This is a genomic window from Streptomyces sp. NPDC001709, assembly GCF_053596375.1.
The window spans coordinates 113,031-153,683 of sequence record NZ_JBSFGB010000023.1 but is presented as its reverse complement, the minus strand read 5'-3'; the positions used below and the strand labels follow the sequence as shown (position 1 = coordinate 153,683).

Annotated in this window: 33 protein-coding genes and 1 pseudogene (1 of these 34 cut by a window edge); 23 read left to right on the top strand and 11 right to left on the bottom strand. The window is 73.3% G+C overall.

Going from position 1 to position 40,653, the window contains the following annotated elements:
• The 13 genes from ACWC0C_RS30190 to ACWC0C_RS30130 all read left to right on the top strand — a co-directional run.
• On the top strand, nt 1–2,901 hold a 2,901-nt coding region (locus ACWC0C_RS30190), incomplete at its 5' end, for an acyltransferase domain-containing protein (RefSeq protein WP_450867187.1).
• Between the two features lie 2 nt (nt 2,902–2,903).
• Nucleotides 2,904–8,639, top strand: a complete 5,736-nt coding sequence (locus ACWC0C_RS30185; protein WP_450867185.1) for an SDR family NAD(P)-dependent oxidoreductase — start codon at nt 2,904–2,906, stop codon at nt 8,637–8,639.
• Nucleotides 8,636–10,117 carry an FAD-dependent oxidoreductase gene (locus ACWC0C_RS30180; protein WP_450867184.1) on the top strand — a complete coding sequence of 494 codons (1,482 nt, stop codon included), beginning with the start codon at nt 8,636–8,638 and terminating at the stop codon, nt 10,115–10,117. The genes ACWC0C_RS30185 and ACWC0C_RS30180 overlap by 4 nt, the downstream gene beginning before the upstream one ends.
• Nucleotides 10,118–10,148: 31 nt before the next feature.
• Nucleotides 10,149–11,393 carry a cytochrome P450 family protein gene (locus ACWC0C_RS30175; RefSeq protein ID WP_450867182.1) on the top strand — a complete coding sequence of 415 codons (1,245 nt, stop codon included), beginning with the start codon at nt 10,149–10,151 and terminating at the stop codon, nt 11,391–11,393.
• 120 nt (nt 11,394–11,513) lie between these two features.
• Nucleotides 11,514–12,746 (top strand): cytochrome P450, encoded by a 1,233-nt coding sequence (locus tag ACWC0C_RS30170; RefSeq protein WP_450867180.1) that lies wholly within the window; start codon nt 11,514–11,516, stop codon nt 12,744–12,746.
• Nucleotides 12,747–12,861: 115 nt separating this feature from the next.
• Entirely contained in the window at nt 12,862–14,175 is a 1,314-nt protein-coding gene (locus tag ACWC0C_RS30165) for a nucleotidyl transferase AbiEii/AbiGii toxin family protein (protein ID WP_450867178.1), read from the top strand.
• Between the two features lie 34 nt (nt 14,176–14,209).
• Nucleotides 14,210–16,267, top strand: a complete 2,058-nt coding sequence (fusA, locus tag ACWC0C_RS30160; RefSeq protein ID WP_450867176.1) for an elongation factor G — start codon at nt 14,210–14,212, stop codon at nt 16,265–16,267.
• Between the two features lie 209 nt (nt 16,268–16,476).
• Nucleotides 16,477–17,793, top strand: coding sequence for an ABC transporter substrate-binding protein (locus ACWC0C_RS30155; RefSeq protein ID WP_450867174.1), 1,317 nt, complete (start codon nt 16,477–16,479; stop codon nt 17,791–17,793).
• Between the two features lie 8 nt (nt 17,794–17,801).
• On the top strand, nt 17,802–18,791 hold the full coding sequence (locus tag ACWC0C_RS30150) for a carbohydrate ABC transporter permease (RefSeq protein ID WP_450867173.1): 990 nt from the start codon (nt 17,802–17,804) through the stop codon (nt 18,789–18,791).
• Nucleotides 18,792–18,804: 13 nt separating this feature from the next.
• Complete coding sequence (locus tag ACWC0C_RS30145; RefSeq protein ID WP_450867192.1) at nt 18,805–19,644, top strand: carbohydrate ABC transporter permease; 840 nt, start codon at nt 18,805–18,807, stop codon at nt 19,642–19,644.
• A 38-nt stretch (nt 19,645–19,682) separates the two neighbouring features.
• Nucleotides 19,683–21,047, top strand: a complete 1,365-nt coding sequence (locus tag ACWC0C_RS30140; protein WP_450867172.1) for a GH1 family beta-glucosidase — start codon at nt 19,683–19,685, stop codon at nt 21,045–21,047.
• 165 nt (nt 21,048–21,212) lie between these two features.
• Nucleotides 21,213–21,806 carry a hypothetical protein gene (locus ACWC0C_RS30135; protein ID WP_450867170.1) on the top strand — a complete coding sequence of 198 codons (594 nt, stop codon included), beginning with the start codon at nt 21,213–21,215 and terminating at the stop codon, nt 21,804–21,806.
• Between the two features lie 39 nt (nt 21,807–21,845).
• A complete protein-coding gene (locus ACWC0C_RS30130; protein WP_450867168.1) occupies nt 21,846–22,556 on the top strand; it encodes a YcnI family protein in 711 nt (236 codons plus the stop codon).
• A gap of 83 nt (nt 22,557–22,639) precedes the next feature.
• On the opposite strand, the gene ACWC0C_RS30125 is transcribed toward ACWC0C_RS30130, so the two are convergent.
• Nucleotides 22,640–23,401 (bottom strand): CDP-alcohol phosphatidyltransferase family protein, encoded by a 762-nt coding sequence (locus tag ACWC0C_RS30125; RefSeq protein WP_449201169.1) that lies wholly within the window; start codon nt 23,399–23,401, stop codon nt 22,640–22,642.
• 107 nt (nt 23,402–23,508) lie between these two features.
• Here ACWC0C_RS30125 and ACWC0C_RS30120 point away from each other — a divergent pair, with 107 nt between their 5' ends.
• The 5 genes and pseudogenes from ACWC0C_RS30120 to ACWC0C_RS30100 all read left to right on the top strand — a co-directional run.
• Nucleotides 23,509–24,498 carry a dehydrogenase gene (locus tag ACWC0C_RS30120; RefSeq protein ID WP_450867167.1) on the top strand — a complete coding sequence of 330 codons (990 nt, stop codon included), beginning with the start codon at nt 23,509–23,511 and terminating at the stop codon, nt 24,496–24,498.
• Between the two features lie 112 nt (nt 24,499–24,610).
• Nucleotides 24,611–25,009 carry a 6-pyruvoyl trahydropterin synthase family protein gene (locus ACWC0C_RS30115; protein ID WP_450867165.1) on the top strand — a complete coding sequence of 133 codons (399 nt, stop codon included), beginning with the start codon at nt 24,611–24,613 and terminating at the stop codon, nt 25,007–25,009.
• A complete protein-coding gene (locus tag ACWC0C_RS30110) occupies nt 25,006–26,196 on the top strand; it encodes a glycosyltransferase family 4 protein (RefSeq protein ID WP_450867164.1) in 1,191 nt (396 codons plus the stop codon). The genes ACWC0C_RS30115 and ACWC0C_RS30110 overlap by 4 nt, the downstream gene beginning before the upstream one ends.
• Entirely contained in the window at nt 26,193–27,326 is a 1,134-nt protein-coding gene (locus ACWC0C_RS30105; RefSeq protein WP_450867162.1) for a class I SAM-dependent methyltransferase, read from the top strand. The genes ACWC0C_RS30110 and ACWC0C_RS30105 overlap by 4 nt, the downstream gene beginning before the upstream one ends.
• A pseudogene (locus tag ACWC0C_RS30100) lies at nt 27,323–28,408 on the top strand (lysylphosphatidylglycerol synthase transmembrane domain-containing protein); the annotation flags it as partial. The gene ACWC0C_RS30105 and the pseudogene ACWC0C_RS30100, both read left to right, overlap by 4 nt.
• 110 nt (nt 28,409–28,518) lie before the next feature.
• Here ACWC0C_RS30100 and ACWC0C_RS30095 read toward each other — a convergent pair.
• Nucleotides 28,519–29,304, bottom strand: a complete 786-nt coding sequence (locus tag ACWC0C_RS30095; RefSeq protein WP_450867161.1) for a creatininase family protein — start codon at nt 29,302–29,304, stop codon at nt 28,519–28,521.
• Between the two features lie 38 nt (nt 29,305–29,342).
• Between ACWC0C_RS30095 and ribA the strand changes: the two genes are divergently transcribed.
• The gene (ribA, locus tag ACWC0C_RS30090; protein ID WP_449201175.1) at nt 29,343–30,014 is read left to right on the top strand and encodes a GTP cyclohydrolase II; all 672 of its coding nucleotides are present in this window, start codon (nt 29,343–29,345) and stop codon (nt 30,012–30,014) included.
• Nucleotides 30,015–30,074: 60 nt separating this feature from the next.
• Here ribA and ACWC0C_RS30085 read toward each other — a convergent pair whose 3' ends face one another.
• The 3 genes from ACWC0C_RS30085 to ACWC0C_RS30075 are packed head-to-tail and all read right to left on the bottom strand — an operon-like array spanning nt 30,075 to nt 33,281.
• Nucleotides 30,075–31,298, bottom strand: coding sequence for a serine hydrolase domain-containing protein (locus ACWC0C_RS30085; RefSeq protein ID WP_450867159.1), 1,224 nt, complete (start codon nt 31,296–31,298; stop codon nt 30,075–30,077).
• Nucleotides 31,299–31,326: 28 nt separating this feature from the next.
• Entirely contained in the window at nt 31,327–32,703 is a 1,377-nt protein-coding gene (locus ACWC0C_RS30080; protein ID WP_450867158.1) for an MFS transporter, read from the bottom strand.
• On the bottom strand, nt 32,700–33,281 hold the full coding sequence (locus ACWC0C_RS30075; RefSeq protein WP_450867156.1) for a TetR/AcrR family transcriptional regulator: 582 nt from the start codon (nt 33,279–33,281) through the stop codon (nt 32,700–32,702). The genes ACWC0C_RS30080 and ACWC0C_RS30075 overlap by 4 nt, the downstream gene beginning before the upstream one ends.
• A 90-nt stretch (nt 33,282–33,371) precedes the next feature.
• On the opposite strand from ACWC0C_RS30075, the gene ACWC0C_RS30070 reads away from it, so the two are divergent.
• On the top strand, nt 33,372–33,821 hold the full coding sequence (locus ACWC0C_RS30070) for a PPOX class F420-dependent oxidoreductase (RefSeq protein WP_450867154.1): 450 nt from the start codon (nt 33,372–33,374) through the stop codon (nt 33,819–33,821).
• Nucleotides 33,822–33,839: 18 nt separating this feature from the next.
• On the opposite strand, the gene ACWC0C_RS30065 is transcribed toward ACWC0C_RS30070, so the two are convergent.
• A complete protein-coding gene (locus tag ACWC0C_RS30065; RefSeq protein ID WP_450867152.1) occupies nt 33,840–34,718 on the bottom strand; it encodes an NAD(P)-dependent oxidoreductase in 879 nt (292 codons plus the stop codon).
• 102 nt (nt 34,719–34,820) lie between these two features.
• Between ACWC0C_RS30065 and ACWC0C_RS30060 the strand changes: the two genes are divergently transcribed.
• Both ACWC0C_RS30060 and ACWC0C_RS30055 read left to right on the top strand, forming a co-directional pair.
• Nucleotides 34,821–35,417 (top strand): TetR/AcrR family transcriptional regulator, encoded by a 597-nt coding sequence (locus ACWC0C_RS30060; RefSeq protein ID WP_450867150.1) that lies wholly within the window; start codon nt 34,821–34,823, stop codon nt 35,415–35,417.
• Between the two features lie 179 nt (nt 35,418–35,596).
• The gene (locus ACWC0C_RS30055; RefSeq protein ID WP_449201181.1) at nt 35,597–36,310 is read left to right on the top strand and encodes a VC0807 family protein; all 714 of its coding nucleotides are present in this window, start codon (nt 35,597–35,599) and stop codon (nt 36,308–36,310) included.
• 125 nt (nt 36,311–36,435) lie between these two features.
• On the opposite strand, the gene ACWC0C_RS30050 is transcribed toward ACWC0C_RS30055, so the two are convergent.
• From ACWC0C_RS30050 to ACWC0C_RS30040, 3 genes are all read right to left on the bottom strand, one after another.
• Nucleotides 36,436–37,410 carry a magnesium transporter CorA family protein gene (locus tag ACWC0C_RS30050; RefSeq protein ID WP_449201182.1) on the bottom strand — a complete coding sequence of 325 codons (975 nt, stop codon included), beginning with the start codon at nt 37,408–37,410 and terminating at the stop codon, nt 36,436–36,438.
• A 14-nt stretch (nt 37,411–37,424) separates the two neighbouring features.
• Complete coding sequence (locus ACWC0C_RS30045) at nt 37,425–37,850, bottom strand: DUF7144 family membrane protein (RefSeq protein WP_449201183.1); 426 nt, start codon at nt 37,848–37,850, stop codon at nt 37,425–37,427.
• A 173-nt stretch (nt 37,851–38,023) separates the two neighbouring features.
• Nucleotides 38,024–39,370 carry a hypothetical protein gene (locus ACWC0C_RS30040; RefSeq protein ID WP_450867148.1) on the bottom strand — a complete coding sequence of 449 codons (1,347 nt, stop codon included), beginning with the start codon at nt 39,368–39,370 and terminating at the stop codon, nt 38,024–38,026.
• Between the two features lie 182 nt (nt 39,371–39,552).
• On the opposite strand from ACWC0C_RS30040, the gene ACWC0C_RS30035 reads away from it, so the two are divergent.
• Entirely contained in the window at nt 39,553–40,131 is a 579-nt protein-coding gene (locus tag ACWC0C_RS30035; protein WP_450867146.1) for a potassium channel family protein, read from the top strand.
• A gap of 10 nt (nt 40,132–40,141) precedes the next feature.
• Here the strand turns inward: ACWC0C_RS30035 and ACWC0C_RS30030 are convergent, their stop codons facing one another.
• Together ACWC0C_RS30030 and ACWC0C_RS30025 are read right to left on the bottom strand one after the other, a co-directional pair.
• Nucleotides 40,142–40,339 carry a hypothetical protein gene (locus ACWC0C_RS30030; protein ID WP_449201186.1) on the bottom strand — a complete coding sequence of 66 codons (198 nt, stop codon included), beginning with the start codon at nt 40,337–40,339 and terminating at the stop codon, nt 40,142–40,144.
• A gap of 109 nt (nt 40,340–40,448) precedes the next feature.
• Nucleotides 40,449–40,653, bottom strand: the final stretch of a protein-coding gene (locus ACWC0C_RS30025; RefSeq protein ID WP_450867145.1) for a LuxR C-terminal-related transcriptional regulator. 2,495 nt of this gene lie beyond the right edge of the window; the window shows 205 of its 2,700 coding nt (coding positions 2,496–2,700); the start codon falls outside the window, past its right edge; it ends in the stop codon at nt 40,449–40,451.

The following is a 40,653-nucleotide window of genomic DNA, read 5'->3' as shown; positions in this document are numbered from 1 at the left end:
GTGTCCTTCGCGGTGATGGTGTCGCTGGCGGCGTTGTGGCGGTCGTTCGGGGTCGAGCCGGACGCGGTGGTCGGTCATTCGCAGGGCGAGATCGCCGCGGCCTGCGTGGCCGGGGCCCTGTCGTTGCGCGACGCCGCGCTGGTGGTCTGCGTGCGCAGCAGGCTGATCGCCGAGGAACTGACCGGGCACGGCGGGATGGTGTCCGTCGCCCTGCCCGCCGACGAGGTGACCGGGCTGCTGCCCGCCGGTGGCGAGGTGACCGTCGCCGCGGTCAACGGCCCCGCCTCCACCGTGGTCTCCGGCGACCCCGCGGCACTGGACCGGCTGCTGGCCGACTGCGCCGAACGCGCCGTACGGGCCCGCCGGATCGCCGTGGACTACGCCTCGCACTCCCCGCAGGTGGAGCGCATCGAGGCGCGACTGGTCGAGGCCCTCGCCGGGGTGCGGCCGGGCGCGGCGAGCGTGCCGATGTTCTCCACGGTCACCGCCGACTGGGCCGACCCGGCCGCGCTGGACGCCGGCTACTGGTACCGCAACCTGCGCCGAACCGTCCGTTTCGAAGACACCGTGCGCGCGCTGGCCGAGCAGGGCCACCGCGGGTTCGTCGAGGTCAGCCCGCACCCGGTGCTGGCGCCCGGGATCGACGAGACGCTGGACGAGGTCACCGTCGTAGGGTCGCTGCGCCGCGACGAGGGCGGCCTCGGCCGGTTCCTGCTCTCCGTCGCCGAGGCGCAGGTCGCCGGGCTGCCGGTGCGGCTGGCCGCCGCCTTCGACGGCCCGCCGCCCGCCCCGGTCGACCTGCCCACGTACGCCTTCCAGCGGCAGCGCTACTGGCTCGCCGCCCCGGAGCGCACCGGCGCCGACGCGGCGGACGGCGCCTTCTGGGCGGCCGTGGACCCGGGTGACCCGAAGGCGCTGGCCGGCCTGCTCGGCGTCCCGGCCGAACCGCTCGCCGAGGTACTGCCCGCCCTGGCCGCCTGGCGGGCCGCGCAGGAGGCGGCCACCACCACCGACGGCCGGCGCTACACCGTGGGCTGGCGTCCGGTCGAGGCGACCGGGGCGGTGCTGACCGGCACCTGGCTGGTCGTCAGCCCGGCCGGACTGGCCCTGGCCGAGGACTGCGCCGCCGCGCTCACCCGCGCCGGTGCCGACGTCCGGGTGCTCGGCCCGGACGTCATAGCGGCCGAGGCCGGTACGGCGTCCGGGGTGGTCTCCCTGCTCGGCCTGGCCGAGGGCCCGCACCCGGAACACCCCGCCGTGCCCGCCGGACTGGCCGCCACCCTGGACCTGATACGCGCCCTCGCCGACTCCGGCACCGCGCTGTGGCTGGTCACGGCCGGGGCGGTCGCCGCCACCCCGGCCGACCAGGTGCCGCACCCCGAACGAGCCATGCTCTGGGGCCTGGGCCGCACCCTCGCGCTGGAACACCCGAAACTGTTCGGCGGCATCGTCGACCTGCCCGAGGACCCGGGCCGCGGTCTCGACCGGCTGGCCGCGCTGCTGGCCGGCCCCGAGGACCAGGCCGCCGTGCGCGACACCGGGGTGCTGGTACCGCGCCTCGCGCACGCCCCGCTGGCCGGGCGCACCCCGGCCCGGCAGTGGCAGCCCACCGGCACCGTGCTGGTCACCGACGGCCTCGGCCCGATGGGCCTGCCGGTGGCCCGCTGGCTGGCCGGCAACGGCGCGCGGGCGCTGGTGCTGACCACCGACGACCCGACCGCCACCGCACCCGACGACCTCGGCGTCCCGGTCACCGTCAGCACCTGCGACCCGGCCGACGAGACCGCGCTCGCCGCACTCCTCGCCGCCGTCCCGGCGGAGACGCCGCTGACCGCGGTCGTACACACCGCGGGCACACTGCGCTCCGGCCCGCTGGCCGGCACCGAACTGGCCGAGGTCGCCGCCACCCTCGACGCCAAGGTGCGCGGCGCGGCCAACCTGCACCGGCTCACCGGCGAGCTGGACGCGTTCGTGCTGTTCTCCTCCGTCGCGGCCACCTGGGGCGGCAGCGAACAGGGCGCGTTCGCCGCGGCCAACGCCTACCTCGACGCACTGGCCCAGCACCGGCACGCCCGCGGGCTGCCCGCCACCGCCATCGCCTGGGGCCCGTGGGAGGGCGCCGGGTTCGGCGCGGCGGACGCCGGCACCGAGGCCCGGCGCCGCGAACAGCTGCGCCGCCGCGGCGTGCTGGCGCTGCCCCCGCAAGCGGCGCTCGCGGCACTGGCCGACGCGGTGCGGCACGCCGACACCACGGTGACCGTGGCCGACGTGGACTGGGCCGGCTTCGCACCCGCGTTCACCGCCGCCCGGCCCAGCCCGCTGCTGGGCGAACTGCCCGAGGTACGCGACACCCTCGCCGCCGTCACCGGTGAGCCCGCCGCGGCCGAGCCCGCGCTGGCCGCCCGGCTCGGCTCGCTGCCCGAGGCCGACCAGCAGCGCGAACTCGTCGAGCTGGTGCGCCGGGAGGCCGCCGTCGTGCTCGGCCACGACGACCCGGACGCACTGCCCACCGGGCGGCCGTTCACCGACCTCGGATTCGACTCGCTGGCCGCGGTGAACCTGCGCAACCGGCTCGGCGCGGCCACCGGCGTACGGCTGCCGGCCACCGCGGTGTTCGACCACCCGACCCCCGCCGGACTCGCCGAGCACCTGCGCAAGCAGCTGGTGGTGCCCACGGCGGCGGTGGCCGTCGGCTCGCTGGACGAGGAACTCGACCGGCTGGCCGGAGTGCTGGCCGGGGTGTCCGGGGAGGACGACCGGCGGCGTGCGCTGACCCGGCTGCAGGGACTGGTCGGCCGGCTCACCCCGCGCCCGGACGGCGACCGCGCGTCGGTCACCGAGCGGCTCGGGGCCGCCAGCGACGAAGAGATCTTCCGGTTCATCGACTCGGAGTTGAGCTGATCATGAGTGACGCCGACCGTCTCCGCGACTACCTGCGCAAGGTCACCGTCGACCTGCACGAGACCCGGCAGCGGTTGCGCGCGTACGAGCAGCGCGACGCCGAGCCGGTGGCCGTCGTCGGCATGGCCTGCCGCTTCCCCGGCGGCATCGCCTCGCCCGAGGACCTGTGGGAGGTGGTGGCCTCCGGCCGCGACGTGATGTCGGCCTTCCCCACCAACCGGGGCTGGCCACTGGACCGGCTGTACGACCCCGATCCGGACCGGCCCGGCACCACCTACGTCAAGGAGGGCGGGTTCCTGCACGACGTGGCCGACTTCGACGCCCCGTTCTTCGGCATCTCGCCGCGCGAGGCACTGGCCATGGACCCGCAGCAACGGCTCCTCCTGGAGACCTCGTGGGAGGCCCTGGAACACGCCGGCATCGACCCGCTGTCGCTGCGCGGCAGCCGCACCGGCGTGTTCGTCGGCAGCGGCGCGCAGGACTACGGGATGCTCGCGGCGCAGGCCGCCGAGGACCTGGAGGGCTACCTGCTGACCGGCAACGCGATCAGCGTGCTGTCCGGCCGCCTGTCCTACACCCTCGGCCTGGAGGGCCCCGCGCTGTCCGTGGACACCGCCTGCTCTGCCTCGCTGGTCGCCCTGCACCTCGCCCGCCAGTCGCTGGCCCGGGGCGAGTGCTCGCTGGCGCTGGCCGGGGGAGCGTCGGTGCTGTCCACCCCGGCCGGGTTCGTGGAGCTGTCCCGGCAGCGCGGCCTGGCACCCGACGGCCGGGCCAAGGCGTTCGCCGAGGCCGCCGACGGCACCGCCTGGGGCGAGGGCGCCGGGGTGCTGGTGCTGGAGCGGCTGTCCGACGCGCGCCGGGGCGGCCACCGTGTGCTCGCCGTGGTACGCGGCTCGGCGATCAACCAGGACGGCGCGTCCAACGGGCTGACCGCCCCCAACGGGCCCTCCCAGGAACGGGTCATCCGCGCCGCGCTGGCCGACGCGGGCCTGGCCGCCGCCGACATCGACGCGGTCGAGGCGCACGGCACCGGCACCGCGCTGGGCGACCCGATCGAGGCCAACGCCCTGCTGGCCACCTACGGCCGCAACCGGCCCGCCGACCGCCCGCTGTGGCTGGGCTCCCTGAAGTCCAACCTGGGCCACACCGGCGCGGCCGCCGGAGTCGGCGGCGTGATCAAGATGGTGATGGCACTGCGCGGCGACCACCTGCCCCGCACCCTGCACGTGGACGCCCCCACCTCCGAGGCGGACTTCGCCTCCGGCACGGTGGCCCTGCTGACCGAGCCGCAGCCCTGGCCGGAGACCGGCCGCCCGCGCCGCGCCGGGGTGTCCGCCTTCGGCATCAGCGGCACCAACGCGCACGTACTGCTGGAACAGGCCGCCGAGTTCGCCCCGCCGGAGCCGGATGCTGGTGCGACTGTCCCGGCGGACATCGGCTCCGAGGCTGGTAAGACCTCCCCGGCGGGTACGACTGTATCTGCCGGCACGGTCGCCGCCCCGGCCGCTTCGACCGCGTCAGCCGGTGCGACTGTCCCGGTGGACGTAACCACCGAGGCCGGTGAGACCTCCCCGGCGGGTACGACTGCCTCCGCCGACATGGCCGCCGCCCCGCCCGGCACGACCGCCTCGACCGCGTCGGCCGGTGCGACCGTCCCGGCGGACGTGACCTCCGAGGCCGGTGAGACCTCCCCGGCCGGCACGACTGCCTCAGCCGGCACCACCGCCCCGCCCGGCACGGTCGGCCTCGCCGGTACAGCCACCCCGGCCAGCCCGATGCCCGTGGTGTTGTCCGCCCGCAGTCGCGAAGCGCTGCGCGCACAAGCCGAACGGCTGCTCCCCCTGATACGGCGCGGCACCCCGCTGCCCGACCTCGCCGCGGCCCTGCTGCGCTGCCGGTCCGTTTTCGAACACCGTGCCGTGGTCGTCGCCGGTGACGCGGACACCACGGCGGAGGGCCTGCGCGCGCTGGCCGAGGGACGGCCGCACGATGCCGTGGTCGGCGGCACCGCCGCGCCGGTCGACCGGGTGGTGTTCGTGTTTCCCGGCCAGGGCTCGCAGTGGGCCGGCATGGCCGCCGAACTGCTCGACTCCGCCCCGGTGTTCGCCGCCCACCTGGCCGAGTGCGACACCGCGGCCCGCGCCTTCGTGGACTGGTCCATCCTGGACGTGCTGCGCGGCGCGCCCGGCGCGCCCGACATGGAGCGCATCGAGATCCTGCAACCGGTGCTGTTCGCGGTGATGGTGTCACTCGCCGAGCTGTGGCGCTCCTACGGCCTCACCCCGGCCGCGGTGGTCGGCAGCAGCCAGGGCGAGATCGCCGCCGCCTGCGCCGCGGGGGCGCTGTCCCTGCACGACGCGCTGAAGATCGTGGTGCTGCGCAGCCGGCTGTTCGCCGACGAACTGCGCGGCAGGGGCGCGGTCGTGTCGGTCGCCGCGTCCGAGCAGCACGTCCGCGCCCGGCTGGCCGCCCAGGGCGACGGGCTGCACATCGGAGGCGTCAACGGCCCGGGCGCGGTCACCGTGGTCGGCGCGCAGGACGCACTGGAGCGGTTCGTCGCCGAGGCCACCGCCGACGGGCTGCGCGCCCGGCTGGTCGGCTCCACGGTCGCCTCGCACTGCGACCAGGTCGACCCGCTGCGCGAACGCATCCTGGACATGTTCGCCGACGTACGGCCCACCGCCACCGAGGTGCCGTTCTGCTCCACCGTCACCGGCACCTTCACCGACACCACCACCCTGGGCGCCCGGTACTGGTTCGACAACGCCCGCCGTCCGGTGGCCTTCGACCCGGCCGTACGCACCCTGCTGGACGCCGGGTTCCGGTTCTTCGTCGAGGTCAGCCCGCACCCGGTGCTGGTCACCGCGGTGCAGGAGATCGCCGAGGACGCCGGGGCCGACGCCGCCGTGGTCGCGTCGCTGCGCCGTGACCAGGGGGGCCTGGACCGGTTCCTGCTCTCCGTGGCCGACGCGTACACCCGCGGCGCCCCCGTCGACCTCGGCGTGACCCTGCCCGACCGGGACACCGCCTGGGTGGACCTGCCCACCTACCCCTTCCAGCGGCAGCGCTACTGGCCCGAGCCCGACCCCACCGCCGTACCCGCCACGGCGGACCCCGTGGAGTCCGCCTTCTGGGAAGCGGTGGAGAACGCCGACCTGACCGGCCTCACCGACGCGCTGGAACTGGACGCTCCGGACGCCGAACCCCTCGCCGCGGTGCTGCCCGCGCTGGCGGCCTGGCGGCGGCAGCGTCGCGAGCGGTCCGTCGTGGACTCCTGGCGCTACGCACTGGACTGGCGGCCGGTGCCCGAACCGGCGAGCGCCCGGCTGTCCGGGAACTGGCTGGTCGCCGTACCACCCGGACACACCGGACCGGAACCGGAGGCGCTGGCCCGGCACGGCGCCCAGGTGATCCGGGTCGAGGTCACCGCCGACCCGCCGGAACCGGAAGCCCTGCGCACCGCGCTGGCAGGCGTACGAGCCACCGGCGTACTCGCCCTGCTGGGCCGGCCGGCCGCCGTGTCCCTGGTCCGTGCCCTGGTCGAGTTGGGCGTGGAGGCCCCCCTGTGGTTCACCACCACCGAAGCGGTCGCCCTGGACGCCGAGCCGGACGGCGACCCCGACCGGGCCGCGCTGTGGGGCCTGGCCCCGACCGTGTCCCTGGAACACCCCGGCCTCGGCGGCGGCATCGTCGACCTGCCCGCCCGGCCCGACGAACGGGCGCTGACCCGCTGGTGCGCGGCACTGTCCGGGCGGACCGGCGAGGAACAACTCGCCGTCCGCCCGGCCGGGCTGTTCGCCCGCCGCCTGGTGCGCAGCCCGCTGACCGGGCTGACCCGCGACACCTGGCGGCCCACCGGCACCACCCTGGTCACCGGCGCGGACACCACCATGGGCGCGGCCGTGGCCCGCTCGCTGGCCGCCGCAGGCGCCCCCGCGCTGCTGCTGACCGTCGACCCGGGCGGCGCCGTGACCGAGGACCTCACCGCCGAGCTGCGTGGCCTGGGCAGTGAAGTGCACACCGGTGCCTGTGACTTGACCGACCGTCATGCAACCGCCGCCCTGCTGGCCGAACTCCCCGCCGGGCAGCCCCTCACCGCCGTGGTGCACACCGCCGTACCGCTCACCGAGGCGCCGTTGAGCGCCCTCGACGGCGCCGCCGCGCCGAACCCCGGGGTCACCGCCGCGTGGCATCTGCACGAGCTCACCCGGGACACCCCGCTCACCGCGTTCGTGCTGTTCTCCTCCATCTCCGGCACCTTCGGCGGCGTCGGCCAGGCCGGCTATGCGGCGGCCACCGCCGCGCTCGACGCGCTGGCCGAACACCGTGCCGCGGCCGGGCTGCCCGCCCTGTCGGTGGCCTGGGCGCCCTGGGACGACCCGGACGACATGACGGGTGTGGCGGCCACGCGGCGGGAACGGCTGGCCGGCCGCGGCATCGCGGTGCTGGACGAGCACCGCGCCCTCGCCGCGCTCGGCGACGCGCTCACCGCCGGGGACACCCGGCTGCTGCTGGCCGATGTGGACTGGCCGCGGTTCCGCGCCGCGTACACCTTCGCCGGACCGCGCCCGCTGATCGCCGAGTTCGCCCCCGACCGCGGCCGCCGCGAGGCCTCCGGCGCGGCCGGCCCGGACGCCGGCCAACTGGCCGCGCTGCCCGCCGCCGAGCGGTACGGCGCCCTGCTGGCCGCGATCACCGGGCAGGCCGCGGCGATCCTGGGCTTCCCGGACGGCTCCGCGATCGACCCGGCCCGCCGGTTCCTGGAGCACGGCTTCGATTCGCTGACCACCCTGGAGCTGCGCAACCGGCTGTCGGCGGCCACCGGGCTGCGGCTGACCGCGGCCACCCTGTTCGAGCACGACACCCCCGAGGCGCTGGCCCGGCACCTGCAGGGCGAACTCGGGCCGGACCCGGCCGCGACCACCACGGCCGAACCCGGCTCCTTCGCGGGCCTCTACCACCAGGCCGCCGCGGCCGGGAAGGTCGGTGACTTCGTCGAACTGCTTGGCGTCGCCGCCAAGTTGCGCACCACCTTCGGCTCCGCCAAGGAGGCCGGCGAGCTGCCCGAGCCGGTGCGGCTGACCGCGCACGAGGAGGGCCCGGTACTGGTCTGCCTTCCCACTGTGCTGGCCACCTCGGGACCGCACCAGTACGCCCGGTTCGCCGCCGGGCTGCGCGACCGGCGCGCGGTCTCGGCCGTCGCACTGACCGGCTACGTGGACGGCGAGCCGCTGCCCGCCGACCGGCCCGCCGCGATCGAGGCCGTCACCCGCCAGGTGGAGGCGGCGGCGGGGGAGCGGCCGGTGGTGCTGGTCGGCTACTCCTCGGGCGGGCTGCTGGCGGACGGTGTCGCCGCCCGGCTGGCCGCAGCGGGCCGCCCGGCCACCGCAGTGGTGCTCATCGACACCTTCGTGTTCGGCCCCGAGCTGACCACCACCGGCGCCGCACTGTTCGAGCAGATGTTCACACGGCTGGCCGGCAGCGGCGCCGTCACCGATGCCCGGCTCACCGCGATGGGCGGCTACCTGCGGCTGCTCACCGACTGGGAACCCACCGACTCCGCCACGCCGGTCCTGCTGGCCCGTACCGCCGAGCCACTCGCCGGGTTCGCGCGCCCGCCGGCCGGCTGGGCGTACCCGCACGACGAGGTGGAGCTGACCGGCGACCACTTCACCGTCCTCGAAGAGCACGCCGACCGTACTGCCCAGGCGGTGCACGAGTGGTTGGAGAAGCGATGACGCAACGACGTACTACCGTTCTGGTCGTCGGCGCGGGCCCGTGCGGCCTGGCCATGGCCGCGCAGCTGAGCCGGCTCGGCGTCGAGGTCACCGTGGTCGACGCGGAGGACCAGCCGCACACCGGCTCCCGGGCGATCCTGCTGTGGCCGCCGGTGCGGGAAGTGCTCGGCGAACTCGGCCTGGCCGAGCGCGCCGCCCGCGACGGCGTCCGACCCGCCGCGCTCCACTACCACCTGGGCTCCGGCGGCAGCGTGCGGGTGCCGCTGACCGACGTCAACGCCCCGCTGGTGCTGCCCCAGGAGCGCACCGGGCGGCTGCTGGCCGAGGCGCTGGCCGACCGCGGCGTCGGCGTCGAGTGGGGCACCCGGGTCACCAAGGTCGTCCCCGACGAGCACACGGTGACCGTCACCGCGACCCGCGCGGACGGCACCACCACCGAGATCGAGGCCGACTGGCTGGTGGGCGCGGACGGACTGCACAGCCAGGTGCGCGCCCAGCTGGGCATCGACTTCTCCGGAGCCCGCTTCCCGGCCACCTTCCTGCTCGCCGAGGGGCGCATCGACGGCGAGATCAGCACCGAGGAGATCCACTACTTCCTCGCCGACACCGGCGTCGCGCTGATCGCCCCGCTGCCCGGCGGCGAGTTCCGCATCTCCGGCGCCGTACCGGAGGGCACCGGGGCCACCGCCGAGCACGCCCAGGCACTGCTGGACGAGCGCGGCCCCGGCGGTCTCCGCTTCACCGAGGTGCGCACCGTGACGCTGTTCGCCAGCGACGAGCGGGTGGCCGGCGCGCTGCGCTCCGGCCGCTGCTTCCTCGTCGGCGACGCCGCGCACGTACACAGCCCGATCGGCGGCCAGGGCCTCAACCTGGGTATCCCGGACACCCGCAATCTGGCCTGGAAGCTGGCCGGCGTGGTGCACGGCCGGCTGCGCGAGTCGGTCCTGGACAGTTACGACCCGGAGCGGCGCGCCGCCATCGCGCAGACCCTCCAGGCCACCGGCCGGATGGCCCGGCAGGCCGTGGCCGGCCCGATGGCCCGCCAGATCCGCGACCTCACCTGGCGGTTGCTCGACGCGTCCGGCGTGCTGGCCCGCGGCTACGCGCCGATGCTGGCCGGCTGGCGCAGCCGCTACCCGGACACGATGTTCGGCGGCACGTATCGCTCCCGGCCGCGCCCCGGAACCCGGGACCCCCGGTGGATCCCCAGGCAGTGCGACGAGCTGGCCGGCCGGTTCCAGCTGATCACCTACGGCAGCCAGGGCAGTCAACTCGCCTCATCGGCAGCCGAGTTGACCGCCCGGTTGCCCGGCCTGGTCGCGCACTTCCCGCTGGCCGGCCGCAGGCAGCGGTTCGTGCTGCTGCGCCCCGACGGCTACGTGGCCGCCTCCGGTGACGCCGACCGGTTCACCGGAGTCGCCGCACAGCTCACCGCGCTGGCCCCCACCCCGTCATCCCCGGCCGCGACCGCCCGGTGACGGCCGAGCACCCACGATGAGAGGACACGACATGCCGAACCCCGACGGTGAAGTGGCCACCGGCTGTCCCGCGCACGCCGACGCCGCGGCGGGCCCCCGCCCGTGGACCCCCGGGCCGCCCGAGCCCCGCCCGGTGGAGCAGCTGCTGCTGCCCGACGGCAACCCGGTCTGGATGATCTCCCGGTACGAGGACGCGCTCGCCGCGCTGAACAACCGCAAGCTGAGCAAGCATTTCGACAACGCGCTGCCCGAGCTGTGGCCCTCGCTGGGCTACGACGGGCGCAAGTCCATCCTCAACCAGCACATGAACCTCGCCGACCCGCCCGAGCACACCCGGCTGCGCAGGCTGGTGTCCAAGGCGTTCACCCCGCGCCGGGTGGCCGACCTCGGCGAGCGGATCCAGCAGATCACCGACGAGCTGCTCGACGCGGTCGCCGAGGCGGGCACCGCCGATCTGAAGGACGAGTTCATCTCGCCGCTGATCTCGACCGTGCTGTACGAGATGCTCGGCGTGCCGCTGGCCGACCGCGAGGAGTTCGAGCGCAACATCTACATCTTCGTCGGCCTGGGCAATTCCTCCAGTCCCGAGGAGGTCGTCGCCTCGGTCGGCTGGTTCGAGGAGTACCTGACCAACCTGACCGCGCAGCGCCGCGCCGATCCCGGCCCGGACCTCATCTCCGGTCTGGTGCAGGCCAACGAGGACGGCGACGCCCTCGCCGACCTCGAGATCCGCTCCACGGTCATGCTGCTGCTGCTCGCCGGCGCGGAGACCACCATCAACCTGCTGTCCAACGGCATCCTCGCGCTGCTGCGCAACCCCGAGCAGCTGGCCGAGCTCGAGAACGACCCCGAGGCGCTCGGCCCGGCCATCGAGGAACTGCTGCGGCTGACCAGCCCGGTGGTCACCGTGGTGTACCGCTTCGCCAAGGAGGACATGGTGCTGGGCGGCGCGCGGGTCAAGGCGGGCGAGCACGTGATGATCTCGCTGGCCGCCGCCAATCACGACCCCGGCCAGTTCGGCGACCCGGAGACGCTGGACATCCACCGCGACGCCTCCAAGCACCTGGCGCTGGGCCACGGCACGCACTTCTGCATCGGCGCCCCGCTGGCCAGGCTCAAGGCCCGCATCGCGCTGCGTACCCTGTTCGACCGGTTCGACGATCTCCGACTGGCCGTTCCGGAGGAGAAGTTGACCTGGACGCCCAGCCTGGTGGCCAACAGCCTGGACCACCTGCCGGTCACCTTCACCGCGGCCACGCCGGCCGCCGCGACCTGACACCCCGCACGCCCCTCGACCTGACACCCACACACCCCTCGCCGTCGCACCGCCACCCCGAACCGAGCCAGAGCGTCCCGCGCGGCGACGCCGTCCCCCGCGGAGTTGGGAACACCAGCCATGACCGAAGCACCCATGCTCGACCCGGGCTTCATCGCCCAGCTGCTGCCCTTCGACCCGTTCGACCCGGCCTTCCTGGCCGACCCCTACCCGATCTACGCACAGGTCCGCGACAAGGGCCCGGTCACCCGCACCCCGCTGGGGCTGTGGGCGGTGACCGGGCACGAGGCCTGCTCGGCCGTGCTGCGTGACCAGCGGTTCGGCTGGGGCGACGGCGCCACCGTCGCCGACCACTTCCGCACCGAGGCCGACGGCTCGGTGGTCCGGCCGTTCATCTTCGCCGACCCGCCCGAGCACACCCGGATCCGTGCCCTGGTCGGCAAGGCGTTCGCCGCGCGCCAGGTGGAGCGGATGCGGGCCACCGCCGACCAGGTCGTGCGCGAGCTGATCGAGACCGCCCGCGCCGAGGCGGGCGACGGCCCGATCGACCTGATGCGCGCGGTGGCGCACCCGCTGCCCGGCCGGATGCAGAACGCGCTGCTGGACGTCCCGGCCAAGCACGCCGCCCGATTCGACGAGTTGTCCGGCGACATCGCCCGCGGCCTGGACCCGAGCTTCCTGCTGGCTCCGGAGGAGGTCGCCAAGCGGGACAGTGCCCGCGCCGAGCTGTACCAGTACATCGGCGAGCTGGCCGAGCAGCGCCGGGCCGCCCCGGGCACCGACCTGATCAGCGAGCTGGTCGCCGCCGAGGAGGGCGGGGACACACTGACCCGGCAGGAGCTGGAGGTCACCTGCACGCTGCTGCTCTCGGCCGGGTACGCCACCACGGTCAATCTGATCGGCAACGGCATGTTCGCGCTGCTGGGCCGCCCCGAACAGCGGGACTGGCTGCGCGCCCACCCGGACCAGGTGCCGGCCGCGGTGGAGGAGATGCTGCGCTTCGACGCGCCGGTGCAGATGATCTCCCGGGTCGCCCTGGCCGAGGCCGAGATCGCCGGGCACACCGTCCAGCCGGGCGAGCAGGTCATGCTGATGATCGGCGCGGCCAGCCACGACCCGGCCGTCCACGACGACCCCGACGAACTCAGGCTGGACCGGCCGGCCGGCCGCAATCTGGGCTTCGGTCTGGGCATCCACTTCTGCGTCGGCGCCCCGCTGGCCCGGCTCACCGCACAGGCCGCGGTGTCCGCCCTGACCGCGCTGGACCTGGAACTCGTTACCGAAGCGCCGGCCCGGGTGCCCAACATCATCATGCGCGGCCTGGCCGAACTGCCCGTCCGGATCACGGGCTGAAGCACCCCACGCCGGGCGGGCGACCGGGCGTCGCACACCGGTGAGAACCCCATGGCCCCGGCCATGGGGTTCCCCGCGCCCCCCGTTGTCAGCGGCGGCCGTTACGGTCTGCCCCGTGAACGCAGACCGACCCGCCGGCGGATCCGACGAACCGGCGCGCCGTCGACGGGCGGCGCTGGACCACGTCCTCCGACTGATCGCGGACGCCCCGCGGAGCGGCACCCTGGTCCTGCGCGGCAGCATGGTCATGCCGGCGTGGGTGGGGACCGCCGCGCGTGAACCCGCCGACCTCGACTGGGTGGTGCTGGAGGACGCCGTCGCAGTCGACGCGCTGGACCCGTTTCCGTACGTCGACCGGATCGACGTCGTGCAGCAGTGGCCCGAGGCCGCGGACGGCGCGGCGGGGTACGAGATGTGGACGTACGAGGAGTTCGACACCGGCGGACAGCGCCCGCTGCTCCCGCCCGAAGGACTGCACTGGCTGGCGGAGGAGGACGCGGCGCAGGAGGGCGCGCCCCCGTACCTCGACCTGCTCGAACGCGTGGCCCGGCAGCCGGAGGCCGCCCCCGGGCTGCTCCTCGACGCGGAGGGGGCGCGCGTCGACGGCACCTGGGGCTACGCCGAGTACGACACGCCGGGAGTGCGCCTGATCATCCCCTGGCACGCGGACGGCCTGCCGCCCGGCGAGGTCCGGCTGGACTTCGCCCGCGACGAACGGCTGCCCGAGCCCCCGGTGTGGACGCTGATCCCGCGCGGCGACGGCGGACCACCCACCCCGGTGCGCACCGCGAGCCGGGAGCTGTCCCTGGCCTGGAAACTGCTGTGGCTGCACACCGACAGCCAGGACGCGGGCCGCGCCCGGGGCAAGGACCTGTACGACGCCGTCCTCCTCGCCGAGGCGGACGGCACCCCGCTCCCGCCGCGCCTGCTGCGGAAGGTCTTCGACCGGGCGGCGGCATCCGCAGGGCCGGACGTGCTCGATCCGGCCGCGGTGCTCCGGTGGGAGGTGGACTGGGCCGGGTTCCAGGAGCGGTACCCCGCCGTCCGGGGAACGGCGGAGGAATGGCTGAGCCGACTCGCCGGGGCGCTGACACCGCTCACCGCGGAGCCGGCCCCCGTACGCCCGCGGTACGTCCCGCTCGCTGACGTACCGCCAAAAATCAGGTGCCCCGGCCGCGTCCCTCTCGTACCGTCATCCCGTACCGAGCGCCGCGACGACCCTACGGCGGCGCCTTTCGTCCGACACAGAGGGGAGCCCGGCCGTGCGCGCACGCACCGCTGTCGTCGCTCCCCGTTCCCGGTACGAGGTGATCCTCGTGTCCCGGTGGTGCCGGTGCCCGCTGCGCGGCCGGCACCGGACACCCGTGACGCCCCGCTGACTTCGGACGCACGGGTAATCGCGCTGCCCTTTTCCCCGATTCGGGCCTGAACGCCAGGCCCGATCCGCAGAAAGGCCCTGGGCCGTGCGCACGAACACCACCACCCTCGCCGCCGTCCGCAACCTCGGCATCCTCGCCCACGTCGACGCGGGCAAGACCACCGTCACCGAGCGGATCCTGTATGCGACGGGCACCACCCACAAGCGGGGCGAGGTCCACGACGGCACCACCGTCACCGACTTCGATCCGCAGGAACGCGACCGCGGCATCACCATCTTCGCCGCCGCCGTCAGCTGCGCCTGGGACGGGCACCGCATCAACCTCATCGACACCCCCGGCCACGTCGACTTCGCCGACGAGGTCGAGCGCTCGCTGCGCGTCCTGGACGGGGCGGTCGCGGTGTTCGACGCCGTCGCCGGCGTCGAGCCGCAGAGCGAGTCGGTGTGGCGGCAGGCCGACCGGCACGGCGTACCGAGAATCGCGTTCGTCAACAAGATGGACCGCGCGGGCGCCGACCTCGACCGGGCCGTCGAGTCCATTCGGCAGCGGCTGCATCCCGTCCCGCTCGTGGTGCAGCTTCCCGTCGGAGCGGAGGACGAGTTCACGGGTGTGGTGGACCTCGTCCGGATGCGTGCGCTGGTCTGGGCCGACGCCGCGGGTACGGCCGTGGAGGGGCCGGTGCCCGAGCCGCTGCGGCAGGAGGCGGTACGGCGGCGCCGGTTGCTGGAGGAGACGGTGGCGGAGCTGCACCCGGCCGCCCTGGAGGAGTTCTGCGACCGCGAGACCCTCTCCGCCGAGACCCTCGCCACCACCCTGCGCGACCTCACCCGCACCGGGGACGGTGTGGTCGTCCTGTGCGGATCCGCCTACCGCAACCGCGGCATCGAACCGCTGCTGGACGCGGTCGTGGCCTATCTGCCCTCGCCGCTGGACGTCCCCGCCGTGCGCGGCGTCCACGAGGGCACCGAGCGGGAGCGGGCCGCCGACCCCGAAGTTCCGTTCGCGGGGCTCGTGTTCAAGGTGAACGCGAGCACCACCGGACGGCTGGCCTATGTGCGCGTCTACGCGGGCACGATCGAGAAGGGAGACACCGTGTGGGACCCGGGAACCGGGCGCACCGAGCGCGTGGCGCGCATCCTGCGGGTCATGGCGGACCGGCACGTCCAGCTCGACCGGGCGGTCGCCGGTGACATCGTCGCGCTCGCCGGGACGAAGTCGGCGCGGGCCGGCTCCACGCTGTGCGACCCCGGTGCTCCACTGCTCCTGGAACCGCCCGTGGCCGCCGAGCCGGTGGTGTCCGTGGCCGTCGAGGCCCGGCGCGCCACCGACACCGGCCGGCTGGCGACGGCGCTGGCACGGCTGGCCGAGGAGGACCCCTCGCTGGTGGTGCGCACCGACGCCGAGACCGGGCAGACCGTGCTGTCCGGGATGGGGGAACTCCACCTGGAGGTCGCGGTGGAGAAGATCCGCCGGGACGGCGGGCCGGAGGTCACCGTGGGCCGGCCGCGGGTCGCCTACCGCGAGACGGTCGTCGAGGGAGTGGCCGGGTTCGTGTTCCGGCACGTCAAACAGGACGGTGGGGCGGGGCAGTTCGCCCACGTCGTGCTCGACGTGGAACCGCTCGGCCCCGAAGTCGGCGCCACCGGCTTCGAGTTCCGCTCCGCCGTGGTCGGCGGCCGGGTGCCGCAGGAGTACGTGCGCGCGGTGGAGGCCGGGTGCCGGGACGCGCTCGCCGAGGGCCCGCTGGACGGGCACCCGGTGACCGGGCTCCGTGTCACGCTCACCGACGGTTCCACCCATGTGAAGGACTCCTCCGACACGGCCTTCCGCACCGCCGGCCGGCTCGGGCTCCGCCAGGCCCTGCGCGCCTGCGCGGCCGCCCTGCTGGAACCGGTCGCCGAGGTCACGGTCACCGTGCCGGAGGACGCCGTCGGCTCGGTCCTCGGCGACCTGGCCGCCCGGCGCGGCCGGGTCGGCGGCTCCGAGACCCGGGGCGGCGCGGCGATCCTGACCGCGACCGTGCCACTGGCCGAACTCTTCGGCTACGCCACCCGCTTGCGCAGCCGAACCCAGGGCCGGGGCACCTTCACCACCCACCCCGCCGGCTACGCCCCGGCACCCCGCCCGGCACCGGTCCGCTAGCAAGCCGGGGCCCGCACCACCAGCCACCGGCGCGGTGGTGCGGGCCCCACCACCTCCGGCGTGGGCTCCCGGTTTCTCCCGGTTTTCCAGCCCGCCGGGCCGTTTGCCGCTGCCGGATCCCTTGACGAGCGCTTCTCCCGAGGCTTAACTCACGTCCTAAATTAAGCCATGAGGAGATTCTCGACTCCCGGAAAGGGACACCAGGAGCCATGCGCAGCATCCGAGCCGCGGCCACAGGCGCCGTCACCCTGTCTCTCGTCCTCGCGGCCACGGCCTGCGGGGGCGGCTCGTCCAGCGGCGGCGGGTCCGGCGGCTCGCCGAGGACGCTGACGTACTGGGCCTCCAACCAGGGCGCCGGCATCGCCGTCGACAAGCAGGTCCTCCAGCCCGAACTCGACAAGTTCCGGAAGCAGACCGGGATCGAGGTGAAGCTGGAGGTCGTGCCCTGGACCGACCTGCTCAACCGGATCCTCACCGCGACCACCTCGGGCCAGGGCCCGGACGTGCTGAACATCGGCAACAGCTGGAGTGCCTCGCTGCAGGCCACCGGCGCGCTGCTGCCGTGGGACACGAAGAACTTCGCCAGGATCGGCGGCAGGGACCGGTTCGTCGACTCCGCGCTCGGCTCGACCGGCACCCAGGGCAAGGACCCGGCCGCGGTCCCGCTGTACTCGATGGCGTACGCCCTCTACTACAACAAGAAGATCTTCGCCGACGCCGGGATCGGCCAACCGCCCGCCACCTGGGACGAGCTGGTCGCCGACGGCAAGAAGATCCAGGCCAAGGGCAAGTCCGCGCTCGGCGCGGAGGGCTCGAACCTGGCGGAGAACATCCACCACGTCTTCGTCTTCGCCAAGCAGCACGGCGCCGACTTCTTCACCGCCGACGGCAAGCCCGACTTCACGAACCCCAAGGTGGTCGACGCGGTCCGGAGTTACGTCGATCTGATGGCCAAGGACAAGGTCATCCCGACCGGCGACGCCGAGTACGCGCAGAACCAGTCCGTCAGCGACTTCGCCAAGGGCAGGCAGGCGATGCTGCTGTGGCAGTCGGCCTCCGCGAACCTCAAGTCCCAGGGGATGAGCGAGGACGCCTACGGCATCGCGCCCGTACCGGTGATCTCCGGCACCCCCGGCAGCGGCACCCAGATCAACTCCATGGTCGCCGGCATCAACCTCGCCGTCTTCAAGAACACCCACAACCTCGACGGCGCCACGAGGTTCGTGAAGTTCATGACCTCCGACGAGGAGCAGAAGATCCTCAACAAGGCCTACAGCACCATCCCGTCGGTCAAGTCGGCGCAAGCGGACGCCGCGTTCGGCACGCCGGAGACCGCGGTGCTGAAGAGCACCCTCGCCACCAGCGCGGCCGCGCTGCCGCAGGTCGCGTCCGAGTCGCAGTTCGAGACGGCGGTCGGTACGGCCGTCAAGGACCTGTTCGCCGACGCCGCCGCGGGACGCGCCGTGACCACCGACTCGGTCGAGGCCGCGCTGCAGAAGGCCCAGCAGCAGATGCCGGCGGCGTGAGAGAGAAGATGACGACCACCGCATTCAAGGAGCCGGTGGCGCAGGCACCGTCCGGTGCGGCCAGGCGCGAACCCCGCCGCCGCACCGGGCGGCCGAGCCGCGCCTCCATGCCGTATCTGCTGCTCCTGCCCGCCCTGCTGCTCGAACTCCTCGTCCACCTGGTGCCGATGGTCATCGGCATCGTGATGAGCTTCAAGGAACTCACCCAGTTCTACATCCGCGACTGGAGCACCGCCCCCTGGTCCGGCCTCGGCAACTACCAGGTGTCGGTGGACATCGACGCGCCCGTCGGGAACGCGCTGCTGCACTCCTTCTTCGTCACCGTCGGCTTCACCCTGCTGTCGGTCGCCCTGTGCTGGCTGATCGGCACCGCCGCCGCGATCTACCTGCAGGACACCTTCCGCGGCCGCGGCCTGCTCCGGGCGCTGTTCCTGGTGCCGTACGCCCTGCCGGTCTACGCGGCCGTCATCACCTGGGTGTTCATGTTCCAGCACGACAACGGCCTGGTGAACCACGTGCTGCACGACCAGCTGCACCTCACCGGCAAACCCTCCTTCTGGCTGATCGGCGACAACAGCTTCTACGCCCTGCTGACCGTGTCGGTGTGGAAGGGCTGGCCGTTCGCCTTCCTCATCGTGATGGCCGGACTGCAGAACATCCCCCGGGAGCTGTACGAGGCCGCCGCGCTGGACGGCGCCGGGATGTGGCAGCAGATCCGCCGCATCACGCTGCCCTCGCTGCGCCCCGTCAACCAGGTCCTGGTCCTGGTGCTGTTCCTGTGGACCTTCAACGACTTCAACACGCCGTACGTGCTGTTCGGCAAGTCCGCCCCCGAGGCCGCCGACCTCATCTCGGTCCACATCTACCAGGCGTCCTTCGTCACCTGGAACTTCGGCACCGGATCCGCCATGTCCGTCCTGCTGCTGCTCTTCCTGCTCGTCGTCACGGGCGTCTATCTGCTTCTCACCTCGTGCGGACGGAGGGCATCCAATGGCTGACCCCAACTCACCCATGGCACCGCCGCGTTCGTTCCTGTGGTCGAGGCGGATCTTCCTGACCCTGCTCAGCGGATTCGTGCTGGTCCCGGTGTACGTGATGGTGTCCAGCTCGCTGAAGCCGCTCGCGGACGTCACCGGCAAGTTCCGCTGGCTGCCGAGCGATCTGACCATCCGCCCGTACATCGACATCTGGTCGACGGTCCCGCTCGCGAAGTACTTCACGAACTCGCTGATCGTGGCGGGTGCGGCGACGGTCTGCTCGGTGGTGATCGCGGTGTTCGCCGCGTACGCCGTCAGCCGCTACGAGTTCCGCGGCAAGCGGGTCTTCACGGTCACGGTCCTGTCCACGCAGATGTTCCCGGGCATCCTCTTCCTCCTCCCGCTGTTCTTGATCTACGTCAACATCGGCAACGCCACGGGCATCGCCCTGTTCGGCTCCCGCGGCGGCCTGATCCTGACGTACCTGACCTTCTCCCTGCCCTTCTCCATCTGGATGCTGATCGGCTACTTCGACTCGGTGCCGCGCGACCTGGACGAGGCGGCGCTGGTGGACGGCTGCGGCCCGCTCGGCGCGCTGCTCAGGGTCGTCGTACCGGCCGCGATCCCCGGCATCGTCGCGGTCGCCGTCTACGCCTTCATGACCGCGTGGGGCGAGGTGCTGTTCGCGTCGGTCATGACCAACGACACCACCCGCACCCTCGCCGTCGGCCTCCAGGGCTACTCCACCCTCAACAACGTCTACTGGAACCAGATCATGGCCGCCTCGCTGGTCGTCAGCGTGCCCGTGGTCGCCGGTTTCCTCCTCCTGCAGCGCTATCTCGTCGCCGGTCTGACGGCAGGCGCCGTCAAGTGACCCGAGTGACCGACACCCCGCATTCCGAAGGGACTTCCGTGTCCGAACGCATCGACCTCGCCGCACTCCCGCACGACTTCCTGTGGGGCACGGCCACCGCGGCGTACCAGATCGAGGGGGCCGTCGCCGAGGACGGCCGTACACCCTCGATCTGGGACACCTTCTCGCACACCCCGGGGAAGGTCGCGAACGGCGACACCGGCGACGTCGCCTGCGACCACTACCACCGCTGGCGCGAGGACCTGGGCCTGATGCGGCAACTCGGCGTCAACGCCTACCGGTTGTCGATCGCCTGGCCGCGGATCCTGCCCGGCGGGACCGGCCCGGTGAACCCCGAGGGCCTGGCGTTCTACGACGAGCTGGTGGACGCCCTGCTGGAGGCCGGCATCGCTCCCGCCGTCACCCTCTACCACTGGGACCTGCCGCAGGTGCTCCAGGACCGCGGCGGCTGGCCCGAGCGGGATACCGCCTTCGCGCTCGCCGAGTACGCCTCGGCCGTCGCCGCCCGCCTCGGCGACCGCGTCAGGCTGTGGGCCACCCTCAACGAGCCGAGCTGCTCGGCCTGGATCGGCCACCTGGAGGGCACGATGGCCCCGGGCTGGACGGACCTGACCGCCGCCGTGCGCGCCTCCTGCCACCTCCTCCTCGGCCACGGCCTCGCCACCCAGGCGATCCGGGCCGCCGCGCCCGGCGCCGAGATCGGCATCGTCAACAACCTCTCCACCGTGCACCCGGCCACCGACCGCCCCGAGGACATCGCGGCCGCCCGCCGCCACGACGGCCATGTCAACCGCTGGTGGCTCGACCCGGTCCACGGCCGCGGCTTCCCGGGCGACATGGTCGAGACCTACGGCGTCGAACTCCCAATCCGGGCTGGCGACTTGGCGACGATCGCGACCCCGCTGGACTGGCTCGGCCTGAACTACTACTTCCCGGCGTACGTCGCCGACGCCCCCGGCGACCCGGCGCCGTACGTCCGTTCGGTGCGCCGGGAGGGTGTGCCGCGCACCGGCATGGACTGGGAGATCGACGCGAGCGGCATCGAGACCCTGCTGCTGCGGCTCACCGAGGAGTACGGCGCCCGGAAGATCCACGTCACCGAGAACGGGTCCGCCTTCCCCGACCTGGTCCGCCCCGACGGCAGCGTCGACGACCCCGAGCGCCAGGACTACCTGGAGGGCCATCTCGCCGCCTGCGCCTCGGCCGCCCGCAAGGGGGCCCCGCTCGCCGGCTACTTCGCCTGGTCCCTGCTGGACAACTTCGAGTGGGCGTACGGCTACGGCAAACGCTTCGGCCTCGTCCACGTCGACTACCGCACCCAGGTGCGCACGATCAAGGGCAGCGGACACCGGTACGCGGACATCGTCCGCCGCCACCGCGGCCAGGCACGCCGGGCCGCCTGATCCGGGCGTACGGCGGACGGCAACACTCGACCCGTGCTGGAGTCGGGGCCACCTCCTCGCCGAGAAACGACACGGCGCCGGCCGGCCGGCTGAGCTACCGGGCCCGTCGGCTGAACAGGACATCGGCGCCCCGCGTATCACCCGGACGTGGGAGGATCCCTCACCATGAGCGCGTCCCCGTCGGTGAGAGCCCTGCGTGCCGCGGTGTTCGCCGCGGTCTGCGTGCTGCTCGCCGCCGCCGGGCACGGATTCGCCATGGGCGACATGCCGCCGCTGTGGGCCGACGCGGCCGGATTCCTCGCCGTACTCGCGCTGGGCTGGGCACTCGGAAAGAGGGAACGCTCGCTGCCCGGCATCGGCGCGGCCATGCTGCTCACCCAGGCCGGACTGCACCTCGGCTTCGACGCCGCCCACCCCGCGACGGGGCGCCCGGCCATGCCGGACAACGCCATGGCCGCGATGCACGCCCATGCGACGGCCCACCCGGGCACCACCGTTCACGCCACCGCCGCCCACGTCCTCGCCGCGCTCGCCGCCGCCTGGTGGCTGCGGCGGGGCGAGGCCGCGCTGTGGTCGCTGCTGCGGCGGGCCGCGACGCTCGTGCCCGGCCTCACCGCCTGGTGGCGCGACACCTCGCTGCCCGCCCCCGCCGGCGCCGCCCCGCGCGTCCCGGCCGCGCCCGAACTCCTCCGCCTGACCCTGCTGCGGCACGCGGTCAGCACACGCGGACCCCCTGCCCCGATCCCGTACTCGCTCTGACCCCGCCTCACACACAATCCGTACGGAGATCGATTCGCCATGTCCGCATCACGTCTCACCGCGCGCCGCGCCGGAACCGTCGCCGCCCTGGCCGCCGCCACCGTCCTGTGCGCCGCGGGTGCCGCGTCCGCACACGTCACCGTTCACCCCGAGAGCTACGCCAAGGGAGCCACCGACGGGGTGCTGACCTTCCGCGTCCCCAACGAGGAGGACAGCGCCTTCACCACCAAGGTGCAGGTCTTCCTGCCCACCGACCACCCCGTCCTCGGCGTGCTCGTCCACCCGCAGGACGGCTGGACCGCCAAGGTCACCACCACCAAGCTCAAGACGCCGGTCAAGACCGACGACGGCACCATCACCGAGGCGGCCTCCGAGATCACCTTCACCGGCGGGAAGATCGGCGCCGGGCAGTACGAGGACTTCAACGTCGCCTTCGGCCAGCTGCCGGACGACACCGGTCAGTTGGTCTTCAAGACCCTGCAGACCTACTCCGACGGCAAGGTCGCCCGCTGGATCGAGGAACCGTCCGGCGGCGACGAGCCGGAGAACCCCGCCCCGGTGCTGAAGCTGACGGCCGGTGACGCGTCCGCCGCGCCGGCGCCCGCCAGGACCGCCGCCGCCACGGCCAAGGCGGCCGACACGAGCGACTCCACCGCTCGTGGCCTCGGCATCGCCGGGCTGGTCGTCGGTGTCCTCGGCCTCGCCGCCGCCGCGTTCGCGCTCGTACGGAGCCGGGCCGCACGCTCGTAACCGCTCGTAACCGCCGAAGTCGACGGCGAAGGGCCCGGACCGGCGAACCGGTCCGGGCCCCCTCCGCCTCCGGCGTCCCCGGCTCAGCGCGCCGCCAGCTCCAGCAGCTCCGCCCCGGCCGCCGCCTCCACGGATATGCGCGAGGTGCGCCACAGCCACCACACGTCCCGGCCGAAGGACCACAGCAGCGAGCCGAGGGCAAGGAGCACGATCGCGAGGTTCGCCGGCCGGGGGAGCAGCTCGGCGCCCGCCAGGAGCAGGGCTATCCCCTGGACCGCGGCGACGGTCTTGCGGGCGAAGGACGGCGGCAGCGGGGCGTTCAGCCAGGGGGCCATCCGGGCCGCCGCGACGAAGGCGTACCGCATCCCGCCGATCAGCAGCACCCACGGGCCCAGCTGGGTGGCGACGTACACGCTCAGCACCAGGATCAGGAACGCGTCGACCTCCATGTCGAAGCGCGCGCCGAGCGCGGTCGACGTACCGGTGCGGCGGGCCACCTTGCCGTCGACGCCGTCCAGGAGCAGGGCGACCGCGGTCAGCCCGACCAGCAGGGTCACCGGCGGCGCGCTCTCGAAGGAGTCCGCGACCAGCGCGGTCACGCCGCCCACCAGGGTCGCCCGGCCGAGGGTGACCCGGTTCGCGGGGCCGAAGGAGCGCAGGCAGGAGCGGTGCAGGGCGCGGGCGAGGACCGCCCAGGTGGCGAACGCGAACGCCAGCCCCGTCAGCCAGCCGGCCGGCCCCATGCCTATCGCAGTGCCGAGCAGGGCCAGCAGCAGGAGCTGTATGCCCGCTCCCACAGCGGTCTCCTGCTGGGGCCTCGCGTCGTATGTGTTGTTCAGGGCCACCGCACACCCTCCGGCCGAGTGACAGAGTCGATCAACGCCGCGTACTGTGCGCGGCCTGTGCACTTCTCGGTACGTGAACAACTTCCCTACTGTTCAGGAGGATGCCGATGAACCGCTCGGCCCGCGCGTTCTGGCTGCGCTCACCCGGCCACGGCGAGCTGCGCGACATCACCCTCGCGGAGCCCGCCGAGGACGAGGTCCTGGTGCGCGCCCTGTACTCCGGGGTGAGCCGCGGCACGGAGACGCTGGTCTTCCGCGGCGGGGTCCCGGAGAGCCAACACGCCGCGATGCGGGCGCCGTTCCAGGAGGGCGACTTCCCGGGCCCGGTGAAGTACGGCTACCTCAGCGTCGGCAAGGTGGAGCAGGGTCCGGCTGAGCTGATCGGGCGTACGGTCTTCTGCCTGTATCCGCACCAGAGCCGTTACGTCGTTCCGGTGAACGCCGTGACCGTCGTGCCCGACCGGGTACCCGCCGCGCGGGCCGTGCTCGCCGGGACCGTGGAGACCGCCGTGAACGCCCTGTGGGACGCGTCCCCGCTGATCGGCGACCGGATCGCGGTGGTCGGCGGCGGCATGGTCGGCTGCTCGGTGGCCGCCCTGCTCGCCCGCTTCCCCGGCGTCCGGCTCCAACTCGTCGACGCCGACCCGGCCCGCGCCAAGATTGCCGGGGCGCTCGGCGTGGACTTCGCCACGCCCGAAGACGCCCTCGGCGACTGCGACCTCGTCGTGCACGCCAGCGCCACCGAGGCCGGCCTCACCCGCGCCCTGCAACTCCTCGCCCCAGAGGGTACGGTGGTGGAACTGAGCTGGTACGGCGACCGGCGTGTCTCCCTGCCGCTCGGCGAGGCCTTCCACTCCCGTCGGCTCACCGTGCGCAGCAGCCAGGTCGGCACCGTCTCCCCGGCCGCCCGCCCCGGCCGCACGTACGCCGACCGGATGGCGCTCGCCCTCGATCTGCTCGCCGACCCCGCACTGGAGGCGCTCATCACCGGGGAGAGCGCCTTCGAGCAACTCCCCGACGTCATGCCGAAGCTCGCCTCGGGCGAGATCCCCGCCCTGTGCCACCGGATCCGGTACGCCGAGACGGGCCTGACCTGAGAAAAGAGTGAGAGAGGGCTGAACGCGGGGAAGCGAAGAGCCGTACTACACGGCATCCCCCGCCGGGTAAGGGCAAGGGGGACCAGACGCGTCGTACCTGGAGGGTCGTCCGTTGTTCAGCATCACCGTCCGCGATCACATCATGATCGCCCACAGCTTCCGCGGCGAGGTGTTCGGGCCCGCGCAGCGACTGCACGGCGCCACGTTCCTCGTGGACGCCACCTTCCGCCGCGAACAGCTGGACGAGGACAACATCGTGGTCGACATCGGCCTGGCCACGCAGGAACTACGCCTCATCACCGCCGAACTGAACTATCGCAACCTCGACGACGAGCCCGAGTTCGCCGGCGTCAACACCTCCACCGAGTTCCTCGCCAAGGTCGTCGCCGACCGGCTGGCCGAACGCATCCACAAGGGCGCCCTCGGCGAGGGCGCCAAGGGCCTCGCGGGCATCACCGTCACCCTGCACGAGTCGCACATCGCCTGGGCGAGTTACGAGCGTGGCCTGTGACCGGGACGACCAGGGAGCGGGCACGGCTGACCTACGTCCCGGCGCAGCCCACAGCCGTCGTCGCCGTCGAGAAGGCCGGAATCACCCCCATGTCCCTGCGCACCGTGCACTTCGTCCTGCCGGGCGGCGTCGACGACCCGGCCGCGCCCAGCGGCGGCAACGCCTACGACCGCCGGGTCTGCCTGGACCTGCCCGGCTTCGGCTGGCAGGTCGCGCGGCACGCCGTGACCGGCGCCTGGCCGCGCCCCGAACAGGCCGCCCGCGACCACCTCGACCGCATCCTGAGCGACCTGCCGGACGACGCGGTGGTGCTGCTGGACGGGCTCGTCGCCTGCGCGGTCCCGGAGCTCGTCACCCCGCACGCCGACCGCCTGCGCCTGGCCGTGCTCGTCCACCTGCCGCTCGGTGACGAGACCGGCCTCGCCCCGGCCGTCGCCGCAGACCTCGACGCCCGCGAACGCGCCGTGCTGCGCGCCGCGCCCGCCGTCGTCGCCACCAGCGACTGGGCGGTACGGCGGCTCGTCTCCCACCACGGACTCGCCCCCGAACGGGTGCACGTCGCCGCGCCCGGCGCCGACATCGCCCCGCTCGCGCCCGGCACCGACGGCGTCTCCCGGCTGCTGTGCGTGGCCGCCGTCACCCCGCGCAAGGGCCAGCACCGGCTCGTCGAGGCACTCGCGGCCGTAAGGGACTTGCCGTGGACCTGCGAACTGGTCGGCGGTCTCGGCCACGACCCCGGGTATGTCGCGCGGTTGCGGGGGCTGATCGCCCGGCACGGCCTCGCCGACCGGCTGCACCTGACCGGCCCGCGCTCCGGCGCCGACCTGGACGCCACCTACGCCGCCGCCGACCTCATGGTCCTCACCTCCTACGCCGAGACCTACGGCATGGCGGTCACCGAGGCCCTGGCCCGCGGCATTCCGGTCCTCGCCACCGACGTGGGCGGCCTGCCCGAGGCGGTCGGCCGCGCCCCCGACGGCGGGGTGCCGGGCATCCTCGTCCCGCCGGAGGACCCCGCCGCACTCGCCGCCGAGCTGCGCGGCTGGTTCGGCGAGCCCGACGTACGCCGCCGGCTCAAGGCCGCCGCCCGCGGCCGCCGCGCCGCGCTCGACGGCTGGGCCACCACCGCCCGCAGCCTGGCCGGAGTCCTCGCCCGGCTCCCCGAAGCCCCGAGGAGGGCGGCATGACCACGCCGGAGACCACGACGAACGCCATGGCGTCGATCCCGGCCCAGGGCGGGCCGAGGGAAGCGGCGGCCGCGCGGAGGACCGAGGGTGAGGGGGAACCGGTGCGGGAGGACGGTCGAGCGCGTGCGGGGGAGGGGGAAGGCGGCTCGCGCCAAGCGGCCGGCGATGCCCGGGACTCCGGCAACGCCACCGGCACCAGCGGGCCCGGCGCGGACTCCCCGGTCGTCGCCGGGGCCGGGCCCGTCGGCCGTCCCGGCGAGCGGGCCACCGTACGGCTGCGCGACGACGAGACCGAGGAACCGCCCCGGTACGCGCCCGAATGGCTGCGGCTGCGGGAACCGGCCGACGCGGCCGCCCGAGCGCAGGAACTGCTCGACGCGTTGCGCATCCGGCTGGCGAACCTGCCGGGCCGCACCGGCGCACTCGCCGTGCACGACCTCGGCTGCGGCACCGGCTCGATGGGCCGCTGGCTCGCGCCCCGCCTGGACGGACCCCAGCACTGGGTCCTGCACGACCGCGACCCCTACCTGCTGCACTTCGCCGCCGTGGGCTCCCCGCGCTCCGCCGCCGACGGCAGCGCCGTCACCGTGGAGACCCGGCGCGGCGACGTGGCCCGGCTGACCCCGGACGCGCTGGCCGGCGCCTCGCTGGTCACCGCCTCCGCGCTGCTCGACGTCCTCACCCGCGAGGATGTCGGCACCCTCGCCGACGCCTGCGCCGGGGCCGGCTGCCCCGCGCTGCTCACGCTGTCCGTCGCCGGGCGCGTCGAACTCACCCCGGCCGACCCGCTGGACGCGGAGATCACCGACGCGTTCAACGCCCACCAGCGGCGCGCCGGGCTCCTCGGCCCGGACGCGGTCACCGCGGCCTGCGAGGCGTTCGCCGCGCGCGGGGCCGCCGTACGCGTACACCCGAGCCACTGGCGGCTCGGCCCCGGGGAGTCGGCGCTGACCGAGCAGTGGCTGCGCGGCTGGGTGGGCGCGGCCGTGGAACAGCGGCCCGAACTGCGCGAGCGCGCCGAGCGCTATCTGCGGGACCGGCTCGCCGCCTGCGCGGCCGGTGAGCTGCGGGTCGTGGTCCACCACAGCGACCTGCTGGCCCTGCCCCGGCCGACGGGCGGCGCCTCATGACCACGCGGTCGGCGGCCACGGAGTCCGAGCAGCGGGCCGGCGGAAACGGCACGCACGCGCGCGTACAGGGTTCCGATACGGCGCACGCGCGCGTGCCCGACGGTGGCCCGGCAGGTGTGTGCGTGTACGGCGCCGGCACGGTTCACGCCCGGGTGCGCAGCGCGGGTACGGCGCGGGCGGCAGCGCCGGCGGCAGCCCGGGAGGCCGGCGCCGGACTTCCGGACGGCCCGCCCACGCCCGCGCAGCCCCCCACCCCCCGGCGTCCCGGCCCCCGCGCACTGCGGACACACTTCGGCACCCTCGCCGGCGTCGTCATCCTCGGCTTCCTGCTGTGGCGGCTCGGCACGGGCGTGCTCGTCGACGGGCTGCGGCGGATCGACACCGTGACGGTGCTGGCCGCGCTGGGCATCGGCGTGGTCACCACCGTGTTCAGCGCCTGGCGCTGGCAGTTGGTGGCCTGCGGCCTGCGCATCCGGCTGCCGCTGGGCCCCGCCGTCGCCGACTACTACCGGGCGCTGTTCCTCAACGCGGCGCTGCCCGGCGGGATCCTGGGCGATGTGCACCGGGCGGTCCGGCACGGGCAGAGCGCCGGTGACCTGCGGCGCGGGGTGCAGACCGTCGTCCTGGAACGCGTCGCCGGGCAGATCGCGCTGACCGTGTTCGCCGCGGCGGTGCTGCCGACCCTGCCGTCCCCGGTCCGCGCCGAAGCCCGCGACCTCGCTCCGCTCGTGGTGCTCGCCCTGGCCGGTGCGCTCGCCGTCGTTCTCGCCGTCCGCATGAACCGCGCGCCCACCCGGCGTACCGCGGGACTGCGCACCGCCCTGGGCGAGGCTCGCCAGGGCCTGCTGTCGCGCCGGGGCGGGCCGGGCATCGCGCTGTCCTCCGCGGTCGTCCTGGCCGGCCATCTGGTGATGTTCGTCGTGGCGGCCCGGGTCGCCGGCTCCGCGGCCCCGGTCGCGGTGCTGGTCCCGCTCGCCGTCCTCGCCCTGGTCGCCATGGGACTGCCGCTGAACGTCGGCGGCTTCGGACCCCGCGAGGGCGTGACCGCCTGGGCGTTCGCCGCCGCCGGACTCGGCGCCGGCACCGGGGTCGCCGTCGCCGTCGTGTACGGCGTGCTGAGCTTCGTGGCGAGCCTGCCCGGCGCCGTCGTCCTCGTCGTGCGCTGGTACGGCGGTCTGCGTGCCGCCGGCCGTCAGCGTTCCGGCGCCGGGGTGAGCAACGCGAAATACGGCTCGAAGGATTCCGCCAGGCTCGCCAGCAGTTCCTTCCCCTTTTCCGCCGAACCCAGGGAGGGACGGCCGATGACGCCCGATTCGGTATAGGCGGACATTCCCACGGTGAGCAGATGACGACGGTCGTCAGCGGTGAAATCGGCGGACTCGTAACCAGGGCGGACGAATTCGGGATGAGCGTGCAGCAGAATCGAGGTCTCGATTTCCCCCGCGTGCATGTCGGTGAGCAGCGAGGTCCGCACCCCCGCCCGCTCCCGCGCCGTCTCCCAGTCCTCGGCGGCCGGGAACAGCGCCATCCGCTCACCGCGCGCGGACGCCTCCTGTACGACGTTGCCCAGAACGTAGTTGCCGCCGTGCCCGTTGACCACGACGAGCGCGTCGACGCCCGAGCGGCGCAGCGACGCCGCGATGTCCCGGACCACCGCATGGAGGGTCACGGAGGAGATGCTGACGGTCCCCGGCCAGTCCGCGTGCTCGTGCGAGCAGGAGACCGTCACCGGAGGGAGGAGGTGCACCGGGTACGCGGCGGCGATCTCCCGCGCCACGGCGCAGGCGACGAGCGTGTCGGTCGCCAGCGGAAGGAACGGACCGTGCTGCTCGAAACTGCCGACGGGAAGGACGGCCACCTGTGCTGAAACGCCCGCCCCCCGCGCCCGCACGTCTTCCGTGGTGTCCGTCGGCACCACGCCGTGCGCCCTGCCGTAAGCCACCCCGTCAGCCGCCGTACGCGCGCCCGAACCACTCATCTTTTCACGGCCTTTCGTCTCTGCTTAGGAATCAGATCATGACAGAAAACACCGGCGCCAACCTCGGCGTACTCGGCAAGAAGTCCCCGCGGCGTTCGGGTGCGGAACGCGTCGTGAATGCGCCACTGCCCACCGTGTACGGGAAATTCCAGGCGATCGGCTACCTGGACCACGACCGCGGTGACGAGCAAGTGGCCCTGGTGTACGGCGAGATCGGCACCGAGAACGTGCTCACCCGGCTGCACTCGGAGTGCCTGACCGGGGACGCGTTCGGCTCCCGGCACTGCGAGTGCGGCGACCAGCTGGCGTCCGCGCTGCGCGCCGTCGTCGCCGAAGGCAGCGGGATCGTCGTCTACTTGAGGGGCCACGAGGGCCGCGGCATCGGACTGCTCGCCAAGCTGCGCGCGATGGCCCTGCAGGCGGAGGGCCTGGACACGGTGGAGGCGAACCTCGCGCTCGGCCTGCCCGTCGACGCCCGCGACTACGGCGTCGCGGCCGAGATCCTGCGTGACCTCGGGGTGCGCTCGGTACGGCTGATGTCCAACAACCCGCGCAAGCGGGAGGCGCTGGTCCGGCACGGCATCCAGGTCGCCGAGCAGGTGCCGCTGCTGATCGAGCCGTGCGAGAGCAACATCACGTACCTGCGCACCAAGCGGGAGCGGATGGACCACATCCTGCCCCACCTGGACGCCGTCGCCCACGGCTCCTGAGGACGGCCGCGACGCCCGCCGCCCCGCCCCATGGGCGGTGGGCGGCGGGGACCCGGCCGGTCAGTCCAGCAGCGCCTCGTGCACCAGCCGCCGCAGCTCCGGGAAGATCTTCAGCGTCTTCGGGCGCACCTGCGTCATGAACTGCACCGTCAGCTCGTGGGCCGGATCGACCCAGAACGCGGTCGTGGCCGCGCCGGTCCAGCCGTACGTGCCGAGGCTCGACGGGGACAGGGTGCGGGACGGGTCGGTCACCACCGACACGTTGAAACCGAAGCCGAGCCCGTCGTTGCCGGGCTCCTGGTGGACGGGGGCGCCGAAGGAGCGCACCATCGCGTCGCCGGGCAGCTGGTTGCGGGTCATCAGCGCGACCGTGTCCGCGGACAGCAGCCGGACGCCGTCCAGTTCGCCGCCCCGGCGCAGCATCTCCATGAACCGGTGGAAGTCGTACGCGCAGGAGACCAGGCCGCCGCTGCCGGACAGGAACCGTGGCCGGCCGTGCACGGGCAGCCCTGGCACCGGCTCGATCCCGCCCCCGTCGGTCTCCCGGTACAACTCGGCGAGCCTGCCGGCCAGTTCGGTCTCGATGTGGAAGCCGGTGTCGGTCATGCCGAGCGGACCCAGGATCCGCCCGGCGAAGAACGCGTCCAGCGGCTGCCCCGACACCACCTCGATCACCCGGCCCAGTACGTTCGAGGCGACCGAGTAGTTCCACTGCGTGCCCGGATCGAACTGCAGCGGCATCCGCGCGTACACCTCGACCGTCTCCGCCAGATCGGCGCCCGGCGGCACCGAGTACTCCAGACGGGACGCGCGGTAGAGGGCGTCGACGGGATGCCGGTGGTAGAAACCGAACGTCAGCCCCGCGGTGTGGGTGAGCAGATGCCGGATCAGGATCGGTCCGGCGGCCCCTCGGGTGCGCATCTCGTCGTCCGGACCGCCGTCGTACACACGGGGGTTGGCGAACTCCGGCAGATGACGCTCCAGCGGGTCGTCCAGCGACAGCCTGCCCTCCTCCACCAGCAGCAGCACCGCGACCGCGGTGACCGGCTTGGTCATCGAGTAGATCCGCCACAGGGTGTCCGCCTCGACCGGCAGCCCGGCCGCGACATCGCGCCGGCCGTGCGTGGTGAGATGGGCGACCCGGCCGCCTCGGGACACGGCCACCAGAAAGCCGGGCAGCCGCCCCTCGTCGACGTAGTGGGCGATCCGCTGGTCCAGGCGGTCCAGCGCCTTGCCGTCCAGCCCCGCCTCACCCGGGTCGACTTCCTGCCGCAGCTGTGCCATCGCTCTCCTCCCGTCGCCTCCGTACGCCTCATCGTCGCGCAGGAGCACCGCCCCGGACCCGCTGATCAGGGGTGTGTGTGATCGACGCGACGCCGCCGGGTCCGCGAGGCGCACGCTCGTCGCCGGCCGCGGGCAGCGCACACGCCAAGAGCACGCCGAGTGCTGCCACGGCCGCCAGGGCGAGCAGTGCCGGCCCGGTGCCGGCGCCCATCAGCGTGCTCGCCGCGGCCACCCCCACGGCCGGGCCGACGTTCAGCGCGGTCTGCTGCAGCCCGCCCGCCACTCCGGCCACCGCCACTTCCGCGCGTCGTACGACGACCTGGGTGGCCGCCACCATCACCGTTCCGAACCCGGCGCCCAGCAGGGCGAACGCACAGCCGAGCGCCGGTGCGGAGGTGGCCCCGGACAGTACGAGGACACCGAGGGCCAGGAGCGCCGTCGCCGCCGTCGTCGTACCGCGCGGCCCGAACCTGCGCAGCAGCACCGGGCACAGCGCGGCGGACGCCACCATCAGCACCGCCAGCGGCAGACTGCGCAGTGCGCTGTGCAACGGGTCGAGGCCGAGCCGGCGTTGCAGTACGTAGGTGGCCACGAACAGGGCGCCGAACAGGGCCGCAGACACGGCGACCAGCACGCCGAGCGCCGCCCCGACCGCCCGCGAGCCGATCACCGAGGGTGGCAGCAACGGGCTCGCGGTACGCCGCTCGTGCCGCACGAGGACGGCGGCGGTGACCGCGGCGACGGCGAGCCCCGTCCCGGAGACCGGCCGCGCGGTCAGCGAGTGCACCAGGCAGGACAGGGTCACCGCGAGCAGCACGGCACCCGGCACATCGAGCGGCGGCCGGGAGCCCGCAGGGCGCGGCTCGGGCCGCAGCAGAGCCGGCAGGCCGAAGGCCAGCGCGGGCAGCACATTGACGAAGAACACCGCCCGCCAGCCGAAAGAGGTCACCAGCGCCCCGCCCACCAGCGGCCCCGCTGCCGCCGCCAGCCCGATCGCGGCCGTCCGTACGGCGAGGGGCGCGGCCAGCCGGTCCGGCGGGAACGCGACCCGCAGCATGCCCAGCGTGGCCGGCTGCAACAGGGCCCCGAACACCCCCTGCGCCGCCCGCAGTCCGATCACCCAGCCCACGCCGGGCGCGACACCGATCCCCGCTGACACCGCCCCGAACCCCAGCAGGCCGAGCGCGAACACCCGCCGTTGCCCGTACCGGTCACCGAGCCGCCCCGCGAACACCAGCAGGCTCGCCACGGCGACGAGATACGCCGTACTGGTCCACTGCACCTCGGCGAACGACGTGCCCAACTCCCTTTGCAGGCGCGGCTGCGCGACCGTGAGGACCGTACCGTCGAGTGCGACGACCACCGCGCCCGCCACACTGCTCGCCAGCGTCCACCGCCGGTTCACCGGCCGTCCTCCGGGCCCAGGTGCGCCAGGAGTGCCGCATCGAGCAGCGGACCGAAGTCGTCCTCCCCGAGGGCGAGTTGGAGACTGCGCCAGCGCCACAGCTGGGCGATCCCGTGCAGGTTCGCCCACAACGCCCCCGCCACCCGCCGGGCGTCGGCCTCGGGCCGGACCTCACCGACCAGCCCGGCGAGCATGCCGAACAACGGCAGGCTCGTCTCCCGTAGCCCCAGGTGCCCGCTCTCCAGCAGATCATGACGGAACATCAGCTCATACATGCCCGGGTTGTCCAGTGCGAACTCCAGATACGTCCGCGCCAGCGCCGCCAGCCGGGCGCGGGGTGTCGCCGATCCCCGCGGGGGTGTGTCCCGCACCCGATCGGCCAGGTCGGCGAAGCCCCGGCGGGCGATCGCCGACAGCAGCTCCCGATGGGTGGGGAAGTAGCGGCGCGGCGCCCCGTGCGAGACCCCGGCCCGCCGGGCGATCTCCCGCAGGGTCAGCGCCTGCGGCCCCTCGGCGGCCAGCAGTTCCACACCCACGTCGACCAGACGGTCTCGCAACCCGATGTCGGACTCAGTCATAGACACTGTCTACCAGGAGCGAGTAGACAGTGTCTACCCACTAACCGGGGTGAGGGAATGCGGCGCCCGCTCCGGTGAGTTGACCGTGTCATGAGCGAAGACTCCACCCCGGTCCCCTCGCAGGACGCGCTGCTCGACCTGCTCGCCGAAGGCGACGCCGGCGTACTGGTCACCCTCAAACGCGACGGCCGCCCCCAGCTGTCCAACGTCAACCACGCCTACTATCCCGACGAGCGCGTCATCCGGATCTCCGTCACCGACGACCGCGCCAAGACCCGCAACCTGCGCCGCGACCCCCGCGCCTCCTACCACGTCACCAGCGCCGACCGCTGGTCGTTCGCCGTCGCCGAGGGCACGGCCGAACTCTCCCCGGTCGCCCAGGACCCGCACGACGACACCGTCGAGGAACTGATCCGGCTGTACCGGGACGTTCAGGGCGAACATCCGGACTGGGACGACTACCGGGCGGCGATGGTCCGCGACCGCCGCCTGGTGGTGCGGCTGTACGTCGACCGGGTGTACGGCATCCCCAAGCGCTGACCCGCCCCGGGTATCCGGCTACGACGCCCCGGCGGTCCGTGTCTCGATCGCGCGCAGTACGGCGACCATGTCCTCGCCGCCGTACCCCTGCGCCACCGTCTCCTCGAACAGCGTGTGACACACATCGAGGAGCGGTGAGGCCAGCCGTGCCGTGCGGGCCGCCTCGGCGATCAGGCGGTTGTTCTTCAGGACGTCCAGCGCGGCCGCCTGCACCGCGAAGTCCCGGTCGAACAGCTTCGGTGCCTTCATCCGGGAGACGCCGCTGGCCATGGGCCCCGCATCGAGGACGTCCAGGAACAGCCGCCGGTCCAGGCCCTGCCGCTCGGCGAAGTGGAACGCCTCGGTCAGCCCGGTCACCAGCGTGATCAGGAAGAGGTTCACCGACAGCTTCATCAGCAGGGCGCTGGGCACCGGCCCGCACGCGAACGTCTCCCGGCACAGCGGCGCGAGCAGCGGCCGTACGGTGTCCACGGCGTCCTTTTCCCCGGCGAGCATCGCCACCAGCTCGCCCCCCTCCGCCGGGACCCGCGATCCGGAGACGGGCGCCTCGACGTAACGGCCGCCGGCGGCCCGGATGTCGGTCTCCAGGGCGTGGGAGTACTCGGGGGAGGTGGTGCCCATGTGGACCACGGTGCGTCCCGCGACCCGTGCCGTGAGTGACGGTGTGCCGCGACCGAGGACGGCGTCGACCGCGGCCTCGTCGGCGAGCATCAGCAGCACGACGTCCGACCGCGCGAACACCTCGTCGGCGTCCTCGGCGACCGTGGCCCCGGCTGCGCGCAGGGGTGCGGCGCGTTCCGGGGTGCGGTTCCAGACCACCAGGGGGGTGCCGGCGGACACCAGGCGCTGTGCCATGGGCCGGCCCATCACTCCGAGACCGATGAAACCGACGTTCACGGGGCCGCCCTTCGCTCCGGGAGCCGACTATGACCGCTGTCATAGTAGCGGTCGTTATGACGCCGGTCATAGAGTGGGGGCGGCGAGGATCGGAGGCCGGTGATGAGCGAGGCGCGACGGGGGCCGCGGGAGCGGATGGTCTTCAGCGCGGCCCAGCTCATCCGGCGCGACGGCGTCGGCGCGACCGGTATGCGCGAGGTCGCCGCCCACGCCGGCGCGCCGCGCGGCTCGCTCCAGCACTACTTCCCGGGCGGGAAGGAACAGCTGGTCAACGAGGCGGTCGGCTGGGCCGGACGGTATGCGGGCAGGCGGATCGCGCGCTTTCTCGCGGGGCTGGAGGAACCGACGCCGAGCGGTCTGTTCGCGGCGATGGTCGCGCAGTGGACCGACGAGTACGCGGCCGACGGCTTCGCGACCGGTTGCCCGGTCGCCGCCGCCGTCGTCGACTGTTCCTCCGCCGGCGGTTCGGCCCGGGAGGCCGTGGCCGCCGCGTTCACCGCCTGGCGGAGCCCGCTCGCCGAGGCCCTGACCGGCATGGGGGTGCCGGCGGCCCGGGCGGATTCCCTGGCCACGCTGATGATCAGCGCCCTGGAGGGCGCGATCCTGATGGCCCGTGCCGAACGAGACGTACGGCCCCTGACCACGGCCGTGCGCGAACTCGGGCCGCTGCTCGACGCGGCGGTGCCCCCTGCCCTGTAGGGCCGATCCACGCGTCTCTTGCCAAAACGGATCTTGGTCGTGAATGATCACGCCCTGCGGGGGCGCGGTGATCTGACGAGTGGCCTGTGGCCCGTCTCCCTGCCGCACGCCTGCTTCATCTTTCCCGACCACTTTCGTCAGCAGGAATTCCAGGGGGAACCATGTCTGCCCAGCATGCCATGAGCACGCCAAGTACGCCGGACGTGCGCGCGGCTGAAGCCGAGGAGCGCCCGCTACCGCCCGCCCGGTCCCGGGGCAGCGCCATCAGCGGCTGGGTCCTCACCATCGGGCTCAACGTGGCAGCCCCGATCTTCACGTACAACGCCCTGCGCGACCAGGGGTGGAGCGAGTTCGCCGCGCTGCTGGCGAGCGGCGCCTGGCCGGTGCTCGACAGCGCCCTGCACCTCGCGTGGAGGCGTCGCCTCGACGAGTTCGCCGTGGTGACCTTGGTGTTCCTGGTGATCACGGCTGTGGTGTCGCTCATCGGCCCCCACTCGGCCCGGGCCCTGCTGGTCAAGGACTCGGCCATCACCGGCCTGTTCGGACTGCTGTGCCTGGCGACGCTGCCGGCCCCGCGACCGCTGATGTTCTATTTCGGCCGCAAGTTCGCCACCGACGGCACCGCCGCGAGCACCGCCTGGTGGAACGGCCTGTGGCAGTTCGAAGGATTCCGCACGACCATGCGGACGATGACGGTGGTCTGGGGCGTGGCCTACTGCCTGGAGGCGGTGCTCCGCATTGCGCTGGCCTCCGTGCTGAGCTCCGACACCATGGTGACCCTGAGCCCGATCCTGATCTACGGCGTGCTCGGCAGCCTCATCCTGTGGACGGTCATGTACGGCAAGCGGGCCCGGCGCCGAGGCGAGGAGCGCGCCGCCGCGACTGCCGCCTAGGGCGTGTCCGGCGGATGCTGTCGCAGACGCGGGGGCTGGCACGCCCATCTGCACGCACCAGCCCCCGCTCACCTGCGCTGATGAGGCGCCGTCACTTTCCTGCGGCCTGATCCGCCGGACAGGCCCTAGTCCTCGTCCCGGAGTCTCCGCCAGACGCGGGTGCGGTGCAGCACGAAGAAGGCGACGATCAGGACGACCGCCTGAAGTCCCACGGCGAGCAGCCAGAAGACCGCCCTGCTCTCCAACTCGTCGGTCAGGAAGGTGAAGTTCATACCGAAGAAGCCGGTCAGGAACGACAGCGGCAGGAAGATCACCGACACGATGGTCAACCGGTTGATCACGCTGTTCTGTTCGCCGGCGACCAGGGAGCCGTAGCTGGCGAAGGCCCGGCGGGCGGCCTCCTGGAGGGACTCGGTGTCCGCGAGGACCAGCCGCGCCGCGCGCTGGAACTCCTGGGCGAGCCGCTGCCGTTCCACCGGAAAGTCGCGGCTCATCATCCTGCGGGTGATCATGTCTTCGACCACCTGGAGGTAGGGCAGCAACGAGTGGTGCAGCAGGGCGGCACGGCGGCGCAGCTGGGACAGCCGGTAGATCTGCTCGGGTCGCCGCTCCTCGAACATGTCGTCCTCCAGCTCCTCCACCTGGAGCAGCGCATGCACCGTGGCGCGGCGAAACGTCGCCAGCGCCTCCTGGAGCAGCAGGAACAGCGTGGCCACGGCGTCGTGGGGCCTCTCCCGCCGCAGGTGCGTCGTGATGTCCGCCGCCAGGACGGCCCGGCCCCGGTGGGCGGTCACCAGGAAGCGCTCGCCGGCCAGGGCGTGCACATGGGCGACCCGCCCGCCATGGACCAGCGGCACGACGAAGCCGGCGACGTCGCCCAGGAACTCCGCCCGCGCCGCCTCACCCTGCTCGCCGAACCAGGCCAGCTCCTCGGCGTCCAGCCCGAGCCGGCGGGCCAGCGGCTCGTCCGCCGGGCCCGCCTCCTCCGGCAGTTCGACATCGAGGAGCACAAAACGGTCCCTGGCGAGCCGCTGACGCGCCTCCGACACGGAGACACAGGTCGTGACCCCCTCCGGCAACGACACCATCGTTACGATCATCACCCGCGACTTCTTCAGCCGAACCGGCCGGAAGCCTCGTCCCGCTCCACACACAGGGCCCAGATGATGAATCCGGAGAACGCGATCAGCACGATCGACCAGACCGGGTGGTACGGCAGGGAGAGGAAGCTGGCGATGATGATCAGCGAGGCGATGGCCACTCCGCAGACGCGCGCCCACAAGGCGCCCCGGAAGAGGCCGAAGGCCACGAGCAGTGCGACCACGCCCAGGGCCAGATGGACCCAGCCCCAGCCGGTGAGGTCGAACCGGAACACATAGCCGCGTGTGATGAGGAACACGTCGTCGTGCGCGATCGCCATGATGCCGCGGAAGACGTCCAGCATCCCGACGAGCATGAGCATGACCGCGCCGAAGGCGGTCAGGCCGGTCGCCCATTGCTGCCTGGCGGCGGGTGTGGTTGCGGTGGGTGTGACGGTCATCGTGCGACCTCGTTTCTGTGCTGTGCGACCTACCGGCGGAGATGTCATCCCTGTGGATCACGTGGTTCGTCCCGCTCTTCCGGATCGCCTGCAAGCCGCTAGCCGTTCCGTCCGGTTCCCAGCGTGCGCGGGCCGGGAGTGCGGCCACCTCACCCGGGGCGGGTGAACGGCCCTCACGGGAACGACGGATCCGCCCCCTCGGGCCTCGGCCCCGTCGCGGCGGCCAGGACCGCCGTGACGGCGAGCACGGCCACGACCAGCAGCAGAACGACCGCCACCACACCGACCGTCGGGTGGTTCCACAGCACGAGGGACAGGACACCGGCCCCGATGACGACACCGGTGGTCCACGACCGATGGACGGCCAGCCACTGTCCGAAGTAGCCGGTGTGTACACCGGCGCGGCTCAGTTTCCGCCCCGCCGCGGTGGCGCCCTTCTGCGCCGCGGACCGCACGGCCCGGGCCACTCGGCTCGGCCCGTACAGGAAGGCCGACAGCGCCGTGATCAGGGAGACGACGAGCAGGGTGCGGACACTGTCACGCAGGAAACGGACAAAGGCGTCGAAGATCACTGCCGCGGCATCGGGTGGCAACGTGGTCGGGGGGACCGAGTCGAGGTAGACACGCCGTACGACGACCAGGGCCACGAGCAGCACGATCATCATGGCGCCGATGCCCAGGGACGCCACCATCAGCATCAGCCGGTGTCCCGGAGCGGCCCACACGGCCGCGGCGGCCGCGGCGAGGGTCAGTACGGGCATCCAGTTGCCGAGGACGTCGAGCAGCCGCATCGCGTTCTGGGCCTTGCGCAGCTTGTCGGTGCGGAACAGGGTGACCGAGCGGTCGATCTGCGGGATGGCGGAGGCCCGCTTGAAGCCGGCGTCGACAAGGCGCTTCTTCACCTGGTCGATGACCACTCCGATGTCGAGCTGGACGGTGTCGCCCTGGGCCTTGAGCGCTCCCTGCCCTTCTCCGGTGAGCATGCCCACCACCGAGGACTGTGCCCGCCGGTTGGCCGCCACCCATGTCTGCCGGAAGACGTCGCTGGTCACCACGCGGTCGATGGTGCGGTGCACGACCGTCTGCAGGGCGGCGCGCAGGGGGCCGGTCAGCGCCTGGGAGGCGTCGACCACACGGGGCGGCGCGCCGTTGTCCGCGAGCACCTTGCTGAGCGAGGCCGTCACGGCCTGGACATCGACCTGGGCCACCACGCGATTCGTCAACCGGTTCACGAGGGCGTTCTGGACGGCCGGTGCCGAGGCGAGCGGTGCCACGGTCTGCACGTACCGGTCGTTGTCGGCGACCGTGTCGTGAACCCAGACCGCGACGACGGCCGGCGGAGCGAGCACGAGCGTCAGCACCAGGAGAACCGACGCGGCCAGATGGCGCAGGCGCCGGTGGCGCAGCCGCGCGGCACGGCGGAGCCGCAGGTACTCCGCGTGTTCCTCGGCGGTGAGGACGTGACCGGCCGGTGGGGGCGAGCCCGGACCGGAGGGGCCGGGGGCGGTGCCGGAAGCCATGGCTCCTCCTCGGGCGGGAGTGTCGTCGGCGGCAGAACGGGGACCGCACCGGTCCAGCGTCCCGCCGGCCGGTCGCCGTGGGCGTCACCCCTGGCGGGTGATCCGTACGGAGGGCCGGGGCGGTGAGGTGGGTACCGAGGGCCGGCGGTCGGCCTGCGGTGGAGCGGACGAAGAGGCACGAGATGACCGATCCAGTGGCCGGCAGGAAGCAGCCGTCCTCGCCGAAGCGCGTGCCGCGTCCCAGCCGGCCGGGGCCCAGGGCCACGGCCGTGTCCGTCGCCCGGTCGGTCGGCGTCGCGGTCGGCCTCGTCGTGGCGTACTACTTGTTGCCGCTGGACTGGCACGGCGGGGACGTCACCGCACTGCTCCTCGTCGGTGGCCTGCTGGCGGTCGTCCTGTTCTTCGGCTGGGAGGTGTGGCTCATCATGCACTCGCCCTCGCCGCGGCTGAAGGCCGTCGAGGCCCTGGCGGTGACGGTCGCCTTTTATCTGGTCCTCTACGCGAGCGGGTACTACCTGCTCGAACACGCTCTGCCCGGCTCCTTCAGCAGGCACCTGAGCAGAACGGACGCGTTGTACTTCACGCTCTCCACGTTCACCACCGTCGGCTTCGGCGACATCACCCCGGTCGTCGAGACGGCCAGGGTGGTGGTGATGTGCCAGATGACCTGCAGTCTGCTGATCGTGGGTGTGGCGGCACGGGTGCTCGCGGCCGCGGTCCGCGTCGGACTTCGCCGCCAGGGGCGGGACACGCCGGAGTGAGTCGGCCGGTTCACGACGGCATCTGGCGTATCTCGAGGACCCTCAACCCCAATGACTGGCAGCGGGCCAGCAACCCGTACAGGTGCGCCTCGTCGACGACCGTTCCGAAGAGGATGGTCTGACCGGCCATCAGCACGTGGTCCAGCTCGGGGAATGCCTTCACCAGCGGCTCGGTCATGTGTCCGTCGACGCGAATCTCGTAGCGCATGAGCCGCTCTTCCCCACGCTTGCCGGGAGGGCATGCCAGTCCCTGTCGGTGCGATCCTCCGCCCTCGGTGCGCCGCTCTGCCTCACCCTCGGGAGGTGATACCGCCGCGTCACAGGAGACCCAGGTCGCGCGCGCGGCGCACCGCGTCGTGACGCCGGTTCACCGCCAGTTTCCGGTAGGCACTCTTGAGATGGGTCTTGACCGTGTTGACCGACACATACAGATCGGCGGCGATCTCCTCCGTCGACATCATCCGCGCCAGCCGGCACAGGACGTCGCGTTCGCGTCCGCTCAGCTCCTCCACCACCGGCAGC

Coding starts and splice junctions, on each gene's coding strand:
- ribA (WP_449201175.1), top strand. CDS start 29,343: ATGACAGAAAACACCGGCGCCAACCTCGGCGTACTCGGCAAGAAGTCC.
- ACWC0C_RS30035 (WP_450867146.1), top strand. CDS start 39,553: ATGACCGATCCAGTGGCCGGCAGGAAGCAGCCGTCCTCGCCGAAGCGC.
- ACWC0C_RS30060 (WP_450867150.1), top strand. CDS start 34,821: ATGAGCGAGGCGCGACGGGGGCCGCGGGAGCGGATGGTCTTCAGCGCG.
- ACWC0C_RS30130 (WP_450867168.1), top strand. CDS start 21,846: ATGTCCGCATCACGTCTCACCGCGCGCCGCGCCGGAACCGTCGCCGCC.
- ACWC0C_RS30095 (WP_450867161.1), bottom strand. CDS start 29,304: ATGAGTGGTTCGGGCGCGCGTACGGCGGCTGACGGGGTGGCTTACGGC.
- ACWC0C_RS30135 (WP_450867170.1), top strand. CDS start 21,213: ATGAGCGCGTCCCCGTCGGTGAGAGCCCTGCGTGCCGCGGTGTTCGCC.
- ACWC0C_RS30185 (WP_450867185.1), top strand. CDS start 2,904: ATGAGTGACGCCGACCGTCTCCGCGACTACCTGCGCAAGGTCACCGTC.
- ACWC0C_RS30030 (WP_449201186.1), bottom strand. CDS start 40,339: ATGCGCTACGAGATTCGCGTCGACGGACACATGACCGAGCCGCTGGTG.
- ACWC0C_RS30150 (WP_450867173.1), top strand. CDS start 17,802: ATGACGACCACCGCATTCAAGGAGCCGGTGGCGCAGGCACCGTCCGGT.
- ACWC0C_RS30155 (WP_450867174.1), top strand. CDS start 16,477: ATGCGCAGCATCCGAGCCGCGGCCACAGGCGCCGTCACCCTGTCTCTC.
- ACWC0C_RS30170 (WP_450867180.1), top strand. CDS start 11,514: ATGACCGAAGCACCCATGCTCGACCCGGGCTTCATCGCCCAGCTGCTG.
- ACWC0C_RS30050 (WP_449201182.1), bottom strand. CDS start 37,410: ATGATCGTAACGATGGTGTCGTTGCCGGAGGGGGTCACGACCTGTGTC.
- ACWC0C_RS30040 (WP_450867148.1), bottom strand. CDS start 39,370: ATGGCTTCCGGCACCGCCCCCGGCCCCTCCGGTCCGGGCTCGCCCCCA.
- ACWC0C_RS30070 (WP_450867154.1), top strand. CDS start 33,372: ATGAGCGAAGACTCCACCCCGGTCCCCTCGCAGGACGCGCTGCTCGAC.
- ACWC0C_RS30105 (WP_450867162.1), top strand. CDS start 26,193: ATGACCACGCCGGAGACCACGACGAACGCCATGGCGTCGATCCCGGCC.
- ACWC0C_RS30045 (WP_449201183.1), bottom strand. CDS start 37,850: ATGACCGTCACACCCACCGCAACCACACCCGCCGCCAGGCAGCAATGG.
- ACWC0C_RS30145 (WP_450867192.1), top strand. CDS start 18,805: ATGGCACCGCCGCGTTCGTTCCTGTGGTCGAGGCGGATCTTCCTGACC.
- ACWC0C_RS30055 (WP_449201181.1), top strand. CDS start 35,597: ATGAGCACGCCAAGTACGCCGGACGTGCGCGCGGCTGAAGCCGAGGAG.
- ACWC0C_RS30120 (WP_450867167.1), top strand. CDS start 23,509: ATGAACCGCTCGGCCCGCGCGTTCTGGCTGCGCTCACCCGGCCACGGC.
- ACWC0C_RS30075 (WP_450867156.1), bottom strand. CDS start 33,281: ATGACTGAGTCCGACATCGGGTTGCGAGACCGTCTGGTCGACGTGGGT.
- ACWC0C_RS30085 (WP_450867159.1), bottom strand. CDS start 31,298: ATGGCACAGCTGCGGCAGGAAGTCGACCCGGGTGAGGCGGGGCTGGAC.
- ACWC0C_RS30175 (WP_450867182.1), top strand. CDS start 10,149: ATGCCGAACCCCGACGGTGAAGTGGCCACCGGCTGTCCCGCGCACGCC.
- ACWC0C_RS30180 (WP_450867184.1), top strand. CDS start 8,636: ATGACGCAACGACGTACTACCGTTCTGGTCGTCGGCGCGGGCCCGTGC.